This window comes from Tsukamurella paurometabola DSM 20162 (assembly GCF_000092225.1).
In the GTDB taxonomy this organism is placed as follows: Bacteria; Actinomycetota; Actinomycetes; order Mycobacteriales; family Mycobacteriaceae; genus Tsukamurella; species Tsukamurella paurometabola.
The window spans coordinates 2344811-2402481 of record NC_014158.1 but is presented as its reverse complement, the minus strand read 5'-3'; the positions used below and the strand labels follow the sequence as shown (position 1 = coordinate 2402481).

The following is a 57671-nucleotide window of genomic DNA, read 5'->3' as shown; positions in this document are numbered from 1 at the left end:
AGACGCGGACCAGATCGGCGCGCAGGGCGTGGATCGGTTCGACATCGGCGGAGCCCGCGCCGCTCCATCCGGTGAACTCGTGCGCGCGCAGGTACTCCCGGATCGCGGCGACGGTTCCGAGACGGTCGTGCCCGTCGTAGTCGGAGTTGGCGAGGTCGGCGGCCATGACCAGCGAGGGCTCCGTGTCATGTGCGAATTGCATTTGACTCCTTACAGCTACCTCGGCTAACGTAATCATCGTACTTCATTTGACTCCTTACAGGATCGCACTTACCGGAGGTGACACCATGGGCCGCGGTATCGCTGTCGCGCTGATTTCGGGATTCGCATTCGCCATGTCGGGTCCCTTCGGCAAACCCCTGCTCGCCGCCGGCTGGAGTCCGGCCGGCGTCGTCCTGGTGCGCCTGTGGATCGCCGCGCTGGTCACTCTCATCCCGATGCTCTTCTTCGGGCGCGACCGGCTGCTCACCCTGCGCCGCGCACCGTTCACCGTGCTCGCGTACGGGCTGCTCGCGGTGGTGGCCGTACAGCTGGCGTACTTCAACGCGATCGCGCACATGTCGGTGACGGTGGCATTGCTCATCGAGTTCTCGGCGCCCCTGCTGGTGCTGCTGTATCTGTGGGGCCGGTTCGGTAGGCGGCCGTCGCTGCGTACCACGATCGGGGCGGCGATCGCGGTCGTCGGTCTGGTGGCCGTGGTCGGCGCGGCGTCGGGTGGTGCGATGGTGAGCCCCACCGGCCTGGCCTGGGCGATCCTGTCGCTGATCGGGCTGGCGGCGTACTTCCTACTGGCCGAGGACGGCACCGCAGCCGATGACGCGGGTACCGACAAGCAGACCGTCGACCAATTGGCGCTCGCCGTGGGCGGTCTGGTGGTCGGCGCCGTGACGCTCTCGCTCACGTCCCTGGCGGGGCTCACACCCGTGCGGATGACCACGGTGCCGGTGGTGCTGGGCAACCTCGGCACGGTGCCCTGGTGGGTACCCGCCGTCGTGATCGGCGCGATCGCGACCGGGCTGGCGTACGTCGCCGGCATCATCGCGATCAACATGGTCGGTCCGACGCTCGCCTCGTTCCTCGGATTCTCCGAGGTGATCGGTGCGGGTGTGGTGGCGTGGCTCATGCTGGGCGAATCGCTGACTCCGCTGCAGATCGCGGGCGCCGTCGCCATCGTGGTCGGTGTGCTCATGGTCAAGCAGGGGGAGCGCACGCGCGCGCCGCAGGACATCGGTCCTCTGGAGCCGGCCGCGGCCGCCTCGATCCCGCTGTCCTGACCGGGCACCGGCTCAGGAGGTGAGCCGGGTGTCGAGCCGCCGCTGGTGCCAATCCCAGTGCAGCATCTCGTATTCGACTCGCGCGTACGGCGTGAGGTCGGACTCGTGGGGATCGACATCGCCGGCCAGCGACTCCCAGTCCAGCATCGCGATATCGCGCTGGTGCATCCCGAGCGCCGCCAGAATGCGCCGTGAGGCGACGTTGGACCACGCCGTCGAGGCGTAGATCCGGGGTGTGATGCCGTGCGCGAAGGCGTGGTCCACCAGGGCCCTGGCCGCCTCGCCGCAGAATCCCCGTCGACGGTGCGCGCTCGCGACCGAGTAACTCAGCTCGAGTCCGCGGACGCGGCTGTGGCGGGAGGCGCGCAGCGCGATCCGCCCGACCGTGCGCCGCGAGTGACGGTCGACGATGTGGAACCGGCCGTCGGAGGCGGGGGACAGGTGCAGTCGAGCCGTCTCGATGTGCACGTCCAACGGGGCCTTCACGTGGCTGACGAACCTTCCTCGACGGCGCGGTGGCGCGGCGGACTCCACACGCCTCGCGGGGTGGGGGTTTGCAGACGGCAAGCCTATCCCGGGTCGGCCCGCACGTGCCGGACTTCGGGCGGGTGTCGCGGCGCGCGGGCCCCGGCGGCTGCAATACTGTCCGGCGTGACCTACCGAATCGCTCTTGCTACTTCCGCCGCGCAGCCCGATCTCGATGCCAGCGGTCAGGGGATCCAGGCCGCGTTGAAGGCAGCGGGCCACGAGGCCGAGGCCGCGGTGTGGACCGATTCCGCCGTCGACTGGGAGCAGTTCGACGCGGTCGTCCTCACGGACGTCTGGGATTACGCCCAGCGCTACGACGACTTCCTCGGCTGGGCGTGGCGCGCCGCGTCGCAGTCGCTGGTGCTCAACCCCGAGCCGCTGGTGCGCTGGTACGCGGATAAGCGGTACCTGCGTGACTACGAGTCCGAGGGCCTGCCCATCGTTCCGACCGAGTTCATCACGGTCCACGACGCGACCCTCGACCACGACTACCTCGGTGTCGACCACCTGGTCCGGCCGTCGATCAGCGGTGGCCTCAATGAGGCCTTCCGGTACGGGCCCGGCGATGCCGAGGCCAGTCGCGCCAAACTCGAGGAGATCAAGTCGGGTGGCAATACCGTCATGGTCTCGCCGTACACCGGCTCCGCCGAGGGGGTGTCGCTCGTGTACCTGGGTGGGGAGTTCAGCCATGCATTCGGGCGCGACCTCAGCGCCGAGATCGCCGGCGAGTCTGCCGATGGGCGACCGATCGAGGTCGTCGTCGATGCCGAGCCCACGGCGGCCGAGCGTGCACTGGCCGATGCGGCGCTCAAGCCGATCGATCCGGCGAATCCGCCGCTGTACGTGCGGGTCGACCTGATTCGTACCGCGGACGACACCCCCGTCATTCTCGAGCTGCAGGTGGTTCAGTCGAATCTGCACCTCGACCGAGTCGCCGACGGTGTGGGCGTCTTCGCCCGCAAGGTGATCGAAAGGATCGATTCCGTCAAGGCCTGACCTGCGCAGACTGATCGCACGACATCCCCGTCCGGACATCCGGGCGGGGATGTCTGCGTTCCGAGGGGTTGCCATAAGAACGCTCACGATATATCGTTAGTGCATCGGGTGGCCGTTCGTGCCACCCCCTACCGAAAGGAGTGCCACCATGCGTAGGCACATGCACGATGAGCGTTCCAGCAACCGTTTCCGGCACGGCGAATTCCCCGCCGACGGTGCGGATCACGGCCGGGGCGAGGGTCACGGTCGCGGTGCGGGCCGAGGCCGGGGCTTCGGTCCCGGCGGCTTCGGTCCGGGTGGTTTCGGTCCCGGTGGGCCGGGCGGACCCGGCTTCGGTCCCGAAGGTTTCGGTCCGGGCGGCCACGGCGGTCCCGGACGAGGGCGAGGACGGGGTCGCGGCCGGCGCGGCGTCCAGCGCGGCGATGTCCGGATCGCCGTCCTCAAGCTCCTGGAGTCCGAACCCATGCACGGCTACCAGATCGTCTCCTCGATCGAGGAGCGGACCGCGGGCGCCTGGAAGCCGAGCCCCGGCGCGATCTACCCGACCCTGAGCCAGCTCGAGGACGAGGGCCTGATCAGCATCGAGCGGGAGAACGGCCGTAAGGTCGCGACCCTCACCGATGCCGGCCGTGAGTACGTCACCGAGTCGCTCGCCGATAACGATCCGTTCGCCGGGTTCGCCGGCGGCTCCGAGGAGCGCGGTCATCTCCGCGACACCCTGCACGAGCTGCACGAGGTCACCCGGCGCGTCGGACGCACCGGCGGCGGCGAGCAGATCGCCGCGGTCGACGCCATCCTCGGCGACGCGATCAAGCAAATCTATCTGCTGCTCGCCGGCGTGGACCGGACGCCGCCCACGACCGGCGGCGAGTCCGCTACGGACGTACCGGAGCAGGCGTAGCCACCCGGCGGACCCGCGCCGCATCCGGCCGCAGTCGTACCCGGTCGCCCGGGTGCAGCTCGCGGTGCCGGTCCGCGGGAAGCTCCGCCACCAACACGGTCGGTGCCCCTGCACCGTCCACCCGCACGGCGCTGGTCACCCGGCACCGCCCACCCACCACAGTCACCTCCATGACGGTGCCGGCCAGTCCGGCACCGTCGCCGGTGCCTGTGGAGGTCTGCGGTCCGGAGACGGACAGGGCGTCGGGACCGAAGACCCACGCCCCGTCGCCCTCCGGCAGCAGGTTCATCCCGGCCAGGCGCGCCGCGAACGGTGTGGTGGGGGAGAGCAGCAGATCCGCTGCGGGCTTGCGCTCCACGATCCGTCCGCCGTCGAGGACCGCCGCTTCGTCGGCGAGTGCCACGACATCGGTGGCGTCATGGGTGATCAGCACGCAGGTCAGATCGCCCAACACCTCCCGCAGCAGGGTGCGCATGGTGGACCGCGCCGAGACGTCGAGGGCCGAGAGCGGCTCGTCGAGGAGTAGTACCGACGGCTCGGCGGCGAGCGCCCGCGCCAGCGCCACTCGCTGGGCCTGTCCGCCGCTCAGCTCATCCGGCCGCCGCTCCGCGAACGCGGTGGCGCCCACCGCCGCCAGCCACCGGTCCGCGGCCGCGTTCGCCGTCCGTCGACTCATGCCCGCACTACGCGGTGCGAACGCCACGTTCGCCCGCACGCTCAGATGCGGGAACAACCGCGCCGACTGGCCCAGCAGTGCGACCGGCCGCCGGTGCGGCGGAACCCATCGACCGGGTCCGAACAACTCGGTCCCGTCGACGGTGATCCGCCCCGCGTCCGGCCGGAGCAGGCCGGCGATCGCATCGGCGATCGTCGACTTCCCGGTCCCGTTCGGGCCCAGCAGCGCGACGGTGCACCCGCGCTCCACCACAAGCGTGGCGTCGACGCCGCGCGCGCCCGCCACGACTTCGGCGTGCAGGCTCACCGGCGCCACCCCCGCACCCCGTACACCCCGGCCACGATCACTGCGGCCACCACGAGCAGAACCAGTGACAGTGCTACCGCGGCTTGCGGATCGGTCTCATTGCGCAGGTATATCTCCAGCGGCAGGGTGCGCGTGGTCCCGGCCAGTGAACCCGCGAAGGTGAGCGTGGCCCCGAACTCGCCGAGAGCTCGGGCGAAGGTGAGAACCACGCCCGAGGCGACTGCAGGCAGCACCAAGGGCAATGTCACCCGGCGCAGCACGATCGACGGCGATGCACCCAGCGTCGCGGCCGTGCGCTCGTACTCGGTGCCCAGAGTGCGCAGTGCGCCTTCGACGGCGAGCACCAGGAAGGGGAGTGCGACGAAGGCCTGCGCCAGCACCACCGCCACGGTGGTGAACGCGATGTGGCCGCCGATGCCACCGATCTGCCCGAGCAGCCCACGCCGCCCGAAGGCGTAGAGCAACGCGATGCCGCCTACCACCGGCGGCAGCACCAGCGGCAGCAGCACCACCGGACGCAGCGCTCCGACCAGGCGGGAGCGGCCGCGGGCGAGGATCACGCCGAGCGGCACGCCCAGCACGAGGCACAGGGCCGTCGCGGCGAGCGAGGTCTGCAGCGACAACAACAGTGCCTGCCGCGCGTCGGGCGAGGTGACCAGCGCACCGAACCGTGGCCAGTCCACCTTCGTCACCACGGCGATGAGGGGGATCACGACGAACGCGGCACCGAGCGCGGCCGGTACCGCCACCCACCGGGGGACCGAGGTCACGGCGTCCCGAAACCCGCCGCGGTCAGGGCCGCGCGCCCCTCGGGGCCGCGGACGAAGCCCACGAAGTCCTTCGCCCCGGCCGGGTTCTTCGCACCGGTCAGCACGCCGATCGGGTACACGTTCACCGCGCTCTCGGCCTGCGGAAAGTCGACTGAATCGACCGAATCGCTCGCGCCCTTGACATCGGTGCGGTACACGAGGCCGGCGTCGGCCTGGCCGAGCCGCACCTTCGACAGCACGCCCGACACGGCGTCCTCCTCGCTCACCGGCCGCAGCGTGACACCCGCCGCCTCGGTCACCTTCGCGGTCGCGGCGCCGCACGGAACAGGCTTGGCGCACACCACCACCGACAGATCGGAGCGGCTCAGGTCGGTGAGCGAACCGATGCCCTTCGGGTTCCCGACAGCGGTGGCGATGGTGAGCACGTTGGTGGCGAAGGGCTGGGCCTCGTCGATCAGCGACGCCGCCCGCGCACGGTCCATCGTGGGGGTGTCCGCCGTGGCGAAGACATCGGCGGGGGCGCCCTGGGTGAGCTGGGTCAGCAGTCCGGAGGAGCCGCCGAACGAGAATTTCACCGTGCTCCCCGGATACCTCGCGGAGAATTCCTTCGCCAGCTTCTCGAACGTGGCTTGCAGGCTGGCCGCCGCGTACACGGTCACGGTGCCGCCGTCGGCGGGATCGGGAGAGGCGCCGGTGCCGGACGTCGAGCACGCCGACACCGAGGCGATGAGCAGAACGGCAGCGGTCAGGCGTGTGGTGCGCATCGCATCTCCCGGTGTGAGGGGTGTCGGTGTCCGTGCACGACAATATCTTCATGGCGAATCATGAGGTGACGGTCGCACTGCGCTGGTCCGATATGGATGCGTTGCAGCATGTGAACAATGTGTCGATGCTGCGCGTACTGGAGGAGGCGCGAATCCGCTTCCTCACCGAACGGGCGCTGAGCGCGGGCACGCAGAAGGCGACGATGTTCGTCGCGCACCAGGAGATCGACTACGCGCAGCCGCTGCTCTACTCACACGAACCGGCCAGGATCGCCATGTGCGTGACCCGGATCGGCGGATCGGGTTTCGATATCGGCTACACCGTCTACACCCCGGAGGGTGCGGTGGCCGCCTACGCCGAGACATCCATGGTGGTGGTCGACGGTGCCGCTTCCGGCCGTCCCGTTCCGATTCCCGACGCGATGCGTGCGGTGCTCACCGAGCTGCAGGGCGAGCCGGTGCCCTTCCGACGCCGCCGCACCGAGGGTGCCACCGCCTAGCGCTGCTCGACCGCGGACAGGTACCGCCGGGTCATCACGGCCTGCACCAGGCGCCCGGCCGGCGCACCGAGACGGGTGTACCACCGGCCGGGCCGGGAGAACGCGGAGATCACTGCGACCACCGCGTCGTCGGGCCGCAGTTCCACGCTGAACAGTTCTTCGCCGCTCTCCGGGTGCCCGGGCAGCGTGCCGTAGGCGAACCCGGCGCGACGCGGCTCGTCGAGCACGTAGATCACCCGGCAGGGGATCGTGATCGGACCGAGGAAGGTCGCACTCAGCAACAGGACTGTGCCCTCGTGTGCGGCAGGTGTGCTGGCGCGTACCCGCATCCCCGCGCCTCGCTGCATGCCGTACTGCAGGATCTCGTCGCGGACCGCGGCGAAGTCCTCGGGTCCGTGCCCGACCACCCGCTGAGCCCGGATCGCGTGCGCATCCGGAGGGGGCGCAGACCCGGGCCGCGTGCTTCCCACCTCGGGATAGGTGAAGGGAGCCCGTTCCCATACCGCGAAGTCCGTCATACCCGCCGAACCTACCCCGCCTCGCGTCGAGCCAGCCGGGCCGCGGCGTACGCACCGGTCACCGCCGACGCCACCACGATCACGCCGGAGAATCCGGTCATCGTCACCGATTCCCCGAGCACCGCAGCGCCGAGCGCCGCGGCGCACAGCGGCTCCGCGAGGGTGATCGCCGGCAGTGAGGCCGAGATCGGCGCCGGCTGGAAAGCCCTCTGCTGCAGGTACATCGCGCCGAGTCCGGCCCCGGCCAGCAGCCACAGCCGCCAGTCGGACAGCAGCCGGATCGTGTTCGCGATCACGTCGGCATGCTCGTAGGAGGTGAGCACCGGTTTGGTCAACACGGTGGCCACGCCGAACAGGAGGCCGGATGCGGTACCGAAGGCGAGGGCTCGTGCCGTTCCGGGGAGCGACCGCACCAGCCCGATGCCGGTGGCAGTCAGTGTCAGCACACCCACCACCGAGAGAGCCGGAAGCCAGTTGGCGCCCGGCGCGTCGGGTACCCCGTCGGTGGGCCGGCCCGCGATGAGGAACAGTGCCAGCGCCCCGGCCAGCACTGCCGCGTACACCCATTCGCGACGCGTGACCCGGGTCCGGTTGAGCGCGGCCGAGACCGGCAGCGCGAACAGCAATGCCGCAACGATCAGCGGTTGCACCACCAGCACCGGACCGAAGACCAGTGCGGCCGCCTGGAAACCGTAACCACCCAGATCACCGGCGAGGCCCAGCCACCACCGCGGTCTGCGCAGCAACTGCGTGAGCAGGGGGGTGCCCTCCTCGATGCTCGCCGCCTCGGCCTGCTGGGCCGCGGAACCGCATGCGAACAGGAAGGCGGCGACGAGGGCCAAGACGATCGACAACGCGGTGGCGGACACGGGAAGAACCTACGCTCGTGCAGCGATCCGGCGCGACACGCTATGTTCGGTGCAACAACCGCATGCGAAGGAGTGACAGTGGCGAAGGTCGAGAGCACCGTCGAGGTACCGCTGCCGCCTGACGAGGCGTGGGCGAAGGCCGCCGACCTGGATGTGTTGCCCGAATGGGTGACGGTGCACGACGGCTATCGCAGTCCACTGCCCGACCAGCTCGAGGCGGGGCAGAAGATCAGCTCGGTGGTCAAGGTCAAGGGCATGCGCAATCGCGTCGACTGGACCATCTCCACCTACGATCCGCCACGCAAGCTGGTGCTCGACGGTAAGGGCATGGCCGGCACCAAGTACAAGCTCACCGTGACGGTCGCGCCCTCCGGTGCGGGCACCAGGATGTCGCTGCGCGCCGACCTCGGTGGCGCCCCGTTCTTCGGGCCGGTCGGGATCACCGTGGCGCGAGCGCTCAAGGGTGACATCGAACAGTCGCTCGCCCAGTTCCAGAAGTTGTTCGTGCAGTAGGCATCGGTCTGCGGTCGAGGGGGCGCGCGTGGACGTCACGGATCTGGTCGGGTCCGCGATCCGGCAGGGCGTGGATTGGGGTACGGGCCGGGTCCGGCGGCTACGCCGGCGCGCCGGGCTCGACGGTCCGCGGCCCTGCGACGGGCTGATCCTCGACATCGACGACACCCTGATCGACACCGAATCCGCGATACGGGCGGCCGCGCAGGCCGCCGCCCTCGAGATATGGCCGGATTCGACGACCGCGACACGGGAGAAATTCGCTGCGCACTTCCACACTGATCCGCATGGCTATTTCGCCGGTTACACCGAGGGCGTCCTCCGTTTCCACGAGATGCGCAAGCAACGGATCGCTGCGGCCGCGACGGACCTCGGGCTGCTGTGGGAGCCGCGCCGCTATCGCCGGTTCTGCGGCGCCTACGATCCCGCCTTCGCGGCCGCACAGCGGCTGTACCCCGATGCGTTACCGGCCGTCGAGGCTGCCGAGGACTGGGGGATCGCGGTGGTACTGCTGACCAATTCGTCGACCCCGGCCACCCGGATGAAACTCCAGGTGCTCGGGATCTCCGACCGGTTCCCGCACGTGGTCACCACCGACACCCTCGGTGTCGGCAAACCCGATCCCTCGGTGTTCCGGCACGCCTGCGAACTGATCGGCGCCGAGCCGCACCAGTGCATCGCGATCGGCGATCACTACGGCAACGATGTGGCCGCCGCGCGGGACGCGGGGCTCCGCGCCCTCTGGCTCGACCGCGCCGGTATCGGCGGCGAGGAGCGCGCACCGTCGATCCGGACGCTGGCGGCGGTGCCCGGCGAGCTGACGACCGCGATCTGACGGTGCCGGTGCGCCGCCACGTCGGACCCCCGTGTTAGAACCGGTCCATGCTCACCGTGCACCGCAGCGAGCGGGGCGACGTCCTCGTCGACGCCCTCGCCGAGGTCCTCGCCACGCCCGGCGCGGACCCGTTCGCCGCAGAAGTGGTCGCGGTGCCCGCCCGCGGAGTGGAACGGTGGATCACACAGAGTCTGGCCGCGCGTCTGGGCATCGCCGCCAACATCGACTTCCCCACGCCGGATGCGCTCGTCGCCGCGGCGGTGGCCGCAGCCTCGGGTATCGCGCTCGACGACGATCCGTGGCGCGGTGAGCGCCTGGTCTGGCTGGTGCTGGCGGCGGTGGACGAACTCGCCTTCGAACCCGGTGGTGAGGTCCTCGCCCGGCACCTCGGTGTCACCCGCCCGGGTGGCTGGGCCGAGCAGCCCGGGCACCGGCCGCGGCGCCGCTATCCCACCGCCGACATGCTGGCCGGACTACTCCGGTCCTATGGTGCGAACCGCCCGGGCATGCTGGTCGACTGGACGGCGGGGCGGGAGACCGACGGAACCGGGGGTGCGTTGCCCGCTGATCTGCGGTGGCAGGCAGAGCTGTTCCGGCGTGTGCGCGACCTGGCCGGTGTCCCCAGCCCCGCCGAGCGGCTCGACGCGGCCTGCGCCCGGCTCCGCGACGAACCCGCCCTGGTGGCGCTGCCATCGCGGTTCTCGGTCTACGGACCCACCCGTCTTCCGGCGGATCAGGCCACGGTGTTCGCGGCGCTCGCCGCCCACCGGGACGTGCACCTGTGGTTGCCGCATCCCAGTCCCGCATTGTGGGCGGCATCCAGGGAAAGACCGAGCGCAGCGGTGGGGGCCGCCGTTCCACGGGTGCCCGGTGCGACGGCGACCAACCCCCTCCTCGCGAGCCTCGGGCGCGAGGCGAGCGAGCTTCAGGAGCGGGTGAGTCCGGTGGCCGGCGCCGACGTCCATCACCCGGCGCCCGCGCGTCCCGGCACGCTACTGGGACGGCTGCAGGCGGCCGTCGCCGGGGACGCCCCGCTCCCGGCGGGTACCGCCGAGCCAGACGGCACCGTCGAGTTCCACGCCTGTCATGGCGCGGCGCGGATGATCGAGGTACTGCGTGAGCGCCTGGTGCGGCTGTTCGAGGACGATCCCACATTACAGCCGCGCGAGGTATTGGTGACCTGTCCGGACATCGAAAGCTATGCGCCGCTGATTCGTTCGGCATTCGGACAGGCCGTCTCCGGTGCCGGGGCGGTCGAATCCGGCGATCCGGTCCATCCGGGGCAGCGGCTGCGGGTGCGGCTGGCGGACCGTTCACTGCGGTTCGCCAATCCACTTCTCGACGCGCTGGTCACGGTGTTGGAGCTGGCCGACGGCCGCGCCACTGTGGCGCAGGTGCTCGACCTCGCCGCCACTGATCCCGTGCGCCGGCGTTTCCGGTTCTCGGACTCCGATATCGAGCGGCTCCGGGAATGGGCCGGTCCGTCGGGCGCCCGCTGGGGCCTCGACGCCTCGGGGCGGGAACGCTTCGGGCTCGGCGGTTTTCCGCAGAACACCCTCGCGACTGCGCTTGACCGCATCGTGCTCGGCGTGGCCGCGGACGAGACGGAGAGCCAGTGGCTCGGGCTCGGTCTGCCGCTGGACGACGTCGATTCCACCGATATCGACCTGGTGGGGCGGTTCGCCGACTACCTCGACGTACTCACCCGGGCCACCGCGGACTCCCGCGGCCGACGCACGGCGCAGGCCTGGGCCGAGTCACTCAACGCCCTCGCGCTCGCCGTGGCGGCCGTCGCGCCGAGTGAAGGTTGGCAGGTGACCCAGGCGGGCCGCGAAATCGCGACCGCGCTGCGCGGCGGCGGCGACCGTGACCTCACGTTGCCCGAGGTGCGGGCGATGCTGGCCTCGCGACTGGCCGCCAAACCCACCCGGGCGAACTTCCGCACCGGTGAACTGACCGTGTGCACCCTGGTTCCGATGCGATCGGTCCCGCATCGTGTGGTCGTGCTCCTGGGTCTGGACGATGAGGTCTTCCCGCGCAGCACCCGCTACTCCGGCGACGATGTGCTCGGCCGCACCCCGTGTGTGGGCGAACGGGATCCGCGCGCTGAAGACCGGCAGCTCTTTCTCGACGCGGTGACCAGCGCGACCGACCGACTGCTGGTCTTCTACACCGGCGCCGACCCGGTGAAGGGAACACCGCGCCCGCCCGCCGTACCGGTCGCCGAGTTGCGAGATGCCACCCGGGCCCTGCTGACCGACTCGGACACGACCGGACTGGAGTTCCGGCATTCCCTGCAACCCTTCGATTCCGACAACTTCGATCCGGATCGATTCGGGCTCACCGTGCCCTTCTCCTTCGATCCGGCCGCCTATGCGGGTGCGGTCGCGGCGGGCGGCACACCGGAACCGCCGGCGCCCTTCCTCGATGGTCCGCTCGCCGCGGTCATCGAGGACGTGGACCTCGAATCACTGCTGCGATTCTGCGAACACCCGGTCAAGGCCTTCCTACGACAACGCCTCGGGTTCACCGTTCCCGACCAGGACGAGGAGCTCGCCGAGGCGCTGACGATCGCGCCGGACGGCTTGCAGCGCTGGGATATCGGCGATCGCATGCTCGCTTCCGCATTGGCGGGGGTGGAGTCCGACAGATTCGCAGCGGCCGAGATGCGCCGCGGCACGCTGCCGCCGTTCGCCCTCGGTAGCGCGGTCCTCGACGCGATCGCCGGCACTGTCGCCGAACTGTCGCGAGTGGTCTCACCCCATCTGACGGGCCCGGCGACCACCGTTGACATCGCGGTCGACCTGGGCGCGGGACGGAGGTTGGTCGGATCGGTGCCGTCGGTGTACCCGGGCGGCATCGTGCGTTCGTCGTTCAGCAGGCTCGCGCCCAAGCACCGGGTTGCGGCGTGGGTGTCACTGCTCGCTCTGGCGGCGGGCGGACATTCCGAGCGGTCGGCGGTCGCGATCGGTCGCGGCCGATTCCGCGGCGTGCTCACCTCGCGGCTCACGGTGCCCGCAGATCCTGTGGCGGAGCTGCGCGCCCTGGTCGATTTGCGCGACCGAGGGCTCACCGAGCCGCTGCCCCTGTTCCCTTCGGCCTCGGCCGTCTACGCCGAACGCGGAATCGCTGGCGATTCCCAGCAGATGGCGCTCGATGCCGCGCGCGGCGAGTTCGAGAGCGGTTTCGGCGATGGCAAAGATCGCTCCATCCGCTACGCATTGGGGGAGTCGGCCTTCGACGACGCGCTGGGGCCGCCCCGCGGAAGCGAAGCGGAGTTCTCCCGCGCGGGAACCCGATTCGGCGCCCTCGCCGCCCGCCTGTGGGTGCCACTGCTGACCCACGAGGAGATGAACTGATGACCGCCCGGGAATCCGTGCTCGGGGTGACCCCGTTCGAGCTCACCGGCGCCCTGCCCGCAGGAGCCACCACCACGGTGCTCGAAGCGAGCGCCGGCACCGGAAAGACCTACGCGATCGTCGGCCTGCTCACCCGGTACGTGGCCGAGGGGCTCGCCGACCTCGGCTCCACGCTTCTGATCACGTTCTCTCGCGCCGCCACGCAGGAACTGCGGGAACGCGCCCGCGCCCGGCTGGTCGCGGCCGAGGTCGCGTTGCGCGACCCCGAGACGGCGCGGGTGTGCGGGGACGAGCTCATCCGGCACCTCGCCGCGGCGTCACCGGAGGAGGTGAGGGTGCGGCACCGGCGGCTCGTGGCGGCGCTCTCGGATTTCGACGCCGCTACGATCACCACCACACACGGCTTCTGCCAGCGCATGCTCGACGCTCTCGGGATGGCGGGCGATCTGGAGCCCGGTGTGCAGTTCGTCGAGGACATCGGCGACCTGGTGCAGGAGGTGGCCGAAGACGTCTATCTGGGGATGTTCGCCGGCCGCCCGCACCCACCGTTCCCGCTCGCCACGGCCCTGCTCTATGCGCGCACGGTGGTCGCGAATCCTCGCGCCGCCGTGACACCGCGCGACGGCGAGCCGGGGACGGATGTGCAGGCGCGAGTCCGGTACGCGGAGGCGGTGCGCCGCGAGGTGGAGCGCCGTAAGCGGCTGGGGCGGCTCCGTGATTTCGACGACCTCCAGGGCCTGTTGCGCGAGGCCCTCGTCGACGAGGTGCACGGTGAGGCGGCGTGCTCCCGCCTGCGAGAGTTGTACTCGGTGGTCCTGGTCGACGAGTTCCAGGACACCGATCCGGTGCAGTGGGACATCCTGCACGCCGCTTTCCACGGACACCGCACGCTGGTGCTCGTGGGCGATCCCAAGCAGGCGATCTACGCCTTCCGAGGAGCGGAGGTGTACAGCTACCTGGAGGCCTCGAAGGCGGCGACGACGCACCAGGCACTCGATGTCAACCGCCGGTCCGACGGCCCACTGGTGACCGCATTGCAGCACCTGTACGGCGATGTGGCCCTGGGGGATACGCAGATCGTGGTGGGACCGGTGAGTGCCGCGCGAACGACTCCGCGCCTGGCCGGACGACCCCTGCGACTGCGGTACCTCGGTTCGAACGGTGTCGGCCCGAAGACCCAGTACGGCATCCCGAGAGTTCCCGGCGTCCGCAAGGCCGTGCTCCGCGATGTGGCGTCCGACATCGTCCGTGCCCTGGACGCGGGCGAGGAGCTCGATGACGGCGGGGAGCCGCGCACCGTCGAACCCCGCGACATCGCGGTACTGGTCCGCAAGAACGAGCACATCGCCGAGCTCCAGTCACTGCTGCAAGGCCTCGGAGTGGCCGCCGTCGCTGCGGGCGGTGCCAGCGTGTTCACCACGGCCGCGGCCACCGACTGGTTACGGCTGCTGCAGGCCCTCGAGAACGCGGGGCGAGCCGACCGCGCGCGGCTGGCGGCGCTCACCCCGCTCTTCGAGTTCACCGCCCGCGACCTCGACGAACGCGGCGACGAGTTGGTCTCCGAGATCAGCGGGCGGCTGCGCACTCTGGCCGGTGTCTTCGCCCGCTCGGGCTTCGCCGCGATGTTCGACGTGCTCGCAGCCGGATCGCGGTTCGACGCGCGGCTGCTCGGCCGCATCGGTGGTGAGCGCACGTTGACCGACCTGCGGCACGTCGCCGAACTGGTGCAGCACGCCACCGTCACCCTCGGGCTCGGGCTGGGAGCCGCCACCCGGTGGCTGGCCGAGCGCATCGCCGACCCCGGTCTCGGTGGCACGGCCGATCCCGCGCGCCGGCTCGCCACCGACACTCAGGCCGTTCAACTGATGACCGTGCACGCCAGTAAGGGCCTGCAATTCCCCATCGTCTACCTGCCGTTCGCGTGGGACTCCTTCGGCGGCTTCGGGGATCGTGACACGTTCATCTTCCACGAGAACGGTGAGCGGCTCGTGGATGTGGGTGGCAAGGACGCCCACGGCTACGAGGCGCGCCTGGCCATCTCCCGGGACGAGGATGCGGCGGAGGAACTGCGCCTGCTCTATGTGGGAGCGACTCGCGCGCAGTCACGACTCGTGCTGTGGTGGGCGCCGAGCGCCACCACGAAGGGGTCTCCGTTGCACCGCCTGCTGTTCTCCGAGGTCGGCGGCGGCCGTGTGCCGGCGGGACAAGCGCCGATTCCGAGGGATGACGAGGCCGGCGCCCGGCTGCGCGAATGGGCTGCGCCCGTGGAGTCTTCGGTGTCGATCGAGGCGGTCGACCCCGCCGCGCCGGCGCCCGAGCAGTGGCGTCCGCCATTCGCCGGCTTCCCGTCGCTGGAACTGGGACGAGCGACCCGGCGGATCGATCCCAGCTGGCGGCGCACCAGCTATTCGGCGCTCGTCGCCGATGCCGCACACGGCCCCCTCGCCGCTCCCGATACGGGCAGCGAACCGGATGTCGAGGACCGTGCCGACGAACCGGTCGAGGAACCCGCCGATTCCGCGACCACGGCCCCGGACGCACCGCCGTCGCTGATGAACGGCTTGTCCGGCGGCACCGTCTTCGGCAACCTGGTGCACGAGATCCTCGAACACGTCGATACCGGCGCACCGGATATCGCCGCGGAAGTGCTTGCCCGGTGTCGTGCGGCTGCGGAGTTCGGCACCACCGCCGACGATCCCGCCGACGTGGCGGCCGCCCTCACTGCGGTGCTGCACACCCCGCTCGGAACGGGGGAGCTGTCGACGCTCACCCTCGCCGAGGTTGCGCCCGCCGATCACCTCGCCGAAATGGATTTCGAACTCCCGCTCGCAGATACCGGATCGGCCACACTCGGTACGATCGCCGATCTCCTGGAGCGACATCTGCCCGACGGCGATCCACTGGCTCCGTACGCCAGTCGGTTGCGCGAGGTGCCCGGGGCGGCCCTGCGCGGATTCCTCACCGGCAGCATCGACTCCGTGCTCCGCGTGCGCACCGGTGCGGCGGACCGGTTCGTGATCGTCGACTACAAGACCAACCGGTTCGCGCGAGGCGATCTGAGCACGGCGGACTACACCCCGGACCGCATGGCGGGAGAGATGATGGGCTCGAACTACGTCTTGCAGGCGCTGCTGTATTCCGTCGCGCTGCATCGGTTCCTGTCCTGGAAGCTGACCGATTACCAGCCGGAGCGGCACCTGGGGGTGGTGCAGTATCACTTCGTGCGCGGCATGGTGGGGCCCGCGACCCCACCCGGATGCGGTGTCTTCGAGTGGTACCCGCCCGCGGAGCTCATCGTCGCCGTGTCCGATGCCCTCGCCGGGCGGTCTTGATGAGCGCGCTGCTGCAGACCTTCGCCGAGGCAGGTGTCCTCGGGCCCGCCGATGTGCACGTGGCTTCCACCCTCGGCCGGCTGGGCGGCGAGAGCGACGAGACCGTGCTGCTCGCGGCGGCCCTCGCCACTCGCGCGGTGCGTCTCGGATCGGTCTGCCTGGAGTTGTCGCGGTTGCGCGACGTGGCGGTCGACGGCGACGATGCGGTCGATCTGGAGGCGTTGCCCTGGCCGGAATCCGGCGTCGTCCTCGCCGCCCTACGCCGTAGTCCACTGGTCGTCGGGTCCGGGGCAGGGCCGCTCACACCGCTGCGGTTGGTGGATGGGGAGCTGCTCTACCTCGATCGCTACCACCGGCAGGAGGAGACGGTCCGTGCCGTACTCGATGCCCGCGCCGATGCCGTGCCCGGCGTCGACGTGGAGCGGCTGCGGGTGGGACTGCGGGCCCGTTTCCCCGATCCGGGACCGGACCGGCAGCGGCTCGCTGCGGCTGCGTCGGTGCTCGGCCGCACCACCGTACTCGCGGGTGGTCCGGGCACGGGTAAGACGTACACGGTGGCCCGGATTCTTGCCCTGCTCTTCGACCAGCACGGTCCCGGGCTCCGGGTCGGGTTGGCGGCGCCCACCGGTCGCGCGGCGGCGCAGCTCGCCGGTGAGGTCCGCAAGCAAGGGGAGGCGCTGGGGTTGCCGCGGCACATCCCCGCGCAGACCATCCACCGGATGCTCGGCTTCAAACCGGGGAGCGCCAGCCGATTCCGGCATGATGCGCTCAATCACCTGCCGTACGACGTCGTGGTGGTGGACGAGACCTCGATGGTGTCGCTGACCATCATGTGTCGGTTGTTGGAGGCGCTTCGCCCCGATGCGCGGCTGATCCTGGTGGGCGATCCCGATCAGTTGGCCTCGGTGGACGCCGGCGCTGTACTTGGTGACCTGGTGCACCGGGGCGTCACGCGCGCGCCGGCACCTGCGGTGGAGGAGTTCCTCGCCGATGAGGCCGCACGGACCGGCGGCGATGAGGACGCGCTGGACGAGGGGGAGCTGGCCGAGGCGCGCCGGGGTGTGGTGCGGTTGCGGCGCGGGCGGCGGTTCTCGGGCGCCCTGGGCGAATTGGCCGATGCGGTGCGTCGCGGCGATGCGGACCGAGTGATCGAGCTGGCTCGCGCGGGCGGCGACGGCGCGATCGAGTGGTGCGAGCCCGATGACCTTGCGGGCCTGCGCGCCGATGTCGAAGCGGCGAGTGCTGCGACCGGGGCCGCGGCTCGTGTCGGCCGGGCGGTCGAGGCCGCGAGCGCGGTGCAGTTGCACCGGGTGCTCTGTGCCCACTCCGAGGGACCCTCGGGTGTGACCAGATGGGCTCAGCTGGCTGAGGAGTGGTCGGGAGTGCGGCCCGGCGGGTCCGGCTGGTATGCCGGGCAGCCGCTGCTGGTGACGGCGAATGATTACGACACCAAGGTCTACAACGGCGATGTGGGTGTGGTGATCGCTCACGGCGGTGATCCGGCGGATCTGCGGGCGGCGTTCTCGCGCGGCGGCGAACTCGCCCTGTTGTATCCGAATCAGCTGGTGGCCGTGCGCACCGTGTACGCGATGACAATCCACCGTAGCCAGGGGAGCCAATACGAAGCGGTGTCGGTGGTGATCCCGCCGGCGGACTCGCGGCTGCTGACGCGGGAGCTGCTGTACACCGCGATCACCCGCGCCCGGCAGCGGGTGCGGTTGGTCGGGTCGGAGGAGGCGCTGCGCGCGGGAGTGCAGCGCCAGGTGCTTCGCGCCAGCGGATTGCGGCGCAACTGATCGTGGCTCCGGGTGTCGCGGAACTCGGCCGCGTGGGTTCTCAAGCCGCGCGAGGCGGGCTGGCATCACCGGGTGGAGCAGGGCGCCAGGCGTTGTCGGCGTCGTGCTCTGCCAGGAGTTGTTCGAGCAGGGGCGGGCCGTTCGGTCCGTCGAGGGTCGCGGAGATATCGCGATAGGTGCTGCCGATGACGGCGTTGTACTGCACGCGGAGGTCTTCGGCGAGCCAGCGCGCGCGGAACTGCTTCGCCCGGCGCCGCCAGTGTTCGAGGGCGTGGCGATGGAGTTCGTCGGTGTGGTGGGTGTGGTTGACGCGGTACCGGTGAGTGGGGTCGGCTGTGCGGCGCCAGCCGGTGCGGCCGGCGTTCGGCCCATCCGCAATGGTGATGGTCTCGAGGCCGTGCGAGCGATCGCCGCTCGCCGGGGTCACTGCCGCGTGGTGCTTATCGCAGGCCAGGGTCAGTGCGGTGATGTCGGTGCCTCCGCCGTCGGCCCAGTCGGTGACGTGGTGGACCTGGGTGCGCGTCGCGGGCTGGTCACAGCCGGGTGCGGTGCAGCCCTTCTCGGATCCGTAGAGCGCGATGCGTTGGTCCCGGGTGGCGAGGCGCTTCTCTCGGCCGAGGAACAGTGGGCGGGACGCCAGGTCGAGAAGGAGCGCGTACTTGGGGTTGGTGCCCATCATGCGGAGCGCGTCGGGAACGGGGAGCCGGCCGCCGGTGGCGGTGGTGGCAATGCCGGTCTCGGACTCCAGTTGGTCGATCGTCAGGGTGATGATCGGAATGCAGGGCAGGCCGCGGTGTTGCCCGAGTTCCCCGGTGCCGAGCGCAATGCGGAGAGCGGTGATAAGGGCGTCGTGATTACGCTGGGCCTGCGTGCGCTTGTCCCGCTGGGCTGCTTGGTCGATCGCGGCCCGATCGGCCGGGGTGATCGGCGCGTCGGCGTCGTCCGGGTTGTTTACTCCGGGCCGGGCGAGCTTCTCCAAGATCGCGCTCATGACGGCGCGGCCCTCCGGGCTGAGCGAGCCGCCGAAGTCGGTCATGAGATCGTCGTCCTGGCTTCCGATCTCGACGCCGCGGGCGCGGGCGATGATGTCCTCTTTGGGCTCGGCGCCATCGGGGTCGAGGAGATCGACGGCACGCTTGCCGATCTTGGTGAGGTCGTCGGGAGTGACGTCGGTGGCGGCGGTGACCAAGATGTCTTCAAGGTGTTCGACATCGGTGGTGGTGAGGCGCCTGCGGCAGCTGTTCACGATCCGCTGGATCGCGGTGGCGTGCCGTTCGGAGATCCGCCCCGCGCGTTGGGCGGCTGCGATCAGCGCGCGCTTTGGTTCGGGGGCGACGCCGCGTTCGTGGCGCGGCGCCCGCTCGACCGCGCCGTGCATGCGGTCGCGGGCCTCCGAACCTGCGAGACGCAGCTGATCAACGAGCACTTCTTTGAGCCCGGTGTAGTTCAGTTGCCCCGGCAGGTCCTGTTCGAATGCGATCCGGGCAAGAGAGTTTTGGGCGTACGGGACCTTTCGCGCTGCGGTTTCGAGGCGGTGCAGGCTCTCGAGTACTTCTCGCGAAGTGAGCATCACCGGATCGACAGCGGCGAGACGTTCGGCGGCCCGCTCGAAGGAGGTCAGTACGTCAAGATATTCACTTGCGCCGCTGCTGTTCTCGGACATCGTAGCCTCCTCCCCGTGCGTTCATTCTACCCGAGTGTTCGAGTATGTGTCAGTACTCGAACAAGGTCAGTCATGTCCCATCTATGCAAGGGCGCAACAGGTTTCACATCAGTGTCGCTCGACTGGCGGTTTGATCGGAGCACGGCGCTTCTGCGCGCGGCGGCGACGATCTCGCCGGCATCGGGCGTTCGAATGAGGTCGGCTCGCGCGGGATGGCAGCTGAGGCGCGGTGGGCCCGCCCGAATGTGGTCGAGGAGAACCGTGCCGACGAGCTCTTCGTCTTATCCGGTGTACACAGGGGTGGCGAAGACGATCATCGCCATGAACGCCAGGTTGATGAAGTAGACGGCCTCCACCAGGCTGACCGTGATGAAGAAGGGTTGCAGCAGCCGGTTCGCCGCGGAGGGTTGCCGGGCGACACCTTCCACGAGCCGGGCGCCGGCCACGCCATTACCGATACCGGTCCCGACGGCCGCGCCGCCGAGGATCATTCCGCCGGCACCGAGCGCGCCCGCAGTGATGATTGCATTGACGAGGTTCTGATCGGCCATGATCGTCTCCTTAGCCTGGGGTGATACGTGGGTCGAGCATGTCGGCGATTACCCGGACGGCCCGGCCGGCGCCGTCCTCGGACCGCAGGACGGCCCCGAGTTTCGTTGCGCGGTCGAGGTGGTCCGGCGCGGAGCGCAGAGCCTCGGTCAGACCGTCGACGCTGAGCGAATGTCGGGGCAGCGGCGCGGTTCCGGCACCGAGAAGGTGCAGTCGCCGAGCCCAGAAGGGCTGATCCATGATCCCGGGCACCGGGATCGACGGGACGCCGGCCCGGATCGCGGCGGCGGTGGTGCCCGCGCCGCAGTGATGGACCACCGCGGCGCACCGGGGGAACAGCTGCGCATGTGGGAGGTCGTCGATCACGAGGAGGTGTTCGCCCTCTGGCGCCAGGCCCGCCCACCCGCGCTGCACGACGGCCCGCACACCGGCGGCCGCGGTCGCCTGGGCGATGATCGCTGAGAGGCGCTCTCCCTGCGCGGTCGCCGTGCTGCCGAGGGTGATCGCCACCGGCGGCGGACCGTCCTCCAGGAACGCCTCGACGTGCGGGGGCACGCCGCCCGGGGCCTCCGGCGTGAGGTATCCGGTCACGTACAGGTGATCGGGCCAGTCGCTTGGGCGGGGGAGCACGGCTTCGCTGAACGGGTAGAGCACCGGCCGGTCGCGCTGTGCTCGTCGCTCGGCGGCGGACGGCTTCCCGGGGAGGCCGAGATCGCGGCGCAGTTCCGCCACCACGGGTGCATAGACCCGCTCGGTGAAACCGCCCATCCACCAGACGAGCCGGTTGCCGAGCGGGCCGTACGACCGGGTTCCGAGTGCGGGCGGAATGAAGGCGCTGGTGGGGGAGGCGGGCTGGAAAATGACCCCCACGCTGGGCAGGCCGAGCGCGGCGGCCACGTGTCGCCCGAGGAGAGCGCCGACGGGCCCCTCCAGGAGCAGCAAGTCGGCACCGTCGGACGCGTGGGCCATGGCCTGGCCCACACCGCGCAACCCGTCGCGCATCTGCTCCAGTGTCTTCTTCGACGGCCTCATCGACGCTCCGTCGATGAGGGCCTGCGCCTCCGGGGAGGCGATGGTCTCTGCCCGCGTATCGCGGGGCAGTGGCGCGAAGGCGATTCCCGCGGCGTCGATCTCGTCCCGATACGCTTCCTGTGCGGCGATCACCACGTCGGCACCGTCGGACCGGAGGCGATGGGCGAGCCCGGTGAGCGGAACGACGTCGCCCCGGGTGCCGAAGGCGGATATCGCGATGCGAGTCATGCGATGACCGCCCGGGTGAAGAGGTCGACTACCGTCTCCCCGTACGCGATGGGGTCGTAGTCGGGTAGGCGTGCGTGGTCGGTGGCCGCACCGTCGAGCGCGCCACGCAGCGCCGAGCCGGTACGTACCGGGTCGAGATCGGCGCGGAACTCGCCGTTGTCGACACCAAGGGCGAAGATCGCGGCCGGGTCGAGCAGTGCGAGTTCGCCCTGCGGCGGGTTCCTCGTCGCGTCGTCGGTGACCACCTCGTCGAACCGGCGGCCGTCCGCCGAACGGTAGGTGGTGGCGATCTCTCGCAAGGCGATGGTCTGTTCGCGGTGTTCGGCCAGGAACGCGGCGTTGCTGCGGATGTACGCGGCGAGCTTCTCGGTCGCGGACCCCGCTGCGGCTATCGCTGGAACGATGTAACCGGCGGCGGCGGCGAAGACGGCCGTCGTGACCGCCGCGACCAGTTCGTCCTTGGTGCGGAAGTGATAGAGCGCGACGGACTTCGCGATGCCGACGTGCTCGGCGATCCTCGCGATCGACGCCGCGGGGTAGCCGTTCTCGGCGATCACGACGATGGCTGCGTCGACCAGCTGCGCTCGGCGCTGCTCTGAGGTGAACGTGTCTCTAGACCGCATGGTCTAAATATAGACCGTGCGGTCTAGAAAGACTAGGGGCAAATCGCCGGGATCAGCCCACGCTGCGCAGCGGATCGTGCTCGGCCATCAGCTTGTCCAGCCGCGCCTCATCGACGCGGACGCGAATGCGGTTGGCCTCCTGCTGGTCGCGCACCACCTTCGCGAGGTTGAAGCAGCTGGTGATCAGGAACAGGGTTCCGACGATCATGAATCCTCGTTGCCAGGCATCCATCGGTAGATAGAAGGCGCCGATGAGAAGGGCGCCGGAGGAGACGCCGAAGGCGATCGCGGACTGGACGAAGAAGGCGGTGGTCGGCTTGGCGGCCGGAGTTGTCGTGGTCATGGACGCAACGATCTCCCGCGGACCGGGTGCGACGCATGAGTAGGAACACCTGATTGCGCCGGGTGTTTCCACCGGTACGTACGTATTCTTTGCTATACTGCAATCAGGAGATCCGAGCGCAGAGGAGGCGCCCGTGGTTACCGTTTTCGCACTCTGTGCGGTGATCGGTGTTCTCGTATTGATCGCGTCACTCGTCTTGGGGGACATGGATTTCGGCGGCGCCGATGTGGACGCCGCGGGCCTGCCGTGGCTCAGCGCGCCTGCGCTCGCCGCCGCGGTGGGTGTGTTCGGCGTGGTCGGCTGGCCGCTCAGCGTCGGGACCGATCTGGACGTCCCCGTCGTCGTGGGGATCGCCGCCGCGGCCGGTATCGGAGCCTACGGGCTGCTCATGGCGGTATTGCGCAGCATGCGCCGCGCACAGACCGGCACCGTTGTGGGCCTGTCCGCGGCCGTGGGCACGATCGGCGAGCTCAGCATGGCCATCCCGGCCGGTGGCTGGGGCCAGGTGAGCTACGTCGACTCGGAATCGGTGCGGTCCGTCACCACCGCGATCCTGGTCGACCCGGATGCTGCTGCCGCGGCCGGTGATCAGGTGCTGATCGTGGACGTCGAGGACGACCGTCTCGTGGTGCAACCGCTTAATGCCCAGTCCTGACGCACCCACCGCGCCGCCTGGGCGCATACAGACCTTTAACAAGATAGGGAGGGAATCGAATGACTGCATCGATCCTGCTCGCGGCCGGTGCCGCGGTGATCGTGATCCTGCTCGCCCTGTGGATCTTCTTCCACAACTACATCAAGTCCCCACCCGATCAGGTGGCCATCTTCACCGGTCGGGGCGAGATGAAAGTCGTCCGTGGCGGCGCTCGCTTCAAGGTCCCCGGCCTGGAGCGCGTCGACTACATGCCCCTGCGCCCCTTCGAGATCCGCATCGCACTGAGCAATGCCCGCAGCATCGACGGCGTGCCCGTGGAACTGCAGGCCGTGGGCCTGGTGCGCATCGGCACCACCGATGAGATGACCCGCACCGCGGCGCAACGCTTCCTCACCGCGAACATGGCCGAGCTGGAGAACCAGATCAACGAGATCCTCTCCGGAAGCCTGCGCGGTATCGCCGCGACGATGACCGTCGAGCAGCTCAACAGCAATCGCGAGGCCCTCGCACGTGGTGTGGTCGACGAGGCCGGGGGAGATCTGGCCCGCATCGGCATGGAGGTCGACATCCTCAAGATCGCCGGCATTGAGGACCGCAACGGCTACCTCGAATCGCTCGGTCAGAAGCGGATCGCCGAGGTCAAGCGCGACGCCGATATCGGCAAGGCCGAGGCGGAGCGCGACTCGCTCATCCGCTCCGCCGATGCCCGCCGCGCCGGGGAGATCGCGCAGACCGAGGCCGAGACCGCGATCGCCGAGGCCCAGCAGGGGCGTGACGTGCGCATCGCCCAGCTCCGCGCCCAGACCGAGGCGCAGAACGCCGAAGCCGATCAGGCCGGACCGCTCGCGAAGGCGAAGGCGGAGAAGGCAGTTGGCATCGCGCTCGAGGAAGCCGAGGCCGCTCGCGTCGAGGCACGCACCGAGGTGGAGCGCAAGCGTCGGGCGCAGGCCGAGGCCGCGCTGCAGGCGGACGTCATCGCCCCCGCCGAGGCCGCGAAGCAGGCCTCCGTCGCCCGCGCAGAGGGCGAGCGGCAATCCGCGATCCTCGCCGCCGAGGCCCGCGCCGAGTCGACCCGGCTCGACGGTGCGTCGGCCGCCGAGGCGCGCAAGTCCGCCGCCGCGGCCCTCGAAGCCGAACTGCGTGCCGACGCGGCCGGTAAGCGAGCCCAGGCAGAGGCGTTCAACGAGTACGGCGCCGACGCGGCGCGCCTACTGCTGGCACCACAGGTGCTCGCCATGATCGAATCCGCGGTCCGGGCCCAGTCCGATGCCACCGCCGCGATCGACAGCATCAACATCATCGGCGGCGGCCAGGGGGACCCCAGTGGCGGCCTGCTCGGGATGTCGGGGCAGTCCATCGCCTCCGTGGTGGCCTCGCTCCGGGCACAGGGCATCGACCTCGCGCAGATCCTCGGCGCAGCTGCGCCGGTCGCCGATGTCGCGCCCGTCGAGACCGTCGAGTAGCGCCGGTCCGATGAGACTCGGCGACGCCGAGGCGCTGCGGCTCGCGGTGGGCATGCTGGAGGAACGACTGCGCCGGCTGCCCGCCGCGGGCCTCCGCGGCGCCGAACTCTTCGTGCTGGCCACTGTCGAGACCCTCGGCCCCGACGCCTTCCCGACCGCGATCGGTGACCGCCTCGGTATGCGGCGCTCGAACGTCTCGGCCACCATCAAGGATCTCGAACGCCGGGGATACCTCGAGCACGTCGGCGAGGGGGACGAGGCCGACGGCCGCCGGCGTCCCGTCCGGCCCACCGACCGGGGGTACGAGGCCCTGCACGCCCAGGAGCGCGAACGTGACCACTGGCTCGCCGGTCACGGCAGTGAGCAACTCACCGCCGAGGAGGCGGCTCACCTCCGCGATGCGGTGCCGCTGCTGCTGCGGCTCGCCCGGGCCGAGCCGGACGCAGGGTAGGAATCAGGGCGAGCGCAACCCTGCCCGATGGACCACGGCGTGGATATCGTCGTCCGGGTGAGTGGTGTCTTCTCTTTCCCCAACCCGGTCAACGACAACGCGGCCCGGGTCACCGCCGGACTCGTCGTCGCCCTCGCTGTGATCACCATCGTGGCTGGTCAGTGGTGGCTGTACGCCGCCTTGGCCATCGGATTCGCGCTCCGCGTCGCCGGTGGCCCCCGCTACTCGCCGTTCGGTCGGCTCGCGGTGCACGTCATCGCGCCCCGGATCGGACCGGCGAAGCTGGTGCCCGGCCCGCCGAAGCGGTTCGCACAGACCATCGGCCTGGCCTTCTCGACCGTCGCACTGGTGCTGTTCCTCACCGGTAACCACATCGCCGCGCAGATCGTGCTCGGACTGCTCGTGGTGGCCGCGCTCCTCGAATCCGCGCTCGGCCTCTGCCTCGGCTGCGTCGTCTTCGGCTGGCTCCAGCGCCGCGGTGTCATCCCCGCCTCGGTGTGTGAGGCCTGCGCGGGAGTGAACACCTCAGCACCCACGCTCAGCGTGCCCCAGCCCCACTGACCCCGACCGATACGAATGCCCGCCGCGATATCCGCGGCGGGCATTCGTCGTCACTGGTCGGGTCAGATGAGGCCGACGATTCCCTTCGCCCACTCCAGGGCCTTCTCGTTGACATCGTCGGTTCCGGAGTTGTCGTGCTCGAACCGCTCGCCCACCTGGACCGCGCCGAGATCGGTCAGGTGCTTGACCACGGTCTTGCCGCCCTGGTTGTAGGTGTCGACGTAGATCGAGTCACCCAGGCCGAAGACGGCGAACCGCAGGCCGGTGAGATCGGGGGCGGCATCGACGAGATCCTCGAAGAACTCGGTCGTTCCGGCCGGCAGCTCACCATCGCCGTAGGTGGCGCAGGAGAAGACGTGGAAGTCCGCGGGATCCAGCGCATCGATCTCGCCGTCCATCATGTCGTGGACCTCGACGGAGCCGGTGCCAGCGAAAACGTCGTACATGGCGTTCGCGGCGCCCTCGGCGGTTCCCGTCGACGAGCCGTAGAAGATGTGAACAGACATGCCGAAGAGTTTAAGGCACCCTAATCGCGGAACCGAGCAGGGGCACCGCCCCCGTGCCGCTCTAGGCTGGCCGCATGCCCTTCGCCGTGGCGCCCGACAGGGCCCGACTCGCCTACACCGTGCACGCCGCGTCCCCGGGCGCGACCGGCCCCGGCCTGCTCCTCATCGCAGGCCAGGCCCTCGGCGCTGCGTCCTGGTCCCCGCTCATCGAGGCCTTCCGCGCCGCCGGACCCGTGGTCGTCTTCGACCACCGCGGCGTCGGCGAGAGTGACGACGTCTTCCCCCGCCGCTGGAGCACCCGGGACTGCGGCGCCGACGCCTCCGCCGTGCTCGATGCGGCCCGCGCCGACGGTGCCGTCGGCGACCGGATCGACGTGTACGGCTTCTCGATGGGCGGGCGGGCGGCCCAGTGGCTCGCCGCCGATCATCCCGGCCAGGTGCGCCGGCTGATCCTCGGTGCCACGAGCGTGGGCGACCAGCACGGCGTGCCCCGGCCCCAGGACGTGCTGCGGGTTCTCGTCCGCTCCGATCGGCAAGCGTTGTTGGAGTTGTTCTTCACTCCGGATTGGCTGCCGGATCACCCCGAAGCCGCCGAGGCGATCACCGCGCGACCCCGATCGCTCCCGGCCCAGCGCGCGCACTTCGCCGCCAGCACCGACCACGACGGTTCCGCCGCTCTCGGGCGGATCACGGCGCCCACCCTGGTGCTCACCGGCGCCGACGACCGGCTCTGCCCGGCCGCCAACGCCGCGGTACTCCGCGACGCCATCGCCGGCGCTCAGCTCCGCTCCTACCCGGGACTGCGGCACGGCTACCACCTCCAGGAACCGCAGGCCACCGCCGACACCGTGGACTTCCTCACCATGCCGTGACCGGAATCCGCGGCGCCGCAGCTGTTACCGTCCGTGCATGGCGGACTTCGGCAGCTTTCAGGACGGCATCTACGCGGAGGGGCTGCTCGCGAAGCACCGCCGCTTCCCCTACACCTTCACCGACCTGGAGGAACGCGCGCGGCAGGTGCTCGACACCGCGACCTTCGACTACGTGCGCGGCGGTGCCGGCGACGAGCACACGCAGGACATCAACGTCACCGAACTCCGGCGCTACGGCTTCGTGCCGCGGATGCTGCGCGACCGTAGCGTTCGCGATCTGTCCACCACCTTCCTCGGCCATGAACTCGAAGCACCCGTCCTGCTATGCCCGGTCGGCGTCAACGGGATGGTGCACGAGGACGGCGACCTCGAAGTCGCCCGCGCAGCCGCGCGGCTCGGCGTCGCGGCCATGTACTCCACCCTGTCCGAGGCTCCGCTCGAGCACGTCGCGGAGGCACGCGGGGATTCCTTCGCCGCGTTCCAGCTGTACCCGACGAAGGATGATGTGCTCACCGACAGCCTGGTCCGGCGCGCGGCCGCCGCGGGCTTCGACGCGCTGACCATCACCCTGGACACCGGATCACTCGGTTGGCGGCCCCGCGATCTCGCCAACGGGTACATCCCGTTCCTCCGCGGACGCGGTCTGGCCAACTACCTCAGCGACCCCCGCTTCCTCGAACTGTGCGGCGTCGACAACCCGCCGCCGCTGCACGCCGGGATCGTGTGGTCGTCCCTGTTCTCCAAGCCCACCTTCTCGTGGGACGACATCGCCCGCATCCGCCGCCTGACCGAGCTCCCGATCATCCTCAAGGGCATCTGCCACACCGAGGACGCTCGCCGGGCGGCCGCCGAGGGCGTGGACGCGATCGCCTGCTCCAACCACGGCGGACGGCAGGCCAATGGCGGACTGCCCGCCATCGACCACCTCGAGGGTGTCCTGGATGCGGGGCTGCCGGTCACCTTCGACAGCGGCATCCGCGACGGCGTCGACATCCTCCGCGTGGTCGGCCTGGGCGCCACCCTCGCGGGCATTGGCCGGCCCTACGTGTACGGCCTCACGATCGGCGGCGCCGCGGGCGTCGAGCACGTGGTCCGTTCGATGCTCGCCGAGGCCGATCTCACGATGGCTGCGGACTGCCTGACCACGCTCGCCGACCTGCACATCGTCAAGCGGTGACCGACGCCGGGTGCGCGCCCCGCGGCGCGGTCGGCGATGACCGCGCCTTCGACTGGTTCGGCTTCGAGGACGCGGTCTGCGCGGAATTGCGGACCGTCGCGCGGGCGCTGGTGTACCAGGCCGACGGCGAACTGCCCTACGCGTACGCACTGACGACGTTCTACGCCGAACAGGGCGCCGTGATCTCCCTTCCCCACCCCGCGCTGGGCACCGTCGAATCCGTACCGCCGAGCGACCTGTGGCACCCACCCGCATGGGCCCGGTGCGACGGTGCCTGGAGCGCGCGGGCGCCGCTCGACGACTGGCAGGACCGACTGCTCACTGCCGTCGAGGGCCTCGATGAGGCGGCGTGGAACGCCGCCCACCACCGGTACGGGCATGCGCTGCTGGCCGCGATGCGTCGCGCGAAGACGGAGCTGATCGCCGAGGGCGCCTTTCCCCGGGAAATCGTCTGCCTGCTCGACGACGAGGACGGGGTGCTCGCGGCGCAATCGGCCTCGGAGCAGGAACTTCGGGGGTACTGGGCGGCGCGTTCGGGGTAGCGTCCTGGCAATGACGTTCTCGACGCTGGCGCTGGTCACCGCGCTGGGACTGCTGGGGCCGGTACTGTCCGCCCGCAAATCCTGGCATCTCCCGCTGATCCTGGGGCCGATGCTGGCCGGTGTCGTGTTCGGCACCACTGGTTTCCGGGTACTCGATGCCACTGAACCCACGTTCGCGTTCCTCGCCGACATCGGATTCGCGATCGTCATGTTCGTCGCCGGAACGCATGTACCGGTGCGTGATCCGGCGGTCCGGGCGGCACTCGGTGCCGGAGCGCTCCGAGCGGCCGCGGTCGGGGTGATCGCCGCCGCTCTGGGGGCCGCGCTGGCGGCCGCCTTCGGCACCGGGCACGCCGCTCTGTACGCGGTGCTGATGGCGTCCTCGTCAGCAGCCGTGGTGCTCCCGATCATCAACTCGAACCACTTGATCGGTGCGCCCGTGCTGGCGCTCACCGCGCAGGTCGCGATCGCCGACACGGTGTGCGTGGTGGCGCTGCCGCTGGTGATCGATCCGCCGACCGCGCCTCGCGCGGCCCTCGGTGCGCTGGCCGTGGGCGTGACCGCGTTCGGGCTGTACCTCATCCTGCGTTGGTCGGAGAACAGCGGCCTGCGGTCACGCCTTGAGGCCGTCTCCGAGGAGCGCGAGTTCGCGTTGCAGCTGAGGATCAGCCTGGTGGCGTTGTTTCTGCTGTCGGCGATCGCGACCACGATGCACGTGTCGGTGATGCTGGCCGGATTCGCACTCGGCCTCGCGGTAGCCGCGGTGGGGGAACCGCGCCGCATGGCGGCGCAGTTGTTCGCGATCGGTGAGGGCTTCTTCGCGCCGCTGTTCTTCGTATGGCTCGGTGCCCGGGTGAACCTGCGCGACCTGGTCGATCACCCGAGATTCATCCTGCTGGGGCTCGCTCTCGGGCTCGGCGCGATCGCCGCACATATCGCGATGCGACTGGCCGGGCTGCCGATCCCGCTCGGCGTGCTCGCCGCCGCGCAGATCGGGGTTCCGGTCGCTGCGGTGACGGTAGGTGAGCAACTCGGCCTGTTCGCCGCGGGGGAGGGATCGGCGTTGATCCTGGGGGCACTGATCACCATCGCGGGAGCGGCGATCGCGGCCGGGCGAGCTACTTCGGGTTCGTCAGGGCCGCCTCCGTCCGCACCAGCGTCTCCTGGAGCTGCTCCGGCGACTCCGTCCTGAACACGGCCACCGCCCGCGTCCGCGATCACCGCACGGTGCACCCGGTCGTCGTGGTAGATCGCAGCCAGCCGGGTGTAGTCGGCGATCCGGGGATCGCCGGCGCGCGCGGCGAAGACGTTCACGTACTGCGCCAGATCGGGTCGGTTCGGGTCGTCGGTGAAGATCGAATCCTTCTCCGTCAGACCCAGTTTGGTGGCGAACGTGTCATCGACGAACCCGGCGTCCAGGCTGTCGAGTGCGGGTCCGATCTGCGTCGGATCGAGAGTCACGAGAGTCACCTTCGACGTGTCCCGGTCGACATCGGCGAGCGTGGATTTCCAGTTTCCGGCGCCCTCGCGGAAGGTCACCAGACCTGCCGCCTTGAGGCTGAGCAGCGGCCGGATCTGGTTCGCGGGATTGTCGGACAGCCCCACGCTGGCGCCTGCGGGCAGCGCATCGATGGAGCGATACTTCTTCGAGTACAACTGCAACGGGTAGATCTGGGTGGCGCCCACCGGGGTGAGCCTGGTGCGGTTCTTGGTGTTGTAGGCCGCCAGATACCGCACGTGCTGGAACTGGTTCACGTCGATCGAGGAATCGGCGAGTGCGGGGTTCGGCGCGTTGTAGTCCGAGAAGGAGACCAGCTTCACCGCGAAGCCCCGCTCCTTGGCCAGGTCGGTGAACACCTTCCAATGCGGTTTGCCGATATCGACCACGCCCAGCTTGATCTCGTTCTCCGGGGCGGTGGCGGAGCAGGCGGTGCTCACGCAGAGCAGGACGGCCACGACGGCGGCGATGCGTTTCACACCGCCCGAGTCTTCCCCCGCCACAGCATTTCCGGAAGCGTTGGCATCAGCGCGTTCCGAATCCTTCAGGTCAACCGCGCGCGACGACCTCGTCGACCAGTGTCTTGGCGCCGAGCAACGACAGCGCGCGATTGTGTCGGCGTAGTTCGCGAACCGCGCGCACCGGCGTCTGCGCAGCAGAGACCTCGGCATCGCGCAGCGTGGTCACCGCCCATTCGTATCCCCGCAGCCGTGCCTCGGTCGCGCTGCCACCGAAGACGTGGACCAGGTTCTCCGACGCCGTCTCCGCGCCGCGGAGGGCGGAGGTCAGCTGAGAGATCAGGCCGGAGAACAGGGACATGTCCTCGACACTACCGACCGTGGGGGCCCGCGGGGAAGGCGTAGTCGACGACCACCGGCGCATGATCGGAGAGCCGCGCGTCCGCACGAGCCTCCTTGTCGACCACCACTGACACCGCGGTCGCGGCCAGCCCAGGGGAGGCGAGGTGGTGGTCGATGCGCCAGCCGACGTTCTTGGTGAACGATGCTCCGGCCCAACTCCACCACGACAACGGGCCCGGCCGGTCGCCGTGCAGCCGCCGCACCACGTCGACCAGCGTGCGGGGCCCGAGCCGCGCGTCCAGCCATGCGCGTTCTTCGGGGAGGAATCCCTCCATTTTCTGCGCGGGTCGCCAGTTCGTGACGTCGTGCGGCAGGTGCGCCAGATTCAGGTCGCCGAGCAGGAGGAATTCCCGGCCCCGTGCATGCGCGGCTCGCCGATTGCGGTCCAATTCCCGGGCGAAGGCCGCGAGGAACCGCATCTTGCGCTGGTACTTGGCGCCGCCGTCGGGAACATCGCGCAGGGTGCCCGGCCGCTGCAGGTGTGCGGGTAGGCCGCCCTTCGGCAGGTACAGGCAGGCCACGGTGAGTGGCGCCTCCGCGAGATCGGCCTCGATGTAGCGGCCCTCGTGCGCGTACTCGCGCAGGCCCCGGGCCCGCGGTGGATGTTCGGCCCAACTCCGGACCGCGGCAGCCGGTTCCCGCGTGAGGATGGCGACGCCGTTGCGTCCTGGGATCGATCCGCAGTCGATCGCCGCGTGGTACCCCGCGAAGTCGCCCACCGCGTCCGGTGGGCACCGCAATTCCTGCAGCGCGACGATGTCGGCCCCGCGGCCGGCGAGCCAGGAGTCGAAGCCGCGTCGTCGTGCCGCGCGGATCCCGTTGACGTTGAACGTCGCGACGGTCAGCGTCGGTGCGGTAGCGCTCAGGGCTCGGTGACGGTGCTCGACGGGTCGATGAGGATCTTCGCGTGTATCTCCGGGTCGCCGAGCGCATCGAACGCGGTGGACACTCCGTCGAGGCCGACGGTTCCCGTGATCAGCGGTTTCACGTCCACTTTCCCGGATGCCATCATCTGCAGGGTGTCGTGGAACTCGCCCGGGTCGTAACCGAACACGAAGCGCAGGTCGATCTCCTTGTTGCCCGCCATCGCCGGCATGAAGGTATCGGGCTCCATGCACACCCCCACGACGACCACCCGCGAACGCAGAGGTGCCGCCGTGACCAATTGGTCGATCATCCCCGGAATCCCGACGCACTCGAAGACCACCGGGCCGGCCGGCGTCTCCCCGAACTTCTCCGCGAGTCGGAACACGTGCCACCACGGCACCGGGCCGGGCACCAGGCGCAACTTGTTCATCGTCGTGACACCCAGATCGAGCAGGTCCGAGACCGAACGCAGCTCGTTCCGGCCCGGCTTGTAGGCGTCCCACGGCTGCTCGACCCGCGGGTCGACCACCACATGAGCGCCCATCTTCTTCGCCAGTTCGCGACGGCCGGGGGAGAAGTCGCTCGCCACGATCCGCTTGACCCCTGAGGCACGGAGCATTGCGATCACCGCGAGACCGATGGGGCCGCAGCCGATCACGATCGCAGTCTGGCCGCGACCGACCTCCGCCCGGCGCACCGCATGCCACGCGACGGCCATCGGCTCGGTGAGCGCGGCCTCCTCGTCGGATAGCGTCGACGGCACTTCCATCGCCATGGACTCCTGCACCAGCACCTGCTCGGCATAGGACCCCGGCGCCCGCTCCGACAGGCCGACGAGTTGCGGCTCGCTCCCCACCTTGATGGTCGGGAGCGCCACGATCCGCGTGCCCACCGGCCACCGCTTGCGGCATCCCGGGCCGTATTCGGCGACCGTCCCCACGAACTCGTGACCCAGGACGACGCCCTGGTTCATGCGCATGAAGTCGGGGTATCCGGCCTTCTCGGCCAACTCCGCGACGGTGTCGGCGTGGTGGCGGGCGTGCAGATCGGAGCCGCAGATACCGGTGCGGGTCACATTGAGGAGCAGCTGCCCGCGGGCGGGACTCGGGGCAGGCAGGTCTTCGACGGTCAGCCGACCATCGGTACAGACGACAGCTTTCATGTGCCCCACTGTATCCGCAGCACCCCGCCTCGCTATCGGTGCGACCTCGCCGCCCGATCCCGATCCCAGTGAGCGAGAACCTCGGCGGTCCGGGGCCGCGCCTGGTTCGATGGACGGGTGAGCGCATCGGAAGAAAACCGCATCGTCACGGCCTCCCGCGATATCGCGGCCGCCGCGGACGTCATCTTCGAACTCATCGCCGACCCGGCCCGTCAGCCGGACTGGGACGGCAATGACAACCTCGCCGAATCCGCTCCGGGCCAACGGGTCCGATCCGTAGGCGATATCTTCGAGACGCTACTAACGAATGGCCAGGTCCGGGCCAACCACATCGTCGAGTTCTCCGAGGGGCGCGACATAGCATGGCGGCCCTCGCCCGTCGGCGAGCAACCGCCCGGGCACCTGTGGCGCTACGAACTCGTCCCTCTTGCCGACGGCGGCACTCGCGTCACCCACACCTACGACTGGACCGATCTGCACGACGAACAGCGGCTGCCGCGGGCCCGGGCCACCACACCGGACCGCCTCGCCTCCTCGCTCGAGCGCCTCGCGGCGGTCGCCGAACAGCGGTGAATCAGCTCCGCCGCAGCCTCGGCCTCGGCGATGCTGTCGCGGTCGGCCTGTCGGCGATGATCGGCGCCGGTGTCTTCGCGGCCTTCGCCCCGGCGGCCGCCGCAGCCGGATCAGCTCTACTCGGCGGTCTCGCGCTGGCCGCAGCCCTCGCCTATTGCAATGCGAGCAGCTCCGCACGGCTCGCGATCGTGTACCCGCAGTCCGGCGGAACCTACGTCTACGGCAGGGAACGGCTCGGGCCGTTCTGGGGGCATCTCGCCGGGTGGTGCTTCGTGGTCGGCAAGTCCGCGTCCTGCGCGGCGATGGCGCTGACCGTGGGTGCCTACGCCTGGCCCGCGCAGGCGCACGCCGTCGCCGTCGGTACCGTCGCCGCGATCACCACGCTGAATCTGTTCGGTGTCGAACGCTCCGCCCGGGTCGCTGGGGTCGTGGTCGCCGTGGTGGTCGGGGTGCTCGCGGCCGTCTCGGTGGCCGCGCTCACCTCGAACGCCGCCGATCCGGCACGGATCTTCGACGGTGCCGCCGGCGGGCCCTTCGGACTGCTGCAGGCGGCCGGTCTGCTGTTCTTCGCGTTCGCGGGCTACGCCCGGATCGCGACCCTCGCAGAAGAAGTGCGCGAACCCGAGCGCACCCTGCCGAAGGCCGTTTTCCTCGCGCTGGCGGTCACTCTCGGCATCTACGCCCTGGTCGGATTCGCACTGCTCGCGGTTCTTGGCCCGGATGGGGTGGCCGGTTCCGCGGCGCCCGTCGCCGACGCCGCTACTGCCGCGGGCTTCGGCGCCCTCGCTCCGGTGATCCGGGTGAGCGCCTGTATCGCGGCGATCGGCTCGCTCCTCGCGCTGATCCTCGGGGTCTCGCGGACCACGCTGGCGATGGCCCGCGACGGACACCTACCGCGGGCATTGGCCGTCGTCGACGAGCGCCGCGCCGTGCCCGTGCGTGCCGAGCTCGCCGTGGGTGTCGTCGTCGCGATGGCCGCTGCCACCGCCGATCTGCGTGCCGCGATCGGCTTCTCGTCGTTCGCGGTGCTGGTCTACTACGCCGTCGCCAACGCCGCGGCGTGGACGCTCGACCCGCGGGTGTCTTCTCGGGCCGTGCCCGCCCTCGGTGTTGTCGGGTGCCTGCTGGTGGCGCTGTCTTTGCCCGCGACAGCGGTGTCGATCGGACTCGTGGTGATCGCGGCCGGGGCGCTCTCCTTCGCCGTCACCCGGAACCGGTGACGGATCGGCTCAGCAACCCGATTGGGTGAGGGCTTTGAGCCAGCCTGCGCTTTGGTAGGCCCAGCCGTACACGGTGGCGAGGGGGGTGCGTTCCTCAGGGAAATCAGTCATCTGCAGCTGTGCCCGCGAGCACCGCTCCAGGATGAAGCGCGCGCGTTCGACGTGCGCCGTGGTGGTGACCACGATGATCTCGTCCCAGCGCCGCTCCTGCGCAAGTCGCCGTAGTTCCTGCGCCTCGCCGCGGGTGGTCCACGGCACCGGCAGAAAGCAGGTCACCTGCACATCGGGGACCCGCTCATCGCACAGTTGCTGCATGCGGGAATCCTGTGCGCCCACCGAGTTCGACAGCACCACCTGCGGCGCGAGGCCGCGCTCGGCGAGGGTGATCCCGTACTCGAAGCGGTCGTACGGATTCCCGCCGAGCACGACGATCGCGTCCGCCGGCCGCAACTCGTCGATCGTGCGGGGACGAATGTAGGCGCGATCGATCATCGCTACCACCAGCACCGTCACCGCCAGTACCACAGTGATGACCACGCGGCGCAGCCGTGGGCGGGTGCTCACCGGTCTTCGCACGAGAGAATTATCGCCGCGGTCGCGGCGTCGCGCACTGCCGGGGTGGCGACCGGCGCGATCGTGCGGCGGCGATCGCCGACACAGCGGTGGTGCGGGCCCGGAGGCCGGCCGTCACAGCCTGGCGTTCACCGCTGCCGGCCATGCGGAACGCTGCATGCCGTGTGCGGCGAGCAGTGCTAGCGCCACGCGCTCGATACCGAAGCCGAAGCAGGCGCTGTGCGCGACCGCACCGTCCACCGTGGTGATATCGAACCGCGCGCCGAACTGATCGCGGTGGTAGTTGCTCGACGCCACCGCCACGCCGGGCTGGTGAGCACCGTAGATGCGCACCATCAGTTCGGTCTTGAGCTCACCGGAACGCTGGTCGGCGGCCTGCGCACCGCCGCTCCCACCGAAGAACGGGTCGACAGCGGGGGTGCGCTCGACCTTCAGGCCCAGTTCACCGAGGAGATCGGCTGCACGGGCGATCCAACTGTCGCGGTGGGCGACGGCGGCTCGCTCGGTTCCGACCCGCACGATCTCGTGCATCCGGAAGCTCTGCATGCGGGCGGGATCGTTCGACGGCTCGGCGCGGAAGCAGTATCCGGCGACGTCGACCCATGCGCCGTCACGGGGGAGGGTGCCGGTGAGCATGGGGTACACGGGGTGGCAGGCCGAGGGCACCAGGGCCAGGTCGCTGGAGCGAAGGTGTCCGCCCCAGTCGTGGCCGGCGGCACGGCCGGCGAGCAAGAGCCGATGCTCGGCGTTCCCACCGGGGTAGGTGGCGACCGCAGCGGACAGGTGCGGGAAGGAGGCGATGTAGTCCGTGCGGTCGAGGATCTCGCGGGGCATCACCGGCGGGAATGCCAGCACGGTGGTTGCGCCGCCGTGCGCTTCGTGGATCGCGTCGGCGACGAGCGCGTCGACGCCGGCGACCAGCTTCTCGAACTCGGCGCCGCGACCGTACACGCCGTCGATGCCGCTGGGGATCAGATGTCCTGCCTCGAACAGCGAGGTACGAAACTGTTCGCGCTGCTCGTCCAGCCGGCTGACGCCGGACGAGTCGTCGGCGGCAGTGTCTGCGGTGTGGCGGGGAGCCGCGGTCAGGGTCATGGTGATCGTCTTCCGAGGCCGGTGACTGTAACGCCACTCACGCTAGCAGGCCAAGAGGTACGGTGGCGCCGTCTACGTCGCGAATGCAAACGATTCACGGACCCCGGTGCCGGCCGATCGGGCGGCGGACAAGGGGGCCAATCTGCACAACGCGTTGAGCAATTTTGCCTCCCATCAGCGGGAACGGCAAGCCGTGATCTCGTTCGCCGACCTCGGTGACGACCCGTGCCCGGTGAGGCCTGGGTCACAACCTCTCGCCACTGTGATGCTCACTATCGAAGATCGGTTCGGCATCGGGTTCCCGACAAAGTGATGGCCACGTCCGCCTTGGTGACGGTGTACCCGGGGGTGGGGACCGCTGCGGCGCGTCAGCGACCGCGACCGAGGAGGACCGAAGCCGCGGTCATCAGGAGAATCTTGGTGTCGAGCCACAGGCTCCAGTTCTCGATGTAGTAGTTGTCGTACGACGCGCGGTCGCGGATGTCGGTGTCGCCGCGCAGGCCGTGGATCGCCGCCCAGCCGGTGAGGCCGGCGTGCACACGGTGCCGGGACTTGTACGCGGGAATGTCGGCGCGGAACCGGTCCACGAAGTGCGGGCGCTCGGGCCGCGGGCCCACCATCGACATGTCGCCGCACACCACGTTCCACAGTTGCGGCAACTCGTCGATCGAGTACCGGCGCAGGAAGGAGCCAAGACGTGTGGTCCGGTCGGTCGACCAGTCGGCGTCGGCCACTTCATCGGGAACCGGGCGCATGGTGCGGAACTTGTACAGCGTGAACAGGTGACCGTCCTGGCCCACCCGGGTCTGACGGAACAATACCGGCGCCCTCGGATCCTGCAGTTTGATCGCGGCCGCGACGAGGGCCAGCAGGGGAGAGAACAGCAGCAATCCCACACTCGAGGTGATCAGCGAGGTGATCCGCTTGACCCGCCAATGGCTGGTGCGCAGGGCGAGGCGGCGCACCAGGACGAGCGGGATGGTGTGGATCCGGTCCATATCGCGGTCCTGATGCACGAATTCGTACAGCCGCGGCACGACGTAGATCTCGCAATCCAGGGTGTCGCACTCGCGCAGCGGGTCCACCAGGGTGGAATCCCGGTCGCGGGAGAAGGCCACGATCACCGTCTCGATATCGCGCTCCTCGATGAGACCTGCCAGGTCGTGGCGGCGGGGGATCACCTCCGTGGGGAAGAGGGTCGGGTCGAGCGGATCGTCATCCATCACCAGCACTGGACGCAGGCCGTACACCGGGTAATGGGACATCGCGCGCACCAGCTCGTCGGCGACCTTGCCGCCACCGATCACCAGGGTCCGGGCGCCGTTCTCCGGATGTGCGGCCCGGCGATGGCGCACCACCGCGTAGTACACCACCCGTAGCATCAGTAGTGCCACCCAGCACATCAGCACCTGGGGGATGAATGTGTGGTCGTCGTCCCAGTGCATCGCCATCGCCAGCGGGGCGAGAAGCCACGCCGCGATCACCAACTGCGGCAGGGTGTCCAGCGCGCTGAGCGTGATTCGGGCGCGATAGAGCCCGAACAGGTAGAAGGTCCCGATCGTCAGTGCGGTCCCGGCGAGCACCTTGGTCACGTGTGCCGCCGGATCGCTACCGGGGTCGTAGGTCGCGCCGAGGAATCCGGCCACGACGACGGCGTCCAGCACGGCGAGCAGCCAGGTGTGACGCCGGCGATGACGAGCGCGATTGCCCGACCGTCCGTTCCCGCTCATGCACCCCCTTCCCGGCGTGACGTCCTTCGCGACGTCAACAGGATGAATATACCCGTGGTCACGAGCTCCGGTTGTCGCCGTGGAGCCGGTAATGTCGCCGATCGCGCGACGCGAGCGGGACGCTGAGCTGATCCGTTTGCTGAAACAGCATCAAAGATTGCCAGAAACTCGCGGGCTGGTCAGAGTGGATGATATGACCCACGATCACAGCCACGCGCACACCGAACTCGGCATCCACGATTGGGCGGCGATGGCCGCGGAGCTGGAATCCGAGGCCGATACGTACCTTCCGTACGTCATCGGCGCACTCGATGATTTCGACGCGCGGCGTTGCGGTCCGGCGCCGTCGCGCATCCTCGACGTCGGCGCCGGACCCGGCGTCTTCACCGCCGAGCTCGCGCGGCGCTACCCGGACGCCGAGGTGATCGCCGTCGACGGCTCACCCGAGCTTCTCGAACTGGCTCGCGACCGTGCCGCACGCGCGGGCCTGACGATCGAAACGCTGCGCACCGACCTGCCCGGGGGATTCGCCTCGCTGCCGACCGCCGACCTCATCTGGTCGGCGCAGACCTTGCACCACATCGGCGACCAGGCCGCAGCCGTCGCGGCGCTCGCGGGACGGCTCGCGCACGGGGGCGTTCTCGCGGTGGCCGAGGGTGGATTGCCGACCCGTTTCCTGCCGCGCGATATCGGGATCGGGATCCCCGCCCTGCAGGACCGGCTCGAGGCGCAGATGGCCGAGGGCTTCGCCGCGATGCGAGCCGAGCTGGACGGCACCGTCGACGTGCCGGAGGATTGGCCGGCCTTGCTCCGCGCCGCGGGACTATCCGGAGTGCGGGCGCGCACCTTCCTGGTCGATCGCCCGGCGCCGCTCGAGGACGGTCCGCGGCGCACCGTCGCCCGGTTGCTCAGCCGCTACCTGCGGTTGCGAGAGCGGCTCAGCCCGCAGGACGCGGCGACCCTCGAACGGCTCACCCATGCCGAAGACCCGGCCTCCGTCCTGCATCGCGACGATGTCTTCGTGCTCGCTGCACGAACCGTGTACACGGGGATCGCAGAGTAGGAGAACCGGGTCTTCGGTCGCCGGCCGAGGGCGCGCCCTCGGCCGGCCTCGCCGTCAGGAGACCGTCGCGACGCCGTCCTTGAACGTGATGGTGCCGTTCTGGAACGTCTGCTTGATGGCCCCGTCCTCGGACTTCTCGTCGCTCGTCGGGTAGCCGAGCTTGCCGCTCTCGTGGCCCTGCGCGCCCCACTTATCGCCGATCACACCGTGCACCACGTGTGCGCCACTGGCTTCGCTCCAGTAGATGGTGCCGCCCTTGAGGGTGAGGAACTTGCCCTTACCGTCCGGCAGCTCCGCCACGGGGCCGAGCGGGGCACCGAGATGGCCCTTCTCGTAGCCGTACTGCGCGTACTCCGCGATGATCGGCGCGTCCGTGATGGTCACCTGCTGGCCGTCGTCCGCGGCGGCGATGGAGGTCGACGGAACCACGGGAGCCGACTCGGAGGCGCCGGTCCCGGTGCCGCCCGACCCGGCGGCGCTGCTCGGTGCGGCAGCGGTGCTGCTCGCGGCGTCGCCCGAGGAATCGTCTTTCGACGAGTTGCAGGCGGTGAGGCTGACCGTGAGTGCGGCGGCGGCGACGACTGCACCGAGCGTCCGGGTGGTCTTCGAGTTCATCTCTGCTCCTTCAATAGCGTGGATTGAACGAGAAAATGTAACCACAGAGTCGCAATTGTGTCAGCGCGGTCGCACGGTTTGTATCTGATTGACCGTGCCGAACGGCCCCGATTCGTCGTGCACCGTCGATGTCGTGAGGCCGCTACCGTCGGTACCGGTCGAGACCTTGGTATCGAAACCTATGCGATCGCCAACCGGATCGCGGAACAGGTGCGCCGTGAGGTCCAGGTTGGGAAACGCCACCTCGTGGGGGAGCAGGCGGCCGGTCATGCCGTTGGCGATATCGAGCAGGCGGGCGGCGCGGGCCACCGGACCCACCGGCTCGCCGTCGAGGAGGTGGACGGGGCTCTGCACCCAGTACGCACCGTCGCCGGGAGCCAGGCGGACCCGGCGCGTGCCGGCCGAGGCGATGAAACCGCCGGGCCACACCGTGGTCGGGTCCCACGGCGCCATCTCGGCGGACGGTGGGATCGGCGGCAGCGCGGATCCGGCGAGCGCGGCGGTGTCGCGGCGGTCCAGCAGCCAGGCGCGCAGTGTCAGTCCCACACGGCCGCCATGGCTCAGGCGGGCCTCGACGAGCTCGATGGTGCGGCCGGGACGGATCACCTCGACCGAGACGTCCACAACGTCCATCGGCAGCGTGCCGAAGATGTCGTAGGACAGCCGTGCGAGCCGGAGGTCATCGCCACGGCGGGCGTCCCGGTCGGACTCGATCGCGTGGGCAAGCAGGCCCATCGGCGGGGCGATGTGTTGTTCGGCGGTGTTCCAGCCGCCGGAGACGTGCTCGGTAGGACGAAAGGACGTCGCGGAGACCCGTTCGAAGTACGGCATGTCGGGAGCATACGCCTGCGACCTCGACCTTTCTTCCACTGGGTTAATCGCATATAACTCGATTCAGGCCGGGAGATGCGGAAGCCCCGCCTGCCGCAGGGGCGGGCGGGGCTTCGCGTGCCGGCGTCAGCGCTTGACGTCGAACCGGTCTGCGTTCGAGACCTTGGTCCATGCTGCGACGAAGTCGGTGACGAACTTCTCCTTCGCGTCGTCGGTGGCGTACACCTCGGCCAGGGCGCGCAGGATCGAGTTCGATCCGAACACCAGGTCCACCCGGCTCGCGGTCCACTTCTTGGCGCCCGTCGCGCGGTCGACCCCCTCGTACGAGGTGTCGTCGTCCGATGCGGGACCCCACTTCGTCGACATGTCGAGCAGGTTCACGAAGAAGTCGTTCGTGAGTGCTCCCGGGCGGTCGGTGAGGACGCCTTCGGTGTTGTCGCCGACGTTGTTGCCCACCACACGCAGGCCGCCGATCAGCACCGTCATCTCCGGTGCGGTGAGGCCCAGCTGCTGCGCCTTATCGACCAGCAGGTATTCCGCGGGTAGTGGCGCGCCCTTGGCGACGAAATTGCGGAAGGCATCCCACTTGGGCTCGAGTACGGCGAAGGACTCGATGTCGGTCTGTTCCTGGGTGGCGTCGCCGCGGCCCGGAGTGAACGGCACCGTGACCGAGATTCCGCCGTCCTTGGCGGCCTTCTCGATACCCGCGTTACCGGCCAGCACCAGAGTGTCGGCGAAGGAGACGAGTTTGCCGGTGTCGGCCGTGAATGCCTGCGCCACGCCTTCGATCGCGCGGATCGCCTGCGCGAGCTCGTCGGGTTCGTTGACTTCCCAGCCGGCTTGCGGCTGCAGGCGCAGGCGCCCACCGTTGGCTCCGCCGCGCTTGTCCGAGTCGCGGTACGAGGAGAACGCCGCCCACGCCGTCTTGATCAGGCGCGACGAAGACAGTCCCGTCTCCAGAATGCGGCCCTTGATGGCTTCGGCGTCCGCGTCGTCGATCAGCGGGTGGTCGACCGCGGGGATCGGGTCCTGCCACAGCTCCTCCTTCGCCGGGACCAGCGGCCCGACGTAGCGCGAGGTGGGCCCCATGTCGCGGTGCAGCAGCTTGAACCAGGCCTTGGCGAACTCCTCGGCCAATTCCTCGGGATGCTCGAGCCACCGCTTGGTGATCGCGCCGTAGATCGGGTCGAACCGCATCGTGAGGTCGGTGGTGAGCATCGACGGGTGGGTCTTGCCGTCGCCGAAGGCATCGGGAACCGAGTTGGCCCAGCCGTTGTCCTTGGGCTTCCATTGATTCGCGCCCGCGGGGCTCTTCGTGAGCTCCCACTCGTTGCCGTACAGGATCTCCAGGAAGCTGTTGTCCCACTTGGTCGGCGTGTGCGTCCAGATGACCTCCAGGCCACTGGTCACGGCGTCCGGTCCGACGCCGGTACCGTTGCCGCCCTTCCATCCGAGGCCCTGCTGTTCGATCGGCGAGGCCTCGGGCTCGGGGCCGTTCTCGACGGGGCCGGCGCCGTGCGTCTTGCCGAAGGTGTGTCCGCCCACGATGAGCGCGGCGGTCTCGACATCGTTCATCGCCATCCGGCCGAAGGTTTCGCGGATGTCGGCCGCGGCTGCGAGGTAGTCCGGAACACCCTCAGGGCCTTCAGGATTGACGTAGATCAGCCCCATCGTGCTGGCGCCCAGGGGTTGCTCCAGATCGCGCTTGCCGGTGTAGCGGCCGTCGGTGCCGAGCCACTCGTGCTCGGGGCCCCAGTACACGTCCTGCGGCTCCCACTCGTCGGTGCGGCCGAAGGCGAAACCGGCGGTGGTGAACCCCATGTCCTCCAGTGCCACGTTGCCGGCGAACACCAGCAGGTCCGCCCAGGAGAGCTTGCGGCCGTACTTCTGCTTGATCGGCCACAGCAGCCGGCGCGCCTTGTCCAGGCTCACGTTATCGGGCCAGCTGTTCAGTGGTGCGAACCGCTGCATGCCGGCTCCGCCGCCGCCGCGCCCGTCCTCCGTGCGGTAGGTGCCCGCGGAGTGCCAGGACATGCGGATGAAGAGCGGACCATAGTGTCCGAAATCGGCGGGCCACCAGTCCTGCGAGGTACGCATGAGCTGCACCAGATCGGTGCGCAGGGCGTCCACGTCCAGGGTTGCGACCTCGGCCGGATAATCGAAGTCTGCGCCCATCGGATTGCCCTCGACGGGGTTGTGCGCCAGGACGCGGAGATTGATCTCGTCAGGCCACCAGTCGCGGTTGTCGCCACCGGCTACCGGCGGCCGCAGCGACCCGTGCGCGACGGGGCAACCGCCGGACTCGGACTGGGGGAAGGGGGTCTGTTCCTCGGACACGGCGTTCCTTTCGGTACGTGAGTGTTTTCGGCTGTACAGCGGTGCGAGCGAACGCTCCTGCGCACTCGTCCGATGGCGGCTGAGCGCGGGGCTGAGGAGGTCGCTTGAGATCCACCATACGTCCGACGGCCGACAGAATCCAGATTTTCTGGAATTATTCAAGATTCAGTGAAAAACCGAGGTAGAAGGGCCTATCGGTCGGGAAGGCTCCGCCTATCGACGGGGCGAATGTCCCGAAACGGGCGGATGGTCAGACGCTGATCCGAGCGCCCATCAGGACGGTGCGATCGCCGGGCAGACTGAAGTGATCGGCCGCGTCGGCAGTCAGGTGCGAGGTGGCGATGAAGAGTCGCTTGCGCCACATCGGCATCCCCGGTTCATCGCTCAGGCGCAGGTCCATCTTCGACAGGAAGTAGGTCGCATCGGCCAGGTCGAGCCGGCCCTCCGTGTCCTCATCGGTCAGCAGGGCCAGAGCGGCCGGCAGATCGGGAGATTCCGTGTAGCCGTAGCGGATCGTGATGTGCGCGATTCCGTCGTACATGTCGCCGAGGTGGTCGACGGAGATACGCTCCGCGTCCTCCAGTCGCGGCCGGGTATCGGTCTCGATCGACGCGATCACGGTGTACCGGTGCCGGATGTGATTGCGCTCGACGTTCGCCCGCATCGCCAGTGGTGCGGTGTCGGCACCGCGGTTGAGGAACACCGCGGTGCCCGGCACCCGGTCGACCGGCGGAGTCCGCCGGCGCAGATCCTGGACGAAACCGAGGAGCGGTCCTTCCAGTGCTGAGCGGCGTGCCGACACCAGCTCCCGTCCGCGCTGCCAGGTCATCATCACGGTGAAGGCGAGGGTCGCGATCACCAGCGGCAGCCACGCGCCGTGGGGGATCTTCGTGATGTTCGCAGCGAGGAACAGCAGGTCGATGGTGAGCAGGACGGCGGCCGCGATCCCGAGCACCCAGGCCGGGATCGACCAGCGGCGCCGCGCTACGTAGAAGAACAGGATGGTGGTGATCGTGATCGTGCCGGTGACCGCCATGCCGAAGGCGTAGGCGAGCGCCGTGGAACTGCGGAAGGCCAGGATCAGGACCAGTACCGACACCATCAGCAGCCAGTTGATCCACGGCACGTAGATCTGCCCGTACGTCTTCGCCGAGGTGTGCACGATCCGCAGTCGCGGCAGATAGCCCAACTGCGCCGCCTGTGAGGCGACCGAGTAGGCGCCGGTGATCACCGCCTGCGAGGCGATCACCGTCGCCGCGGTGGCGAGCAGCACGAGGGGCACCCGGCCCCACTCGGGGGCGAGGAGGAAGAAGGGCGCCGAGATGTTCGCCCGGTCCTGCAGGATCAGCGCCCCCTGGCCCATGTAGCTCAGGGCGCAGGCCGGGAACACCACGAAGATCCAGCCGATCGAGATCGGACGCCGCCCGAAGTGCCCCATATCGGCGTAGAGCGCCTCGGCGCCGGTCACCGACAGCACGATCGCGGCCAGCGCGAAGAACGCGACATCGAGGTTGCCGGCCATGAACTCAAGTGCATAGGTGGGCGAGATCGCCCGCAGAACACCGGGTTCCCGGCTGATGCCCCACACGCCGAGCCCGCCGATCACGGTGAACCAGATGATCATCACCGGGCCGAAGACGCGGCCCACGGACGCCGTTCCGAACCGCTGCGCCAGGAACAAGCCGGTGATGATCACGACGGCGATCGGCACGATCGCCGCGTCGAACGACGGCTCCACCACTTTCAGGCCCTCGACGGCCGACAGCACGGATATCGCCGGGGTGATCATGCTGTCGCCGATGAACAGCGCGGCGCCGAACACGCCCAGGCCGATCAGGAAGCCGAGGGTGCGGCTGCGGTCCGTCACAGCCCAACGGCGCAGCAGTGCGATCAGTGCCATGATGCCGCCTTCGCCCTGGTTGTCCACGCGCATCGCGAGCAGTACGTAGGTGATGGTCACGATGAAGGTGGCCGACCAGAAGATGAGCGAGACCACGCCGTAGACGTTGGCGGGGTTCCACCGGCACCGGGTGCGGATCGCTCGGGCTGAAAACGGTCTGCAGCGTGTACAGGGGGCTGGTACCGATATCGCCGAAGACGATCCCGAGCGCACCGACGACACTGGCGAGGCGGAACAGGTTCGCAGGGCGCACCGTTGCTGCGGTCACTGCGTCAGCGTAAGGCAGCGTTTGCGATCGCGCACCCCGATCGTGCCCGCGCGGTCAGAGCTCCCGGGTGATCGCGTCGAGCAGCACCGTATGCCGTCCGGATTCCGGGTGCGATCCCGGTTTGCCGCTGCTCACCACCCCGACCGCGAGTTCGCGATCCGGATCGGCCCACATCGCGATCTCGGTGAGTCCGGTGTGGCCGAACGCGTTCGGTGCGTGCCTGCCGAACGGACCGAACCGCTCGGAGCCGAGCATGTAACCGGTGCCCCAGCGCAGCGGTGCACCACCGGTGGCGAAATCCGGGCGGAGCCGACGGGCCTGCCGAGTCGCCGCGGCCAGGGTCTCGGGGCGTAGCACGCGCACCCCGTCGAGTTCGCCACCGCGCCGCAGAATCTCCGCGAACCGGGACAGCTCGTCGGCCGTGGACACCAGATTCGACGAGGGCACGATGCCGGTGAGGAACTGCGGCGAATTCGACATCGGGACGATCTGCTGCATGGTGCCGCCGACCACCTTGCGGAAGGCGGCCTCGATAGCGGGCGGAGCGGGCTTGCCGGTGGCGTAACTCAGGCCGACCGCGGCCACATCGTCCGGCGCGACACCGAAGTTGGTCCACCGGAAGCCCAGAGGTTCGAGGATGTCGGTGCGGGCGATCTCCCGGATGGTGCGGCCGGTCGCCGCGAGCACCAGTTCGCGCACGAGGGGGCCCCAGGTCAGCGCGTGGTAGAAGTGCAGGCGACCGGGGGAGTACACCGGCTTGATCGCGGCCAGCATGGCCCGCGTGTAGTCGCTGTCCTCCGACCGTCGCAGGTCGGGCCGGGGCCCCGTGTTGATCGGGATGCCTGCGCTGTGGGTGAGCACGTGCCGCACCGTGATCCGGTCCTTGCCGTCGCTGGTGAACTCCGGCATGTAATCGCAGACGTGCGCGTCCAGCGCCAGATCGCCGCGTTCGATGAGCCGGTGCAGCACGGTCACGGCCACGCCCTTGGCTGTGGAATAGGTGCAGAAGGGCGTCCCGACGGTGACGGGGATCGGTTCGGAGTCGTCGGTGTTCGATTCGAGCACCGGTCCGTTGCCCCGTGCGTGGCCGATGGCCCGATTCAGCACCACAGCGCCGCGCTGCCGCACGCATACCTGGATCGCCGGCTGCATTCCGGCCGCGTACCACGATCGCGCCGCCAGCCACACTCGTTCGACGGCCCGGGGGTCGACGCCGGAGTGGTCCTCGGTGCCGATATCGGTGACCGCGTCCAGATCACGCGGAACGCGGATGCGGCCCTCGGCGGCCGCCACGGTCTCGATGCTCACGAATTCACCCTACGGTCGCCGCGGCCTGGGTGCCCGGAACCACCCGATAGATTGGCGGTCGTGAGCATCAGCGCCGCCCTCAAATTGGCCTACGCCGCCATCGCCGTGGTCGACACGGCGCTCTCGGCTTCGGCGAAACCTGAACGACACCATGCCCGCCGGTTCACCAAGCCGCTTCTGATGCCCGTTCTCGCTGCGTCGCTCGTGGCCGATCCGCGGGCTCGGACCTCCCCACTGCGTTCGTCCACCCTCGTCGGCCAGGCCGCGGGCTGGGCCGGCGATGTGGCACTGCTCGGCGACGAGCCCAAGCACTTCGCGCTCGGAGCGGGCAGCTTCGCCACCGGTCACGCCGCGTACACCCGTGGGCTGCTGCGGCAGCGCGGCGCCGAGGTCCCGCTCGTGCGGCCGGCTGCGGTCGGGGCCCTGTGGGCCGTGGGGGCGCCGCGCACGGTGGCCGGCGCGTATCGCGCCGCACCCGCGCTCGCCCCGGTCCTGGCCGGGTACTCGGCGATGCTCGCCGGCACCGCCGCGGCGGCCACAGTGCTCAATCCGGACCTCCCTGGCGGAGCGCGGCGCGCGACCCTGGCGGGCGCCGCACTGTTCCTGCTCAGTGATTCGATTCTGGGGTTGCGCAAATTCGTTCTCACCGACCCGCCCGCCTGGCTCGAGGGCGCGGTGATGGCGACCTATACCGGGGCGCAGTTCCTCATCGCCGAGGGTGCGGCGCGCGCGGGAGCGGCCCGAACCGGGGCCGCTTGACTCTTACACCGTGTCAGGACGGAGGCTGGATTCCGTGACCGACACCCTGGATCTCATGCCCATCGGCAGGTTCTCCTCGATGAGCCGGATCAGTGTCCGCATGTTGCGCCACTACGACGCCCACGGTGTCCTGGTGCCCGCCGATGTGGACCCGATCACCGGCTACCGGCGCTACACGCCGGCCCAACTCGCGGACGCCGCGGCGATCCGCCGGCTGCGGGACGTGGGCTTCGGGGTGTCCGCCATCGGAGCGATGCTCGCACTGCGCGGCACGCCCGGGTACGACGCAGCGCTGGCGGCGCACCGCGTCGTGCTCGCGCTGGCCGCCGACGAGGCGATCGGCAGGCTCCGGCTCCTCGATCAGTTGCTTACCGAGAAGGACACCGCCATGGACAGCACGACCACCGAAACCGTCGCCGTCGAGACCGTTCCCGCCCGCACCGTCGCTTCGCTGCGAGGCACCGTTGCCGACTACGCGGCAGAGGGAACACTGTGGGAACGATTGTTTCCCGCCCTCCAGGAGCAGGGCATCGTGCCCGGCGCGCTCGGCGGGTGCATCGAGCACGACGACGAGTTCCGCGAGCACGATGTGGACGAGTCCGTCTTCGTCGACGTACCCGCGGGGACGACCGCGCACGCCCCGGTCCGCATCCTCAACCTTCCGGAGCGGCGCGCCGTGGTCGCCGCGGTGGTCGGTCCGTACCACGAGGCGATCCCACGCGCGCATGAGCTCATCGGTGCCGCGGTGGCGGAGCAGGGGCTGACCTTGACCCGTACCACCGGGGATCCGGCGACGCACCACTTCAACGTCTACCTCGACGACCCGTGCGCGGTGCCGCCGGAGCGGCTGCGGACGAAGGTCTACGTCCCCGTCGTCTGAGGCCCTGTCTGAGGCCCCGTCTGAGGCTCGTCCGGGCCCTCGGCGGCGCCGTCGGCCTGTGCGTCCGCGAGGTCGTCCTCGACGGCCGCGGTCTCGGCCGCGACCAGGGAATCGGGGCCGGCCTCGTGGGTGCCCTTCGTGCGCGTGGGGATGGCGTGCATGATCAGCACCACCAGGCCGCCGACGATCACACCGAATACGGCCGAGGCGAGGGTGTTGGCCAGCCAGCCCGTCACGGCGCCGATCGCGGGCACCAGGTCGTGCACCCACACCTCGAAGGAGTGGACCACCGAGTAGGGGGTGTGCCAGCCCAACTCATCCAGACCGACCAGCAGGATGTGCCCGCCCACCCAGCACATCGCGACCACGCCCACGGTGGCGAGCGTGCTGAGCACGCCGGGCATGGCCTTGACCAGGCCGTATCCAATGCGGCTGACGGTGGGCGAGGACTTCTTCGACAGAGCCAGGCCCACGTCGTCCATCTTCACGATGAGTGCGACCACTCCGTAGACCAGCGCGGTGATCGCGATCGCCACGACGATCAGGATGACCGCGCGCTGCCACAGGATCTCGCCGGCGACTTCATTGAGCGCGATGACCATGATCTCGGCGGAGAGGATGAAGTCGGTGCGGACCGCGCCGCTGACCACCTTGTCCTCGTCGACCGGGCCGGTCGAGGACGACGGTGCCTCGACCCCGCCGTCGCCGTGGCCACTGACCTTCTCCCAGATCTTCTCCGCGCCCTCGTAGCAGAGGTAGGTGCCGCCGAGCATCAGGATCGGCGTGAGCGCCCACGGCGCGAACTGGCTGAGGATCAGTGCTGCGGGCAGGATGATCAGGAGCTTGTTGCGCAGCGAGCCGATCGCGATGCGCTTGATGATGCTCAGCTCGCGTTCGGGCTTGATCCCCTGCACATAGCGCGGGGTGACGGCCGTGTCGTCGACCACCACTCCCACGGCCTTCGCGCTGGCTCGTCCGGCCGCGCCGGCCACGTCGTCCACCGATGCGGCTGCCAGCCGTGCGAGCGCGGCGATGTCGTCCAGCAGCGCCGCGAGTCCTCCACTCATGGCGTCAGCGTAGCGGCGCACCCGTGCCCGTGTGGACGCGACCGGCGACCGCGCTCGGATCGCGACGGTGGATGCGGCCTCGGGCGCGGTGGCGTTCGGGACGGTGGTACCGCTCCCGGCCGCGGGCGCGCCGCCGGGTCGGCGTCTCGTCGCGGAACCGGCACGGTGGGGAAGTGGGCTTTCGCACGTTTGACGGAGTGCGGCCACAGGCCGCTCGGCGTAGGGGAGGATAGTGGGGGAACCGTTACATGGAGACGAAGAAGCGTTCGCAAGAGTCGACCGACCAAGACATTCGGGAGAGAAGCAAAAGCATATGAGTGCGCAGCAGCAGACCATCATCTACACGCTGACCGACGAGGCGCCCCTACTGGCCACGGCAGCGTTCCTGCCGATCATCCGCACGTTCGCCGGCCCCGCCGGCATCGACGTGCAGACCAGCGACATCTCGGTCGCGGCGCGCATTCTGGCGGCCTTCCCGGAGCGGTTGACCGAGGAGCAGCGGGTCACCGACAACCTCGCCGCCCTCGGCGAGCTGACCCAGGACCCGTCCGCCAACATCATCAAGCTTCCGAACATCTCCGCGTCGGTGCCCCAGCTGCTGGCGGCCATCACCGAGCTACAGGAGAAGGGGTACGACATCCCCGATCTGCCCTCGGAGCCGAAGACCGACGAGGAGCGCGATATCGCCACGCGCTATTCGACGATCCTCGGCAGTGCCGTGAATCCGGTACTGCGCCAGGGTAACTCCGATCGGCGCGCACCCAAGGCCGTCAAGGAGTACGCCCGCAAGCATCCGCACAGCATGGGCGAATGGTCGATGGCCTCGCGCAGCCACGTGGCGCACATGAAGCACGGCGACTTCTACCACGGCGAGAAGTCGATGACGATCGACAAGGACCGCGACGTCCGCATGGAGCTGGTGACCGCCGACGGCAACACCAACGTGCTCAAGCCCAGTGTCACGCTCGGCCCCGGCGATGTCATGGACTCGATGTTCATGAGCAAGAAGGCCCTTCTCGACTTCTACGAGGAGCAGATGCAGGACGCCTACGAGACGGGCGTGATGTTCTCGCTGCACGTGAAGGCGACGATGATGAAGGTCTCGCACCCGATCGTGTTCGGTCACGCGGTGCGCGTCTTCTACAAGGAGGCCTTCGCCAAGCACCACGACCTGTTCGAGGAGCTCGGGGTCAACGTCAACAACGGCTTGGGTGACCTGTACGACAAGATCGCGACCCTGCCGGCATCGAAGCATGAGGAAATCGTCAAGGATCTGCACGCCTGTCATGAGCATCGTCCGGAGCTGGCGATGGTCGACTCCGCCCGGGGCATCTCGAATTTCCACTCGCCGTCCGATGTGATCGTCGACGCCTCGATGCCCGCCATGATCCGTGCCGGCGGCAAGATGTACGGCGCCGACGGCCGCACCAAGGACACCAAGGCCGTGATGCCGGAATCCACCTTCGCGCGCATCTACCAGGAGATCATCAACTTCTGTAAGACCAACGGGGCCTTCGATCCGCGCACCATGGGCACTGTTCCCAACGTGGGCCTGATGGCGCAGAAGGCCGAGGAGTACGGCAGCCACGACAAGACCTTCGAGGTGCCCGCGGCCGGCACCGCGAACATCGTGGACAACGCCACCGGCGAGGTGCTGCTCTCCCAGGAGGTCGAAGAGGGCGACATCTGGCGCATGTGCACCGTCAAGGACGCCCCGATCCGCGACTGGATCAAGCTCGCCGTCAACCGCGCCCGCAATTCCGGTACGCCCGTGTTGTTCTGGCTCGACCCGTACCGTCCGCACGAGAACGAGCTGATCGCCAAGGTCAAGGCGGAGCTGGAGAACTACGACACCGAAGGCCTGGACATCCAGATCATGTCCCAGGTGCGCGCTATGCGGTACACCCTCGAACGCGCGATGCGCGGCCTCGACACGATCGCCGCCACCGGAAACATCCTGCGTGACTACCTCACCGACCTGTTCCCGATTCTCGAGCTCGGCACGTCGGCCAAGATGCTCTCGATCGTTCCGCTGATGGCGGGCGGCGGTATGTACGAAACCGGCGCCGGCGGTTCCGCGCCCAAGCACGTCAAGCAGCTCGTCGAGGAGAACCACCTGCGTTGGGATTCGCTCGGCGAGTTCCTCGCGCTCGCGGTGAGCCTCGAGGAGACGGGCCTGAAGAACGACAACAAGCACGCGGTCACCTTGGCCAAGACGCTCGACGCCGCCACCGGCAAGCTGCTGGAGAACAACAAGGCCCCGTCGCGCAGCACCGGCGAACTCGACAACCGAGGCAGCCAGTTCTACCTCGCTCTGTACTGGGCGCAGGAGTTGGCCGCGCAGACCGACGATCCGGAATTGGCGGAGAAGTTCGCGCCGTTGGCTGCTGCGCTCGCCGAGCACGAGGAGACCATCGTGGCCGAGCTCGCCGCGGTGCAGGGGGAGCCGGCCGACATCGGCGGCTACTACTACCCGGATCCCGAGAAGATGGCGACGGTGATGCGACCGAGCGCGACCTTCAACGCCGATCTGGACTCCGTGCAGTCCTGATCGCCTGAGCTTCCGACGGGCGCGGGCATTGTCGACTTCGGTCGGCGATGCCCGCTTCTCGTTGGGGACGAGCGTCGATCAGGCGGCTGACGGGGCTGCCAGTCCGACGATCATGTCGGCGATCGACGCGAGATCGTTCGCCGAGCGGGCAGGGTCGGGGTCGGCGATCTGCTGAAGGATCAGACCGTCGATCGCGGCGACGGTCAGCCGGGCCAGGCGGTCGTAGGGGACGCTACTGACCTCCCCGGAGCGGGTAGCGGCCTCGACGCACCAGTGCCGTACGGCGTCGACGTAGCGCTCGTACTGCTCGCGCGCGAGGTGCTCGAGGCCGGGGGTTCGCACCGCATGCGTAGTCAGCTCGTATTGCAGGGCCTGGAGCTCTCGCCGGCCCTCGACCAGTTCGGACCAGAAGTTGGCCAGGCCGCGCCGGATCGCGTGTTCGAGGCCGCCGTCGGTCTCCGCCGAGCGCCGCAGCACGTCGGCGATATCGTCCACCACCTGCTCGATCACCGCCTGGAGCAGGAGCTGCTTGCTGGGAAAGACGTGTTGCAGGGTGCCGAGTGGAATTCCGGCCTCGGCGGCCACGGAGCGCAGGCTAGCGCGGGCCACGCCGTCGCGGATTAGCACGCGCCGTGCGGCTGCGACGATCTGTGGCGCGCGGACGGCGGAGTCGACGTAGGGCATAGCACCTCCGGGTGTTCGCTTCGCGGTCCAGCAAATCACATCGGCCAAGGCCGGAGGCCTTGGCACCGCAGTGTGATCCGGGCTACCCTGGATACAGTCATACGACTGACTGAGTTTAAGGAGATGGCGATGCCTGATGTTGATGTGATCGTGGTGGGTGCGGGACTGGCGGGGCTATCCGCGGCGCGGGCGCTGGTTGCCGCGGGAAAGACCGTGCGCGTCCTGGAGGCGCGCGAGCGCGTAGGTGGCCGCAATCTCGGCGGCGAGCTGAGCAATGGCGTCGCCGTCGAACTCGGCGGCCAGTGGATCGGTCCCGACCAGAGCGCAGCGCGTGAGCTCATCGCGGAGCTCGGACTCGCGCTGTATCCGACGTACGACGAGGGCGATGCCATCACCGTCATCGACGGCCGCGTCGTGCGCTACAGCGACGAGAGCTTCGGCTTCCCCTCGACGACCCTCGCGGAAGTCGCTCGCCTGTGGACAGACCTGGAGGGCCTTGCGGCCGGCGTCTCGCCCGCCGCGCCGTGGGAGGCCGCCGGTGCCGAGGATCTCGACCGGCACAACGTCGACACCTGGCTGTCCGCGAACACCCACGATGAGCTCGCCCGCTCCTTCTTCCGGATCATCGTGCCCGCCGTATTCTCCGCGGAGACAGCCGAGCTTTCCCTCCTTCACTTCCTCGCCTATATCCGATCGGGCACGAATCTCGCCACGCTCATCGCCACCCGGGGTGGAGCGCAGGACGCGCGGGTGGCTGGCGGCCCGCACCTGATCTCCGAGAAGATGGCCGAGCAGCTCGGCGCCGCGGTGCAGCTGGGGGCCGTGGTCCGCACCATCAACCACGACGATGCCGGCGTCACGGTCAGTTACGAGGCGGTGGACGGCGGCCCCGGTGCGACGGTCAGCGCGGACTCCGTGATCGTGGCGATCCCCCCGACGCTCGCCGGCCGGATCCGGTACCTGCCGCCGCTGCCCAGCGCCAGAGACGGTCTCACCCAGCAGATCCCCGCCGGGTCGGTGATCAAATTCCAGGTCGGGTACGCGAGACCGTTCTGGCGCGATCACGGACTCAGCGGCTTCGTGATCAGTCTCGACGACGCTTTCAATGTGGTTCTGGACAATTCGCCCGCCGACGGTCGATGCGGCGTATTGGCCGGTTTCCTCGAGGGCAGGCACGCGCGCGAGGCGGCGGCGCTCACGGCCGAACAGCGGCGTGCGCAGGTGATCGCATCGCTTGTGAAGTACTTCGGCGAGGAGGCCGCCGACCCCTTCGATGTGCTCGAACTCGATTGGGCGGACGAGGAATTCACCCGCGGTTGCTATGGCGGACGGCTCGGCAGCGGGGTATGGACGCAGTTCGGTGCGGCGCTCGCCGCACCGGTCGGCCGTATTCACTGGGCGGGCGCAGAGACCGCGGATCGGTGGAACGGGTACATGGACGGCGCGATTCGATCGGGGCGCCGCGCCGCAGCGAATATTCTATCCGCTGGGGGCGAGCCTTTACTGTAGTGGTGTGAGTGATGGATCGGCCCGCCCACCGCGGCGGACGCAGGAGCAGCGGCGCGAGACGACTCGCACCGCGCTGCTCGATGCGACCATCGAGAGCCTCGCCGAGGTGGGGTACACCGGGACGACCACCCGGGCGGTCGCCGCGCGCGCCGGCCTGACCCACGGAGCCCAGCAGCACCACTACGGGACCAAGCTGGCCCTCGTCGATGCGGCGTTGAAGCGGTTCGCACAGACTCTCGCCGAGTCCGGGCCGGCGGTGCAGATGGGCCGCCCCGAGTCCACCTCGGTGTCGGAGTGGGACCGCTGCGTGGAGCTCCTCGATTCGCTCTGGGAGATGCACCGGCGCCAGCCCGTCGTGGGGGTCATCTCCGAAATGCTGGCGCTCTCGCGGACGGATCCGGAGATCCGGGAACGGATGGCGGAGAACTCGACCATCGCGCACCTCATCGCCCGGTCATCGACCGCGACTGCGCTCCCCGGGTTGGCTCGGGTGGACGGATTCGGCGAATGGGTTCTGACGGTGCTGGCCGCGATGCGCGGCCTCCTCATGCTGCAGCCGCTCGGGTTACAGGGGGAGGCGGGTCAGACGTGGGATTCGATGCGCGATGATCTCCTCGCCGCGCTCCGCTCGAAGGCGGCGGCGCAGGGCGTCGTGGTCTGATCGGGCGTTAGAGGAATCTACCGAGCTGACCATCGACGAGCGCGTTGAACCGCTGGTACACCGAGCCCGTGAGCCGGACCAGCGCGTCGCTCACCCGGGCATCGGCACCGATCAGGATCTTGCCGCGGTTGTGCCGCACACCGTCGAGGATGGTGCGTGCCGCGGCGTCCGCCTCGGTTCGAGCGAGGTGCTGATCGAAGAACGCCGCGAACGCGGCCTGGTTCTGCCCCTCCGCGACGGTGGCATTGCGACAGATCGCGGTTTTGATCCCACCCGGGTGCACGCAGCTGACACCCACGGCGTGATCGCTCGAGAGCATCTCGATCCGGAGCGCCTCGGTGAATCCACGGACGGCGAACTTGGCTGCGTTGTAAGCGCTCTGACCGCCCACCGCGAACAGGCCGAAGATCGACGAGGTGTTCACGATGTGCGCATCGCCCGATGCGATCAGATGTGGCAGAAAGGCCTTCGTGCCGTTCACGACGCCCCAGAAGTCGATGTCCATCACCCGGTCGTATTCCTTGAAGGACGTCTGCTCTACCGGCGCATGATGCGCGACGCCGGCGTTGTTGAACAACAGGTTGACCACGCCGTAGTGCTCGACGACCTCATCGGCATAGGCGAGGATCTGTTCCCGCTCACCGACGTTCACCACCTTGACGTGTACCTCGGCGCCGATCGCGCGAGCCGATTCCGCGGTCTCCTCAAGTCCCGCCGGATCGTAGTCGCACAGTGACAGCCGCGCTCCCCGGCGCGCGAGTTCGAGCGCGAGCTCGCGCCCCATACCCGACGCCGCGCCGGTGATCACCGCGACCTTGTCGTGGAAGTCCCTCACGTTGTTCTCCTTTCGGTGTGTGATCAGGGCATGACGCGGGCCACGAAGTCCGCAGCATCGTCGGCTGCGGCGTACACGGTTCCGAAGTGATCGGTGGGGTACAGGTGCACCGACACCGGCTGGCGGTGCAGGCGCAACGCCGCCGCCAGCGACAGACCGGAAGCTACGGGCACATCGATATCGGTGAGGCCGTGGCCGAGGAAGATGGGCCGGTCGTACCCCGACACCGGCGTCGACATGTGGTCGGCGAGAGCGCCGTACACTCCGGGAATGCTTCGCAGCGGCCGGGTCACCCAGGTCCGCAGGTCCGCGCCGCGGACCTTTTCGCGCAGGTCGTACAGGCTCAGTGTCTCGGCGAGCCCCACGATCCGGCGGCCCTCCTCGCTGAGTAGACCGTCCACCTCGAGGTCGGGCCGGGCGTCCCGGAACCCGGCGAGGATGTAGGCGGTGTAGGTGGTGGTGTTGAGTGGAAGCCGTACTGGTGGGAAGGAAGGCCCGAGAAACTGGGTGATCCGCTCGATGTTCGCCGGGGTTCCAGTGGCTACGACGCCGCGCAGGTCGAGGTCGTAGCCGGCACCGAACTCCCTCGCGTATCGGGCGCCGTTCATCGCGGCGCCCGCACCCTGCGACTGCCCGACCAGGGCCCACCGGGTTGACAGCGGAACGTCGAAACCGCGCGCGGCGTGCACCGAGTCGATCAGGTTGTGCGCCTCGACCTTCCCGTTCAAGTAGCTCATCAGGCCGGGAGTGCCCAGCCCCGCGTAGTCGCTGGCGACCACCGCGTAGCCCCGGTCGAGCCAGTGCCCCAGGTAGAACTGCTGGCGATCGGACTGCGATTGCGCGGATGGAGTCGCGTCGTCGCCCAGTCCGACGGTGCCGTGCGCCCACGCGATCACGGGCCACCCGCCGGTGGGAGGGTCGCCGTCCGGAAGGAAGAGCGCGGCGGTGCTCACGGCCGGTCCGTGCTGGTTGGTCGTGGCGTAGAGGAACCGATGTGCGTCGGCCGCAGCGTCCACCCACAGGCCGGCGGCGAGAGGGACCCGGTCGATCGGAGTACCGGCCGAGGGCACCGGCCCCGCGTAGTGGCGGGCATCCATACCCGACCAGTCGGGCTCCGCGATCGGAGTGACCGGGTCTGGTGTGATGAGGCTTCGCATCAGGGCATCGACGCGCTCACGTACCGTTCGGGAGAGGGTGGACGGTGTGATCGGCACCACGCCAACTTAACACCGGCTCGCTATCGCCGAGCCGGGCCGGAGACGGGGGATGGCGAGGGCGCAGATCGCCGCCAGGAGGCAGATCGTGAGGCCGAGCAGGGTGGTGGCGGTGTAGGCGCCGGACGAGGGGGTCTCCACGTTGCCGTCCAGGGTCATGGTGCTGACGGCGTCGCCAGTGAGGACCATCGCGACGACGGCAGTGGCGGTGGCCGTGCCCACCGACCGCATGAGGGCGTTGACGCCGTTGGCTTCACCGGTCTGTTCCACCGGAACGACGGCCATGATGAGTGCGGGCATCGCCGAGTAGGCGATGCCGAGGCCTGCTCCGACGGTCGCACTGGACGCGAGAATCCACCACCACCCGACGGGCCAGGGTCCGACGATCGCCAGCAACAGGATCAGGTACCCGCCCGCGATCACGACGGCGCCGAGCGCCAGCGAGAGCCGGGCTCCGTGGCGATCGGTGATCCGGGCGCTGACCCGGGTGAAGGCGAACATGACGAGGCCGCTCGGCATCAGCACCAGACTCGCGTTCACCATGCCCAGTCCGAGACCGGTGGGTGCGGAGTCCGGCGCCATCAGGATCTGGATCGGCATGAGTTGCATCGCGTAGAAGGCGAAGCCGGTGGCCACCGAGGCGGCGTTGGTGAGCAGGATCGGCCGACGCAGCAGGGTGCGAACGTCGATCAGTGCGTTCGGGGTTCGCAGTTCGTAGCGCCACCACAGGGAACCCGCCAGCAGGAACGCGGCGAACAGAGTGAGCGTGACGGGGGAGGTCCAGCCCCACTCGGCCGCCTTGGACAGCGGAAGCAGGATCAGGGTGAGCACCACGGTGAGGCCGGCGGTGCCCACTGCGTCGAAGCTACCGCCGGGATCGGCGGGGCCGGTCGGCACGAGTCGGAAGATGGCGACACCGCAGGCCACGGCGGCGATCGCGCACACCCAGAAGAGCGCGTGCCAATTGACGTGCCGCGCGATCACGGCGGCGATCGGCAGACCGAGTGCG

Annotated in this window: 53 protein-coding genes and 2 pseudogenes (2 of these 55 running past the window's edge); 25 read left to right on the top strand and 30 right to left on the bottom strand. The window is 69.3% G+C overall.

The genetic code is table 11. The features are described 5' to 3' along the window. Positions 1–202 carry the 5' end (the start) of a CGNR zinc finger domain-containing protein gene (locus TPAU_RS11560; protein WP_013126938.1) on the bottom strand. 368 nt of this gene lie to the left of the window's left edge, so the window shows 202 of its 570 coding nt (coding positions 1–202); its start codon is at positions 200–202; its stop codon lies beyond the left edge, outside the window. 85 nt (positions 203–287) lie between these two features. Here TPAU_RS11560 and TPAU_RS11555 point away from each other — a divergent pair, with 85 nt between their 5' ends. Further along, entirely contained in the window at positions 288–1274 is a 987-nt protein-coding gene (locus TPAU_RS11555) for an EamA family transporter (RefSeq protein ID WP_013126937.1), read from the top strand. 12 nt (positions 1275–1286) lie between these two features. Here the strand turns inward: TPAU_RS11555 and TPAU_RS23175 are convergent, their stop codons facing one another. Continuing rightward, a complete protein-coding gene (locus TPAU_RS23175) occupies positions 1287–1760 on the bottom strand; it encodes a GNAT family N-acetyltransferase (protein WP_013126936.1) in 474 nt (157 codons plus the stop codon). 165 nt (positions 1761–1925) lie between these two features. Between TPAU_RS23175 and TPAU_RS23170 the strand changes: the two genes are divergently transcribed. After that, positions 1926–2798 carry a hypothetical protein gene (locus tag TPAU_RS23170; protein ID WP_013126935.1) on the top strand — a complete coding sequence of 291 codons (873 nt, stop codon included), beginning with the start codon at positions 1926–1928 and terminating at the stop codon, positions 2796–2798. Positions 2799–2946: 148 nt separating this feature from the next. After that, complete coding sequence (locus tag TPAU_RS11540; protein WP_013126934.1) at positions 2947–3699, top strand: PadR family transcriptional regulator; 753 nt, start codon at positions 2947–2949, stop codon at positions 3697–3699. On the opposite strand, the gene TPAU_RS11535 is transcribed toward TPAU_RS11540, so the two are convergent. Genes TPAU_RS11535 through modA form a run of 3 tightly spaced genes read right to left on the bottom strand, consistent with a single transcriptional unit; the run spans position 3674 to position 6215 of the window. After that, positions 3674–4681, bottom strand: coding sequence for a sulfate/molybdate ABC transporter ATP-binding protein (locus TPAU_RS11535; RefSeq protein ID WP_013126933.1), 1008 nt, complete (start codon positions 4679–4681; stop codon positions 3674–3676). The two genes, TPAU_RS11540 and TPAU_RS11535, sit on opposite strands and share 26 nt — an antisense overlap. Continuing rightward, a complete protein-coding gene (locus TPAU_RS22710) occupies positions 4678–5451 on the bottom strand; it encodes an ABC transporter permease (RefSeq protein ID WP_013126932.1) in 774 nt (257 codons plus the stop codon). Before TPAU_RS22710 ends, TPAU_RS11535 begins: the two co-directional genes overlap by 4 nt. After that, positions 5448–6215: a molybdate ABC transporter substrate-binding protein gene (gene modA, locus TPAU_RS22705; protein WP_013126931.1), complete on the bottom strand. Its 768-nt coding sequence runs from the start codon at positions 6213–6215 to the stop codon at positions 5448–5450. Before modA ends, TPAU_RS22710 begins: the two co-directional genes overlap by 4 nt. Before the next feature lie 50 nt (positions 6216–6265). Here modA and TPAU_RS11520 point away from each other — a divergent pair, with 50 nt between their 5' ends. Beyond that, complete coding sequence (locus TPAU_RS11520; RefSeq protein WP_013126930.1) at positions 6266–6715, top strand: acyl-CoA thioesterase; 450 nt, start codon at positions 6266–6268, stop codon at positions 6713–6715. Here the strand turns inward: TPAU_RS11520 and TPAU_RS11515 are convergent. Together TPAU_RS11515 and TPAU_RS11510 are read right to left on the bottom strand one after the other, a co-directional pair. Continuing rightward, positions 6712–7233 (bottom strand): DUF1990 domain-containing protein, encoded by a 522-nt coding sequence (locus TPAU_RS11515; RefSeq protein ID WP_013126929.1) that lies wholly within the window; start codon positions 7231–7233, stop codon positions 6712–6714. The two genes, TPAU_RS11520 and TPAU_RS11515, sit on opposite strands and share 4 nt — an antisense overlap. Before the next feature lie 11 nt (positions 7234–7244). Then, positions 7245–8102: a DMT family transporter gene (locus TPAU_RS11510; protein WP_013126928.1), complete on the bottom strand. Its 858-nt coding sequence runs from the start codon at positions 8100–8102 to the stop codon at positions 7245–7247. Positions 8103–8180: 78 nt separating this feature from the next. On the opposite strand from TPAU_RS11510, the gene TPAU_RS11505 reads away from it, so the two are divergent. Genes TPAU_RS11505 through recD form a run of 5 tightly spaced genes read left to right on the top strand, consistent with a single transcriptional unit; the run spans position 8181 to position 17937 of the window. Further along, a complete protein-coding gene (locus TPAU_RS11505) occupies positions 8181–8615 on the top strand; it encodes a type II toxin-antitoxin system Rv0910 family toxin (protein ID WP_013126927.1) in 435 nt (144 codons plus the stop codon). 28 nt (positions 8616–8643) lie between these two features. Continuing rightward, complete coding sequence (locus TPAU_RS11500; RefSeq protein WP_013126926.1) at positions 8644–9450, top strand: HAD family hydrolase; 807 nt, start codon at positions 8644–8646, stop codon at positions 9448–9450. A 47-nt stretch (positions 9451–9497) separates the two neighbouring features. Beyond that, entirely contained in the window at positions 9498–12809 is a 3312-nt protein-coding gene (gene recC, locus TPAU_RS11495; protein ID WP_013126925.1) for an exodeoxyribonuclease V subunit gamma, read from the top strand. Beyond that, positions 12809–16141, top strand: coding sequence for a UvrD-helicase domain-containing protein (locus TPAU_RS11490; protein ID WP_013126924.1), 3333 nt, complete (start codon positions 12809–12811; stop codon positions 16139–16141). The genes recC and TPAU_RS11490 overlap by 1 nt, the downstream gene beginning before the upstream one ends. Continuing rightward, positions 16141–17937, top strand: coding sequence for an exodeoxyribonuclease V subunit alpha (gene recD, locus TPAU_RS11485; protein ID WP_013126923.1), 1797 nt, complete (start codon positions 16141–16143; stop codon positions 17935–17937). The genes TPAU_RS11490 and recD overlap by 1 nt, the downstream gene beginning before the upstream one ends. A 40-nt stretch (positions 17938–17977) precedes the next feature. On the opposite strand, the gene TPAU_RS11480 is transcribed toward recD, so the two are convergent. From TPAU_RS11480 to TPAU_RS11460, 5 genes are all read right to left on the bottom strand, one after another. Beyond that, on the bottom strand, positions 17978–19600 hold the full coding sequence (locus TPAU_RS11480) for an HNH endonuclease signature motif containing protein (RefSeq protein ID WP_013126922.1): 1623 nt from the start codon (positions 19598–19600) through the stop codon (positions 17978–17980). A 281-nt stretch (positions 19601–19881) separates the two neighbouring features. Further along, on the bottom strand, positions 19882–20151 hold the full coding sequence (locus TPAU_RS11475) for a F0F1 ATP synthase subunit C (protein ID WP_013126921.1): 270 nt from the start codon (positions 20149–20151) through the stop codon (positions 19882–19884). A 10-nt stretch (positions 20152–20161) separates the two neighbouring features. Further along, positions 20162–21409, bottom strand: a complete 1248-nt coding sequence (locus TPAU_RS11470) for a glycosyltransferase (RefSeq protein WP_013126920.1) — start codon at positions 21407–21409, stop codon at positions 20162–20164. After that, positions 21406–22032: a TetR/AcrR family transcriptional regulator gene (locus TPAU_RS11465; RefSeq protein ID WP_013126919.1), complete on the bottom strand. Its 627-nt coding sequence runs from the start codon at positions 22030–22032 to the stop codon at positions 21406–21408. Before TPAU_RS11465 ends, TPAU_RS11470 begins: the two co-directional genes overlap by 4 nt. Positions 22033–22084: 52 nt before the next feature. Then, the gene (locus TPAU_RS11460; RefSeq protein WP_013126918.1) at positions 22085–22375 is read right to left on the bottom strand and encodes a YiaA/YiaB family inner membrane protein; all 291 of its coding nucleotides are present in this window, start codon (positions 22373–22375) and stop codon (positions 22085–22087) included. Positions 22376–22508: 133 nt separating this feature from the next. Between TPAU_RS11460 and TPAU_RS11455 the strand changes: the two genes are divergently transcribed. Genes TPAU_RS11455 through TPAU_RS11440 form a run of 4 tightly spaced genes read left to right on the top strand, consistent with a single transcriptional unit; the run spans position 22509 to position 25505 of the window. Then, the gene (locus TPAU_RS11455; RefSeq protein ID WP_013126917.1) at positions 22509–23030 is read left to right on the top strand and encodes an NfeD family membrane protein; all 522 of its coding nucleotides are present in this window, start codon (positions 22509–22511) and stop codon (positions 23028–23030) included. Positions 23031–23089: 59 nt separating this feature from the next. Next, positions 23090–24493 carry a flotillin family protein gene (locus tag TPAU_RS11450; RefSeq protein ID WP_013126916.1) on the top strand — a complete coding sequence of 468 codons (1404 nt, stop codon included), beginning with the start codon at positions 23090–23092 and terminating at the stop codon, positions 24491–24493. A 10-nt stretch (positions 24494–24503) separates the two neighbouring features. Beyond that, a complete protein-coding gene (locus TPAU_RS21915) occupies positions 24504–24944 on the top strand; it encodes a MarR family winged helix-turn-helix transcriptional regulator (protein ID WP_013126915.1) in 441 nt (146 codons plus the stop codon). A 27-nt stretch (positions 24945–24971) separates the two neighbouring features. Next, positions 24972–25505 carry a DUF4395 domain-containing protein gene (locus TPAU_RS11440; RefSeq protein WP_013126914.1) on the top strand — a complete coding sequence of 178 codons (534 nt, stop codon included), beginning with the start codon at positions 24972–24974 and terminating at the stop codon, positions 25503–25505. A 62-nt stretch (positions 25506–25567) separates the two neighbouring features. On the opposite strand, the gene TPAU_RS11435 is transcribed toward TPAU_RS11440, so the two are convergent. Continuing rightward, complete coding sequence (locus tag TPAU_RS11435) at positions 25568–26011, bottom strand: flavodoxin family protein (protein WP_013126913.1); 444 nt, start codon at positions 26009–26011, stop codon at positions 25568–25570. 74 nt (positions 26012–26085) lie between these two features. Here TPAU_RS11435 and TPAU_RS11430 point away from each other — a divergent pair, with 74 nt between their 5' ends. Genes TPAU_RS11430 through TPAU_RS11415 form a run of 4 tightly spaced genes read left to right on the top strand, consistent with a single transcriptional unit; the run spans position 26086 to position 29794 of the window. Continuing rightward, positions 26086–26883 (top strand): alpha/beta fold hydrolase, encoded by a 798-nt coding sequence (locus TPAU_RS11430; protein WP_013126912.1) that lies wholly within the window; start codon positions 26086–26088, stop codon positions 26881–26883. A gap of 37 nt (positions 26884–26920) precedes the next feature. Continuing rightward, positions 26921–28060 (top strand): alpha-hydroxy-acid oxidizing protein, encoded by a 1140-nt coding sequence (locus TPAU_RS11425; protein WP_013126911.1) that lies wholly within the window; start codon positions 26921–26923, stop codon positions 28058–28060. Continuing rightward, positions 28057–28602: a hypothetical protein gene (locus TPAU_RS11420; protein ID WP_013126910.1), complete on the top strand. Its 546-nt coding sequence runs from the start codon at positions 28057–28059 to the stop codon at positions 28600–28602. The genes TPAU_RS11425 and TPAU_RS11420 overlap by 4 nt, the downstream gene beginning before the upstream one ends. A 10-nt stretch (positions 28603–28612) precedes the next feature. Further along, complete coding sequence (locus TPAU_RS11415) at positions 28613–29794, top strand: cation:proton antiporter (RefSeq protein WP_013126909.1); 1182 nt, start codon at positions 28613–28615, stop codon at positions 29792–29794. Positions 29795–29805: 11 nt separating this feature from the next. Here TPAU_RS11415 and TPAU_RS23515 read toward each other — a convergent pair. The 4 genes and pseudogenes from TPAU_RS23515 to TPAU_RS11400 form a co-directional block, all read right to left on the bottom strand. Beyond that, positions 29806–30489, bottom strand: a pseudogene (locus TPAU_RS23515) (MetQ/NlpA family ABC transporter substrate-binding protein); the annotation flags it as partial. 160 nt (positions 30490–30649) lie between these two features. After that, on the bottom strand, positions 30650–30919 hold the full coding sequence (locus TPAU_RS23165) for a hypothetical protein (protein ID WP_013126908.1): 270 nt from the start codon (positions 30917–30919) through the stop codon (positions 30650–30652). Positions 30920–30929: 10 nt separating this feature from the next. Further along, positions 30930–31805, bottom strand: coding sequence for an exodeoxyribonuclease III (locus TPAU_RS11405; protein WP_013126907.1), 876 nt, complete (start codon positions 31803–31805; stop codon positions 30930–30932). Between the two features lie 17 nt (positions 31806–31822). After that, complete coding sequence (locus TPAU_RS11400) at positions 31823–32989, bottom strand: zinc-binding dehydrogenase (protein ID WP_013126906.1); 1167 nt, start codon at positions 32987–32989, stop codon at positions 31823–31825. Positions 32990–33106: 117 nt separating this feature from the next. Here TPAU_RS11400 and TPAU_RS23510 point away from each other — a divergent pair, with 117 nt between their 5' ends. Next, on the top strand, positions 33107–33562 hold the full coding sequence (locus TPAU_RS23510) for an SRPBCC family protein (RefSeq protein ID WP_013126905.1): 456 nt from the start codon (positions 33107–33109) through the stop codon (positions 33560–33562). Beyond that, complete coding sequence (locus TPAU_RS11390; protein WP_013126904.1) at positions 33559–34782, top strand: APC family permease; 1224 nt, start codon at positions 33559–33561, stop codon at positions 34780–34782. The genes TPAU_RS23510 and TPAU_RS11390 overlap by 4 nt, the downstream gene beginning before the upstream one ends. A 9-nt stretch (positions 34783–34791) precedes the next feature. On the opposite strand, the gene TPAU_RS11385 is transcribed toward TPAU_RS11390, so the two are convergent. From TPAU_RS11385 to TPAU_RS11370, 3 genes are all read right to left on the bottom strand, one after another. Then, entirely contained in the window at positions 34792–35346 is a 555-nt protein-coding gene (locus TPAU_RS11385) for a YdcF family protein (protein ID WP_245537786.1), read from the bottom strand. 123 nt (positions 35347–35469) lie between these two features. After that, on the bottom strand, positions 35470–36450 hold the full coding sequence (locus tag TPAU_RS11380) for an amino acid--[acyl-carrier-protein] ligase (RefSeq protein WP_013126902.1): 981 nt from the start codon (positions 36448–36450) through the stop codon (positions 35470–35472). Positions 36451–36818: 368 nt separating this feature from the next. After that, positions 36819–38180: a sugar transferase gene (locus TPAU_RS11370; RefSeq protein ID WP_013126901.1), complete on the bottom strand. Its 1362-nt coding sequence runs from the start codon at positions 38178–38180 to the stop codon at positions 36819–36821. 193 nt (positions 38181–38373) lie between these two features. Between TPAU_RS11370 and TPAU_RS11365 the strand changes: the two genes are divergently transcribed. Further along, complete coding sequence (locus TPAU_RS11365; protein ID WP_115329616.1) at positions 38374–39243, top strand: class I SAM-dependent methyltransferase; 870 nt, start codon at positions 38374–38376, stop codon at positions 39241–39243. Positions 39244–39297: 54 nt separating this feature from the next. Here TPAU_RS11365 and TPAU_RS11360 read toward each other — a convergent pair whose 3' ends face one another. The 5 genes and pseudogenes from TPAU_RS11360 to TPAU_RS11340 form a co-directional block, all read right to left on the bottom strand. After that, entirely contained in the window at positions 39298–39858 is a 561-nt protein-coding gene (locus tag TPAU_RS11360; RefSeq protein WP_013126899.1) for an LGFP repeat-containing protein, read from the bottom strand. A 60-nt stretch (positions 39859–39918) separates the two neighbouring features. Next, positions 39919–40689, bottom strand: coding sequence for a thioesterase family protein (locus TPAU_RS11355; RefSeq protein ID WP_013126898.1), 771 nt, complete (start codon positions 40687–40689; stop codon positions 39919–39921). A gap of 126 nt (positions 40690–40815) precedes the next feature. Continuing rightward, positions 40816–43026: a catalase/peroxidase HPI gene (katG, locus tag TPAU_RS11350; protein WP_013126897.1), complete on the bottom strand. Its 2211-nt coding sequence runs from the start codon at positions 43024–43026 to the stop codon at positions 40816–40818. Positions 43027–43276: 250 nt separating this feature from the next. Further along, positions 43277–45194 (bottom strand): annotated as a pseudogene (locus TPAU_RS11345) (potassium transporter Kup). Between the two features lie 54 nt (positions 45195–45248). Continuing rightward, complete coding sequence (locus TPAU_RS11340; protein WP_013126896.1) at positions 45249–46502, bottom strand: serine hydrolase; 1254 nt, start codon at positions 46500–46502, stop codon at positions 45249–45251. 60 nt (positions 46503–46562) lie between these two features. Between TPAU_RS11340 and TPAU_RS11335 the strand changes: the two genes are divergently transcribed. Together TPAU_RS11335 and TPAU_RS11330 are read left to right on the top strand one after the other, a co-directional pair. Beyond that, positions 46563–47261: a lysoplasmalogenase gene (locus tag TPAU_RS11335; RefSeq protein WP_013126895.1), complete on the top strand. Its 699-nt coding sequence runs from the start codon at positions 46563–46565 to the stop codon at positions 47259–47261. A gap of 34 nt (positions 47262–47295) precedes the next feature. Continuing rightward, the gene (locus TPAU_RS11330) at positions 47296–48141 is read left to right on the top strand and encodes a MerR family transcriptional regulator (RefSeq protein WP_013126894.1); all 846 of its coding nucleotides are present in this window, start codon (positions 47296–47298) and stop codon (positions 48139–48141) included. Here the strand turns inward: TPAU_RS11330 and TPAU_RS11325 are convergent. Then, complete coding sequence (locus TPAU_RS11325; protein ID WP_013126893.1) at positions 48123–49208, bottom strand: DUF808 domain-containing protein; 1086 nt, start codon at positions 49206–49208, stop codon at positions 48123–48125. The genes TPAU_RS11330 and TPAU_RS11325 overlap by 19 nt on opposite strands. Positions 49209–49521: 313 nt before the next feature. Between TPAU_RS11325 and TPAU_RS11320 the strand changes: the two genes are divergently transcribed. Then, positions 49522–51759, top strand: coding sequence for an NADP-dependent isocitrate dehydrogenase (locus TPAU_RS11320; RefSeq protein WP_013126892.1), 2238 nt, complete (start codon positions 49522–49524; stop codon positions 51757–51759). A 78-nt stretch (positions 51760–51837) separates the two neighbouring features. On the opposite strand, the gene TPAU_RS11315 is transcribed toward TPAU_RS11320, so the two are convergent. After that, on the bottom strand, positions 51838–52443 hold the full coding sequence (locus tag TPAU_RS11315; RefSeq protein ID WP_013126891.1) for a TetR/AcrR family transcriptional regulator: 606 nt from the start codon (positions 52441–52443) through the stop codon (positions 51838–51840). Positions 52444–52572: 129 nt separating this feature from the next. On the opposite strand from TPAU_RS11315, the gene TPAU_RS11310 reads away from it, so the two are divergent. Together TPAU_RS11310 and TPAU_RS21910 are read left to right on the top strand one after the other, a co-directional pair. Then, positions 52573–53952, top strand: a complete 1380-nt coding sequence (locus TPAU_RS11310) for a flavin monoamine oxidase family protein (RefSeq protein WP_013126890.1) — start codon at positions 52573–52575, stop codon at positions 53950–53952. A gap of 4 nt (positions 53953–53956) precedes the next feature. After that, entirely contained in the window at positions 53957–54613 is a 657-nt protein-coding gene (locus tag TPAU_RS21910) for a TetR/AcrR family transcriptional regulator (protein WP_013126889.1), read from the top strand. Between the two features lie 7 nt (positions 54614–54620). On the opposite strand, the gene TPAU_RS11300 is transcribed toward TPAU_RS21910, so the two are convergent. The 3 genes in view from TPAU_RS11300 to TPAU_RS11290 are tightly spaced (at most 23 nt apart) and all read right to left on the bottom strand, a layout consistent with a single transcriptional unit that may run on beyond the window. Further along, the gene (locus TPAU_RS11300; protein WP_013126888.1) at positions 54621–55448 is read right to left on the bottom strand and encodes an SDR family NAD(P)-dependent oxidoreductase; all 828 of its coding nucleotides are present in this window, start codon (positions 55446–55448) and stop codon (positions 54621–54623) included. Positions 55449–55471: 23 nt separating this feature from the next. Then, positions 55472–56665 (bottom strand): lipase family protein, encoded by a 1194-nt coding sequence (locus tag TPAU_RS11295; RefSeq protein ID WP_013126887.1) that lies wholly within the window; start codon positions 56663–56665, stop codon positions 55472–55474. Between the two features lie 6 nt (positions 56666–56671). Beyond that, positions 56672–57671: the 3' portion of an MFS transporter gene (locus tag TPAU_RS11290; protein WP_041944391.1), read on the bottom strand. It continues 398 nt past the right edge of the window; 1000 of the gene's 1398 nt are visible here — the last part of the coding sequence; its start codon lies off the right edge, out of view; its stop codon occupies positions 56672–56674.

Coding starts and splice junctions, on each gene's coding strand:
- TPAU_RS11475 (WP_013126921.1), bottom strand. CDS start 20,151: ATGGCCGATCAGAACCTCGTCAATGCAATCATCACTGCGGGCGCGCTC.
- TPAU_RS11430 (WP_013126912.1), top strand. CDS start 26,086: ATGCCCTTCGCCGTGGCGCCCGACAGGGCCCGACTCGCCTACACCGTG.
- recD (WP_013126923.1), top strand. CDS start 16,141: ATGAGCGCGCTGCTGCAGACCTTCGCCGAGGCAGGTGTCCTCGGGCCC.
- TPAU_RS11425 (WP_013126911.1), top strand. CDS start 26,921: ATGGCGGACTTCGGCAGCTTTCAGGACGGCATCTACGCGGAGGGGCTG.
- TPAU_RS11315 (WP_013126891.1), bottom strand. CDS start 52,443: ATGCCCTACGTCGACTCCGCCGTCCGCGCGCCACAGATCGTCGCAGCC.
- TPAU_RS11355 (WP_013126898.1), bottom strand. CDS start 40,689: ATGCCGTACTTCGAACGGGTCTCCGCGACGTCCTTTCGTCCTACCGAG.
- TPAU_RS11365 (WP_115329616.1), top strand. CDS start 38,374: ATGACCCACGATCACAGCCACGCGCACACCGAACTCGGCATCCACGAT.
- TPAU_RS11415 (WP_013126909.1), top strand. CDS start 28,613: ATGACGTTCTCGACGCTGGCGCTGGTCACCGCGCTGGGACTGCTGGGG.
- TPAU_RS11310 (WP_013126890.1), top strand. CDS start 52,573: ATGCCTGATGTTGATGTGATCGTGGTGGGTGCGGGACTGGCGGGGCTA.
- TPAU_RS11520 (WP_013126930.1), top strand. CDS start 6,266: ATGGCGAATCATGAGGTGACGGTCGCACTGCGCTGGTCCGATATGGAT.
- TPAU_RS11435 (WP_013126913.1), bottom strand. CDS start 26,011: ATGTCTGTTCACATCTTCTACGGCTCGTCGACGGGAACCGCCGAGGGC.
- TPAU_RS11370 (WP_013126901.1), bottom strand. CDS start 38,180: ATGAGCGGGAACGGACGGTCGGGCAATCGCGCTCGTCATCGCCGGCGT.
- TPAU_RS11540 (WP_013126934.1), top strand. CDS start 2,947: ATGCGTAGGCACATGCACGATGAGCGTTCCAGCAACCGTTTCCGGCAC.
- recC (WP_013126925.1), top strand. CDS start 9,498: ATGCTCACCGTGCACCGCAGCGAGCGGGGCGACGTCCTCGTCGACGCC.
- TPAU_RS11555 (WP_013126937.1), top strand. CDS start 288: ATGGGCCGCGGTATCGCTGTCGCGCTGATTTCGGGATTCGCATTCGCC.
- TPAU_RS11320 (WP_013126892.1), top strand. CDS start 49,522: ATGAGTGCGCAGCAGCAGACCATCATCTACACGCTGACCGACGAGGCG.
- TPAU_RS11440 (WP_013126914.1), top strand. CDS start 24,972: ATGGACCACGGCGTGGATATCGTCGTCCGGGTGAGTGGTGTCTTCTCT.
- TPAU_RS11490 (WP_013126924.1), top strand. CDS start 12,809: ATGACCGCCCGGGAATCCGTGCTCGGGGTGACCCCGTTCGAGCTCACC.
- TPAU_RS23165 (WP_013126908.1), bottom strand. CDS start 30,919: ATGTCCCTGTTCTCCGGCCTGATCTCTCAGCTGACCTCCGCCCTCCGC.
- TPAU_RS11450 (WP_013126916.1), top strand. CDS start 23,090: ATGACTGCATCGATCCTGCTCGCGGCCGGTGCCGCGGTGATCGTGATC.
- TPAU_RS11460 (WP_013126918.1), bottom strand. CDS start 22,375: ATGACCACGACAACTCCGGCCGCCAAGCCGACCACCGCCTTCTTCGTC.
- TPAU_RS11360 (WP_013126899.1), bottom strand. CDS start 39,858: ATGAACTCGAAGACCACCCGGACGCTCGGTGCAGTCGTCGCCGCCGCC.
- TPAU_RS11470 (WP_013126920.1), bottom strand. CDS start 21,409: ATGACTCGCATCGCGATATCCGCCTTCGGCACCCGGGGCGACGTCGTT.
- TPAU_RS11400 (WP_013126906.1), bottom strand. CDS start 32,989: ATGAAAGCTGTCGTCTGTACCGATGGTCGGCTGACCGTCGAAGACCTG.
- TPAU_RS11380 (WP_013126902.1), bottom strand. CDS start 36,450: ATGACCCTGACCGCGGCTCCCCGCCACACCGCAGACACTGCCGCCGAC.
- TPAU_RS11480 (WP_013126922.1), bottom strand. CDS start 19,600: ATGTCCGAGAACAGCAGCGGCGCAAGTGAATATCTTGACGTACTGACC.
- TPAU_RS11465 (WP_013126919.1), bottom strand. CDS start 22,032: ATGCGGTCTAGAGACACGTTCACCTCAGAGCAGCGCCGAGCGCAGCTG.
- TPAU_RS11515 (WP_013126929.1), bottom strand. CDS start 7,233: ATGACGGACTTCGCGGTATGGGAACGGGCTCCCTTCACCTATCCCGAG.
- TPAU_RS21915 (WP_013126915.1), top strand. CDS start 24,504: ATGAGACTCGGCGACGCCGAGGCGCTGCGGCTCGCGGTGGGCATGCTG.
- TPAU_RS11325 (WP_013126893.1), bottom strand. CDS start 49,208: ATGAGTGGAGGACTCGCGGCGCTGCTGGACGACATCGCCGCGCTCGCA.
- modA (WP_013126931.1), bottom strand. CDS start 6,215: ATGCGCACCACACGCCTGACCGCTGCCGTTCTGCTCATCGCCTCGGTG.